At 39.3% G+C, this 57,671-nt stretch carries 43 protein-coding genes and 1 pseudogene (2 of these 44 cut by a window edge); 26 read left to right on the forward strand and 18 right to left on the reverse strand.

Features of this window, described 5'->3' with window-relative positions:
- Positions 1–2,708, forward strand: the 3' portion of a protein-coding gene (locus tag H9X96_RS19855; protein ID WP_187667952.1) for a sugar-binding domain-containing protein. The gene continues 151 nt to the left of window position 1, outside the view; 2,708 of the gene's 2,859 nt are visible here — the last part of the coding sequence; its start codon lies off the left edge, out of view; its stop codon occupies positions 2,706–2,708.
- Between the two features lie 116 nt (positions 2,709–2,824).
- On the forward strand, positions 2,825–5,023 hold the full coding sequence (gene bglX, locus H9X96_RS19860; RefSeq protein ID WP_187667953.1) for a beta-glucosidase BglX: 2,199 nt from the start codon (positions 2,825–2,827) through the stop codon (positions 5,021–5,023).
- A gap of 118 nt (positions 5,024–5,141) precedes the next feature.
- Here bglX and H9X96_RS19865 read toward each other — a convergent pair whose 3' ends face one another.
- Both H9X96_RS19865 and H9X96_RS19870 read right to left on the reverse strand, forming a co-directional pair.
- Complete coding sequence (locus H9X96_RS19865) at positions 5,142–5,417, reverse strand: DDE-type integrase/transposase/recombinase (RefSeq protein WP_187667954.1); 276 nt, start codon at positions 5,415–5,417, stop codon at positions 5,142–5,144.
- A 342-nt stretch (positions 5,418–5,759) separates the two neighbouring features.
- Positions 5,760–6,026: a transposase gene (locus H9X96_RS19870; protein WP_187667955.1), complete on the reverse strand. Its 267-nt coding sequence runs from the start codon at positions 6,024–6,026 to the stop codon at positions 5,760–5,762.
- 498 nt (positions 6,027–6,524) lie between these two features.
- On the opposite strand from H9X96_RS19870, the gene H9X96_RS19875 reads away from it, so the two are divergent.
- The 6 genes from H9X96_RS19875 to H9X96_RS19900 all read left to right on the forward strand — a co-directional run bounded on the left by H9X96_RS19875 (position 6,525) and on the right by H9X96_RS19900 (position 19,576).
- Positions 6,525–10,640 (forward strand): two-component regulator propeller domain-containing protein, encoded by a 4,116-nt coding sequence (locus H9X96_RS19875; protein ID WP_187667956.1) that lies wholly within the window; start codon positions 6,525–6,527, stop codon positions 10,638–10,640.
- Positions 10,641–10,945: 305 nt separating this feature from the next.
- Positions 10,946–11,518, forward strand: coding sequence for an RNA polymerase sigma factor (locus tag H9X96_RS19880; RefSeq protein ID WP_187667957.1), 573 nt, complete (start codon positions 10,946–10,948; stop codon positions 11,516–11,518).
- 74 nt (positions 11,519–11,592) lie between these two features.
- Positions 11,593–12,738: a FecR family protein gene (locus H9X96_RS19885; RefSeq protein ID WP_255431177.1), complete on the forward strand. Its 1,146-nt coding sequence runs from the start codon at positions 11,593–11,595 to the stop codon at positions 12,736–12,738.
- 226 nt (positions 12,739–12,964) lie between these two features.
- Positions 12,965–16,447 (forward strand): TonB-dependent receptor, encoded by a 3,483-nt coding sequence (locus H9X96_RS19890; protein WP_187667958.1) that lies wholly within the window; start codon positions 12,965–12,967, stop codon positions 16,445–16,447.
- 17 nt (positions 16,448–16,464) lie between these two features.
- On the forward strand, positions 16,465–17,982 hold the full coding sequence (locus H9X96_RS19895) for a RagB/SusD family nutrient uptake outer membrane protein (RefSeq protein ID WP_187667959.1): 1,518 nt from the start codon (positions 16,465–16,467) through the stop codon (positions 17,980–17,982).
- A 7-nt stretch (positions 17,983–17,989) separates the two neighbouring features.
- Positions 17,990–19,576: a family 16 glycosylhydrolase gene (locus tag H9X96_RS19900; protein WP_187667960.1), complete on the forward strand. Its 1,587-nt coding sequence runs from the start codon at positions 17,990–17,992 to the stop codon at positions 19,574–19,576.
- 110 nt (positions 19,577–19,686) lie between these two features.
- Here H9X96_RS19900 and H9X96_RS23150 read toward each other — a convergent pair.
- Positions 19,687–20,713 (reverse strand): annotated as a pseudogene (locus H9X96_RS23150) (IS3 family transposase).
- Positions 20,714–20,990: 277 nt separating this feature from the next.
- Here H9X96_RS23150 and H9X96_RS19910 point away from each other — a divergent pair.
- From H9X96_RS19910 to H9X96_RS19940, 8 genes are all read left to right on the forward strand, one after another.
- Positions 20,991–21,710, forward strand: a complete 720-nt coding sequence (locus tag H9X96_RS19910) for an SDR family NAD(P)-dependent oxidoreductase (protein ID WP_255431178.1) — start codon at positions 20,991–20,993, stop codon at positions 21,708–21,710.
- 136 nt (positions 21,711–21,846) lie between these two features.
- Positions 21,847–23,097 carry an FAD-dependent oxidoreductase gene (locus tag H9X96_RS19915; RefSeq protein WP_187667962.1) on the forward strand — a complete coding sequence of 417 codons (1,251 nt, stop codon included), beginning with the start codon at positions 21,847–21,849 and terminating at the stop codon, positions 23,095–23,097.
- A 67-nt stretch (positions 23,098–23,164) separates the two neighbouring features.
- Positions 23,165–23,452: a TIGR03643 family protein gene (locus tag H9X96_RS19920; protein WP_187667963.1), complete on the forward strand. Its 288-nt coding sequence runs from the start codon at positions 23,165–23,167 to the stop codon at positions 23,450–23,452.
- Between the two features lie 24 nt (positions 23,453–23,476).
- Entirely contained in the window at positions 23,477–24,448 is a 972-nt protein-coding gene (locus H9X96_RS19925; RefSeq protein WP_370576762.1) for a deoxyribodipyrimidine photo-lyase, read from the forward strand.
- Positions 24,449–24,763 (forward strand): FAD-binding domain-containing protein, encoded by a 315-nt coding sequence (locus tag H9X96_RS22715; RefSeq protein ID WP_370576763.1) that lies wholly within the window; start codon positions 24,449–24,451, stop codon positions 24,761–24,763.
- Between the two features lie 6 nt (positions 24,764–24,769).
- Complete coding sequence (locus H9X96_RS19930; protein WP_187667964.1) at positions 24,770–26,263, forward strand: cryptochrome/photolyase family protein; 1,494 nt, start codon at positions 24,770–24,772, stop codon at positions 26,261–26,263.
- Positions 26,263–26,403 carry a DUF2256 domain-containing protein gene (locus H9X96_RS19935; protein WP_187667965.1) on the forward strand — a complete coding sequence of 47 codons (141 nt, stop codon included), beginning with the start codon at positions 26,263–26,265 and terminating at the stop codon, positions 26,401–26,403. Before H9X96_RS19930 ends, H9X96_RS19935 begins: the two co-directional genes overlap by 1 nt.
- A 116-nt stretch (positions 26,404–26,519) precedes the next feature.
- Positions 26,520–28,904, forward strand: coding sequence for a TonB-dependent receptor domain-containing protein (locus H9X96_RS19940; protein WP_370576764.1), 2,385 nt, complete (start codon positions 26,520–26,522; stop codon positions 28,902–28,904).
- Between the two features lie 262 nt (positions 28,905–29,166).
- Here H9X96_RS19940 and H9X96_RS19945 read toward each other — a convergent pair whose 3' ends face one another.
- Entirely contained in the window at positions 29,167–29,796 is a 630-nt protein-coding gene (locus tag H9X96_RS19945) for a carbonic anhydrase family protein (protein ID WP_187667967.1), read from the reverse strand.
- A gap of 470 nt (positions 29,797–30,266) precedes the next feature.
- On the opposite strand from H9X96_RS19945, the gene H9X96_RS19950 reads away from it, so the two are divergent.
- The 3 genes from H9X96_RS19950 to H9X96_RS19960 all read left to right on the forward strand — a co-directional run bounded on the left by H9X96_RS19950 (position 30,267) and on the right by H9X96_RS19960 (position 31,679).
- A complete protein-coding gene (locus tag H9X96_RS19950; RefSeq protein ID WP_187667968.1) occupies positions 30,267–31,028 on the forward strand; it encodes a hypothetical protein in 762 nt (253 codons plus the stop codon).
- 60 nt (positions 31,029–31,088) lie between these two features.
- The gene (locus tag H9X96_RS19955) at positions 31,089–31,232 is read left to right on the forward strand and encodes a hypothetical protein (RefSeq protein WP_187667969.1); all 144 of its coding nucleotides are present in this window, start codon (positions 31,089–31,091) and stop codon (positions 31,230–31,232) included.
- 102 nt (positions 31,233–31,334) lie between these two features.
- A complete protein-coding gene (locus H9X96_RS19960) occupies positions 31,335–31,679 on the forward strand; it encodes a hypothetical protein (RefSeq protein WP_187667970.1) in 345 nt (114 codons plus the stop codon).
- 131 nt (positions 31,680–31,810) lie between these two features.
- Here H9X96_RS19960 and H9X96_RS19965 read toward each other — a convergent pair whose 3' ends face one another.
- The 7 genes from H9X96_RS19965 to H9X96_RS19995 all read right to left on the reverse strand — a co-directional run bounded on the left by H9X96_RS19965 (position 31,811) and on the right by H9X96_RS19995 (position 39,036).
- Positions 31,811–32,677 carry an endonuclease/exonuclease/phosphatase family protein gene (locus H9X96_RS19965; RefSeq protein WP_255431179.1) on the reverse strand — a complete coding sequence of 289 codons (867 nt, stop codon included), beginning with the start codon at positions 32,675–32,677 and terminating at the stop codon, positions 31,811–31,813.
- A 287-nt stretch (positions 32,678–32,964) separates the two neighbouring features.
- Positions 32,965–33,321, reverse strand: a complete 357-nt coding sequence (locus H9X96_RS19970) for a PleD family two-component system response regulator (protein WP_187667972.1) — start codon at positions 33,319–33,321, stop codon at positions 32,965–32,967.
- A 4-nt stretch (positions 33,322–33,325) separates the two neighbouring features.
- Positions 33,326–34,843, reverse strand: coding sequence for a PAS domain-containing sensor histidine kinase (locus H9X96_RS19975; RefSeq protein ID WP_187667973.1), 1,518 nt, complete (start codon positions 34,841–34,843; stop codon positions 33,326–33,328).
- A gap of 259 nt (positions 34,844–35,102) precedes the next feature.
- Positions 35,103–36,551: a PAS domain S-box protein gene (locus H9X96_RS19980; protein WP_187667974.1), complete on the reverse strand. Its 1,449-nt coding sequence runs from the start codon at positions 36,549–36,551 to the stop codon at positions 35,103–35,105.
- A 307-nt stretch (positions 36,552–36,858) separates the two neighbouring features.
- Positions 36,859–37,050, reverse strand: a complete 192-nt coding sequence (locus tag H9X96_RS19985) for a cold-shock protein (RefSeq protein ID WP_187667975.1) — start codon at positions 37,048–37,050, stop codon at positions 36,859–36,861.
- A 510-nt stretch (positions 37,051–37,560) separates the two neighbouring features.
- Complete coding sequence (locus H9X96_RS19990; protein WP_187667976.1) at positions 37,561–38,247, reverse strand: type 1 glutamine amidotransferase domain-containing protein; 687 nt, start codon at positions 38,245–38,247, stop codon at positions 37,561–37,563.
- 351 nt (positions 38,248–38,598) lie between these two features.
- Positions 38,599–39,036 (reverse strand): MarR family winged helix-turn-helix transcriptional regulator, encoded by a 438-nt coding sequence (locus H9X96_RS19995; RefSeq protein WP_187667977.1) that lies wholly within the window; start codon positions 39,034–39,036, stop codon positions 38,599–38,601.
- Between the two features lie 149 nt (positions 39,037–39,185).
- Here H9X96_RS19995 and H9X96_RS20000 point away from each other — a divergent pair, with 149 nt between their 5' ends.
- The gene (locus H9X96_RS20000) at positions 39,186–39,767 is read left to right on the forward strand and encodes a Crp/Fnr family transcriptional regulator (RefSeq protein WP_187667978.1); all 582 of its coding nucleotides are present in this window, start codon (positions 39,186–39,188) and stop codon (positions 39,765–39,767) included.
- Positions 39,768–39,845: 78 nt separating this feature from the next.
- On the forward strand, positions 39,846–40,736 hold the full coding sequence (locus H9X96_RS20005; protein ID WP_187667979.1) for an SDR family oxidoreductase: 891 nt from the start codon (positions 39,846–39,848) through the stop codon (positions 40,734–40,736).
- Between the two features lie 114 nt (positions 40,737–40,850).
- On the opposite strand, the gene H9X96_RS20010 is transcribed toward H9X96_RS20005, so the two are convergent.
- Together H9X96_RS20010 and H9X96_RS20015 are read right to left on the reverse strand one after the other, a co-directional pair.
- Positions 40,851–41,903: a response regulator gene (locus H9X96_RS20010; RefSeq protein ID WP_187667980.1), complete on the reverse strand. Its 1,053-nt coding sequence runs from the start codon at positions 41,901–41,903 to the stop codon at positions 40,851–40,853.
- A complete protein-coding gene (locus H9X96_RS20015) occupies positions 41,900–43,150 on the reverse strand; it encodes a PAS domain-containing sensor histidine kinase (protein WP_187667981.1) in 1,251 nt (416 codons plus the stop codon). The genes H9X96_RS20010 and H9X96_RS20015 overlap by 4 nt, the downstream gene beginning before the upstream one ends.
- 197 nt (positions 43,151–43,347) lie before the next feature.
- Here H9X96_RS20015 and H9X96_RS20020 point away from each other — a divergent pair, with 197 nt between their 5' ends.
- The 5 genes from H9X96_RS20020 (at position 43,348) to H9X96_RS20040 (ending at position 54,117) form a co-directional block, all read left to right on the forward strand.
- On the forward strand, positions 43,348–44,550 hold the full coding sequence (locus H9X96_RS20020; protein WP_187667982.1) for an acetate/propionate family kinase: 1,203 nt from the start codon (positions 43,348–43,350) through the stop codon (positions 44,548–44,550).
- Between the two features lie 3 nt (positions 44,551–44,553).
- Positions 44,554–46,914: a phosphoketolase gene (locus H9X96_RS20025; RefSeq protein WP_187667983.1), complete on the forward strand. Its 2,361-nt coding sequence runs from the start codon at positions 44,554–44,556 to the stop codon at positions 46,912–46,914.
- A complete protein-coding gene (locus H9X96_RS20030) occupies positions 46,899–49,598 on the forward strand; it encodes a cation-transporting P-type ATPase (RefSeq protein ID WP_187667984.1) in 2,700 nt (899 codons plus the stop codon). Before H9X96_RS20025 ends, H9X96_RS20030 begins: the two co-directional genes overlap by 16 nt.
- 337 nt (positions 49,599–49,935) lie before the next feature.
- Positions 49,936–51,318 (forward strand): NAD-dependent succinate-semialdehyde dehydrogenase, encoded by a 1,383-nt coding sequence (locus H9X96_RS20035; protein WP_187667985.1) that lies wholly within the window; start codon positions 49,936–49,938, stop codon positions 51,316–51,318.
- A 132-nt stretch (positions 51,319–51,450) separates the two neighbouring features.
- Complete coding sequence (locus H9X96_RS20040; protein ID WP_222943944.1) at positions 51,451–54,117, forward strand: ATP-binding protein; 2,667 nt, start codon at positions 51,451–51,453, stop codon at positions 54,115–54,117.
- Positions 54,118–54,121: 4 nt separating this feature from the next.
- Here the strand turns inward: H9X96_RS20040 and H9X96_RS20045 are convergent, their stop codons facing one another.
- The 5 genes in view from H9X96_RS20045 to H9X96_RS20065 are tightly spaced (at most 45 nt apart) and all read right to left on the reverse strand, a layout consistent with a single transcriptional unit that may run on beyond the window.
- Entirely contained in the window at positions 54,122–55,189 is a 1,068-nt protein-coding gene (locus tag H9X96_RS20045) for a pesticidal protein Cry7Aa (RefSeq protein ID WP_187667986.1), read from the reverse strand.
- Between the two features lie 22 nt (positions 55,190–55,211).
- Positions 55,212–55,643 carry a universal stress protein gene (locus tag H9X96_RS20050; RefSeq protein ID WP_187667987.1) on the reverse strand — a complete coding sequence of 144 codons (432 nt, stop codon included), beginning with the start codon at positions 55,641–55,643 and terminating at the stop codon, positions 55,212–55,214.
- A 45-nt stretch (positions 55,644–55,688) separates the two neighbouring features.
- Complete coding sequence (locus H9X96_RS20055; protein WP_187667988.1) at positions 55,689–56,699, reverse strand: MlaD family protein; 1,011 nt, start codon at positions 56,697–56,699, stop codon at positions 55,689–55,691.
- Between the two features lie 4 nt (positions 56,700–56,703).
- A complete protein-coding gene (locus tag H9X96_RS20060) occupies positions 56,704–57,447 on the reverse strand; it encodes an ABC transporter ATP-binding protein (RefSeq protein ID WP_187667989.1) in 744 nt (247 codons plus the stop codon).
- Between the two features lie 6 nt (positions 57,448–57,453).
- On the reverse strand, positions 57,454–57,671 hold the end of the coding sequence (locus tag H9X96_RS20065) for an ABC transporter permease (protein WP_187667990.1). The gene runs 553 nt beyond the window's last position; only the last 218 of its 771 coding nucleotides appear in the window; the start codon falls outside the window, past its right edge; its stop codon occupies positions 57,454–57,456.

Consider the following 57,671-nt stretch of genomic DNA (forward strand, 5'->3'; position numbering starts at 1 on the left):
TCCTTACGCTATTAGCAGATCAGATTATGCTTCCGGGAACAACTGATACGAACAAAAAGGGAAAACAAAATAATGTGACAACTGAAACTTCACAATTGTCGCGGAAATACAAATATGTAGGCAAGGCTTGGTATCGGAAGTCGGTAACAATTCCGAAAACTTGGGATAAAAAGCAGGTAACACTGACTTTAGAACGTACCAAACCGACCAAGGTATGGGTAGATGATAAGCTTGTTGACAGCAATGACAATATTTCAACTATGCAGGTATACGATCTTTCGGCTCACTTATCTCCTGGTGGACATCATATTACGATCATGGTGGATAATGGACAGAGTGTTCCAAAACAGCTGCTTTCAAGTTCACATGCTTACACGGAAGCCACACAGACCAACTGGAATGGAATCATAGGTGAGCTATTTCTGGAAGCAAAGGATCTGATCCATATCCAGTCTTTAAGTGTCTCTCCGGATGCGCTTCGGAAGAGGGCACAGCTAACTATTGAAATTGCTAATCCTGCTAGTTTAAGAAAAGGCATGCAGCTGGAATTACATGCGAAAGCTTGGAATACCGCGCATTCTCACGATGTAGCAGTGGTTAAGGTCGGTTTGGAAAAAGATAAAGGCACATATATGGTAGAATATCCCTTGGGAAAAGATGCTCTACTATGGAGTGAATTTACTCCGGCGCTATACTCTATGGAAGCAAAGATCAAAGGTCATGACAAACAGGTGGTGAATTTTGGGCTGCGGGATTTTACGGCCTCAGGCACCCAATTTGCCATCAATGGACAGCCTACATTTTTAAGAGGAAAGCATGATGCCTGCGTTTTTCCGTTAACGGGACATGTTCCCATGGATCTGGAATCCTGGCAGCGTTATTTTCGGATCTGCAAGGAATATGGAATTAATCATGTCCGATTTCATTCTTGGTGTCCACCAAAGGCTTGCTTTGATGCTGCGGATACTTTGGGCATATATCTGCAACCTGAATTGCCCTTTTGGGGTGGTTTGAAGCGAAACGAAGAGTATCTAACAAATTTTTTGTCTAAAGAAGGGATTTGCATTCAACAGGCGTATGGCGACCATGCTTCGTTTGTTATGTTTGCATTAGGTAATGAGCTTTCAGGAGATCTCGATCTGATGCAGGAATTTGTTGAGAAATTCAGAAAAGTTGACAATAGACATCTCTATGCTTTAGGTTCAAATAATTTCTTAGGTTTCAAGGGCCAGGTGCCAGGTGAGGATTATCTGGTTACTTGTAGAATAGGCAATGGTAACTTGTATGAGAAGCATACTCGGGGATCTTTTTCTTTTGCCGATGCACCGGATGGAGGGATTCTCAACAATACCTACCCCAGTTCTAGTGTTGATTTTTCTGCTGCCATTTCATCTTTAACTGTTCCTGTTATCAGTCACGAAACCGGACAATTTCAGGTATATCCTAATTTCAAGGAGGTGGAAAAATACACTGGGGTCTTGCGACCAGATAATTTTTCAATCTTTCGTAAACGTCTCGAGGCGGCGGGCATGGCTGATCAGGCTAACGATTTTTTTAGGGCATCGGGACGTTGGGCTGCTATGCTTTACAAAGCCGATATTGAAATGGATTTGAGGACCAAAGGTTTTGGAGGCTTTCAGTTATTGGATATTCAGGATTATCCTGGTCAGGGATCTGCTTATGTTGGTATACTCGATGCTTTTATGGATAACAAAGGATTAATCACATCAACAGAATGGAAAGAATTTTGCAATGATGTGGTGCCTTTGTTTGTTACGGATAAGTTTTGCTGGACCGATACGGAAACGCTTTTTGGGAAGCTAAAAATTGCCAATTATTCAAATACTACTATAAAAAATAAAAACTTGATCTGGACACTAGAAAGCAAATCTGGTAAAAAGATTGACAGTGGCCAGATTTTGATTGAAAACGATTCAAAAGGAGTGTTGGAATTAGGAACAATTCGCCCTAACATATCTACAATCAAGAATGTAGAAGAGTTATTGTTGACCTTAGCGTTAGAAGGAACTGACTATAGAAATAGATATCCGCTTTGGATATATCCGAATAATCCGATTGTAACAAAGAAAAAAGATATTTATGTGTCCAAAAAAATGGATGAAAGGATGATGGTAGAGTTGGAAAATGGTAAAGACGTGTTATGGTTTCCACAAAAAAAAGATTATCCTGATCATACCGTTGGAGGATTGTTTCAGACAGACTATTGGAATTTTAGTATGTTCAAAGGTATCTGTGATCGGATTGGTAAACCAGTATCGCCGGGAACTTTAGGTATTCTTACTGATCCGAAGCATCCATTGTTCAAGAATTTTCCTACGGACGCCCATACCAATTGGCAATGGTATCCTATCATTAAACATAGTTATCCATTGATCATGGACCGCTTGCCTTCTGGATATAAACCTGTAGTTCAGGTGATAGACAATATAGAAAGGAACCATCGTTTAGGACTTGTTTTTGAATTTAAAGTTGGCGAAGGTAAGTTATTGGTATGTATGTCAGATCTGGATGCAGTAATGGACAAACCAGAGGCTCGACAATTTTATAACAGTTTGATTCAATATATGTCTTCTCCAGATTTTAATCCATTTAACAAAATATCTAAACAATCTTTATATGATTTGTTTACAGAGGATATCAGTTCGAAAGAGATCAAAGAAGTAAAGAACATCTCTTATGAAGATTGAAAAAAGTGAATAATGAAGGTACAGGATTTATTTTGATGTATGGTTATTGATGGAGAATTTACAAAATAGATGATAGGTCTTAATGCGTTTAAAAATTATATATAAAAGATAGAATAATGAGAAAATTATTACTCCTCGTGTGGATGATACTTATGTCGTTGGGAGCAGTTGCCCAAAAGATGAGTGAAAAAAGTTTAAAGAATGGCTATATTTCCAATTTAATAAAAAGAATGACGCTTGAAGAGAAAGCCGGGCAGCTCTGGCAAGTTGCGGGAAGTTTCGCTACTGGACCGGATGGGAATAATTTAGGGAGTTTAAAAGCAATTGCAGAAGGAAAAGTCGGATCAGTTCTGAATGTGAGCGGAGTTAAAAATATTAGAAAATACCAAGAGGCAGCAATGCAATCCAGATTGAAAATACCGCTTATTTTTGGAATGGATGTTATTCACGGATTTCGTACCGGCTTTCCAATTCCTTTGGCCGAAGCTTCGAGTTTTGATCAGCAAGAAATCCAAAAAGGAGCTCGGTGGACTGGTACTGAAGCCGCTGCATCGGGATTGAATTGGACATTTGCGCCTATGGTCGACGTTGGATGGGATGCGAGATGGGGCAGGGTTATGGAGGGAGCGGGTGAGGATCCGTTTTATGGTTCTCAGGTTGCGGTGGCGCGTGTGAAAGGATTACAGGGAGATGATCTGGCAAGTACAAATACCATTATGGCTTGTGTCAAACACTTTGCAGGTTACGGTGCACCGATAGCCGGAAAAGATTATAACAGTGTAGACATGTCAATGGGGCATTTCGCGAATTTCTATATGCCACCCTATAAAGCTGCAGCTGAGGCTGGTGCAGCAACATTTATGAGTGCTTTTAATGACTTTAACAATATCCCCTCAACTGCCAATAATTTTTTATTGAGGAGTTTACTAAAAGAAAAATGGAACTTTAACGGATTCATTGTGTCAGATTGGGGATCCGTTGGAGAATTGATAAATCATCGGGTTGCTGGAAATAAAAAAGAAGCAGCTAATATTGCGATAATGGCGGGCTTGGATATGGAGATGGTTTCAAATTGTTATATAGAAAACCTGGTGGACCTTGTAAAAGAAAAGAAGGTCTCAATAAATGTAGTTGATGATGCTGTCCGTCGAATCTTAAATAAGAAGTACGAACTTGGATTATTTGAAGATCCGTTCCGCTATTGTGATGAAAATCGCGAAAAAGAGTTCGTGGAGTCGGCAAAATCCCGTGAAGTAGCTCGATCACTTTCTGAACGATCTATTGTACTCTTAAAAAAGCAAGAAAACATACTTCCATTCTCTAAAAATTTAAAAAGTGTAGCACTTATCGGCCCTTTGGCGAAGTCAAAGAAAGATATGTGTGGTGCCTGGTCTACTGCGAATGTAAATAATGTGATTACGTTATATGATGCCATGAAAAACCGAGGAGTACAGGTAAATTATGCGCAAGGTTACGATTTGGAAAGTAATCAAATTGTAAATTACGATAGTACACTTTTAGCGATAGAAAAGTCGGATGTTGTGGTGGTAGCTATAGGAGAAAGAGCAAGTGAGTCCGGTGAAATGCGTTCTAAAACAGATATTTCAATTGCTCTCCAGCAGCAAGAACTTGTATCTAAGTTAGTGAAAACGGGAAAACCTGTTGTCGTATTGTTGATGTGTGGTCGTCCGGTCATATTTAACGAAGTGAGAGATAAAGCATCTAATATTTTACTGACATGGTGGTTGGGAAGTGAAGCTGGCCCGGCAATTTGCAATGTGCTGTGGGGAGATTATAACCCATCAGGTAAATTGCCAATGACTTTCCCGCGCAATATGGGCCAAATTCCGATCAACTATCAATATAAAAGTACTGGACGCCCTTATCCAGGAGACTGGTCCGCAAAATATATCGACTCTCCGGTTGAACCTGCTTATCCATTTGGTTACGGTTTAAGCTATACAACTTTTAAATATTCGAACTTAAAAGTAATATCGGACAACCTCAATAAAGGGACTCATGCCAAAATATCGGTTGATGTCACAAATACAGGCCAATATGATGGTGAGGAAGTTGTGCAGCTATATATCCGTGATGAGGTAGCCTCGGTTACACGACCGATAAAAGAACTTAAGGGATTCCAAAAAATAAACTTGAAAAAAGGCAACACACAGACAGTTGTATTTGATATAACTGATAATCAACTTGGTTTTTACGATAACAATATTAATTACATAGTAGAAAAGGGTGATTTTACGGTTATGGTGGGCGGAGATAGTGAAAACCTAAGTATGAAAAAATTTAACTTAAAATAAGTAGAGGTAGAATGACCTGTAACCCTCCCTTTTTTCGAACCGGTTTAGGAGGCGAGAATTTAAATTTATATATTATTTTTCATCCCTCAGCATAGAGTCAGTTCCCGCGGAGCTGACTCTATGCTGGTTGAGTATATCGGATTTCAATATCATTCCCTTTACACCATGTAGTAAATTCATTACTTATAAATTCGGGACCATTGTCAGTCCGGATGCTTTTTGGCTTTCCTTGCTCTCGAATTATCCGGTCTAGTAGTCCAATTACCCGCATTGCAGGAATTGAAAGGGCAACTTCAATAGCAATGGCTTCCCGGTTATAATCATCTATCACATTTAACGTCCTGAATTTTCTACCGTTAGTCAGTACATCACTCATAAAGTCGATGGACCACATCTCCAATGGAGCTTATGGTCGCTGCAGTGGATTTTTCACACGCTCCGGTAAACGTTTACGTCCTTTCCTTCTACGATTCAGTCCCAGAAGTAAATAGACACGTCTTACACGCTTATAATTCCATTGATATCCCTGCGTTCGAATTCTTCCATAATATAAATCTTGACCTTCGGTTGGATAGATCCCCCCTAATTCCTGAAGTTGTAATCGTTTCCGAATCATCCTTTCTAGATTTATAATAATACATGGATTTAGGTAGCGAAGCTACACGACAAGCCCTGCTAATGCTAATCTGGTGATGTTCTACCACATAGGCAACCATGTTCTTACGCTGGCAGGGCTTTAGAACTTTTTTGAAAGAACGTCTTTCAGAATCTTATTATCCAGGGCCAATTCAGCATACATATGCCTAAGCCTGCGATTTTCTTCCTCTAGCTCCTTCAAACGCCGGAGTTCCTGATTATCCATTCCAGAATACTTTTTCTTCCAGTTATAGAATGTCGCTTGGTGTATGCCCAAATCACGGCAGATATCTGCCACCTTCTTACCGGACTCTTGTTCCTTGATTGCTGCCAAGATCTGGCTTTCACTGATTACTGACTTTTTCATCTTCCTGTTTTAAAGTTACGAATTTTCGCCTTTTATACAGTCCGATTTTTTGGGAGGGTTACAGGGTTACATCTGCATAACATAAAATTGTGTTTTCAAAATAGATTTTATTTCAGCAATGTATCAAAGTAGATAATAAGGGTTTAGTACAATCGTACAAAAATATATTAGGATTGTTCAAAATAATTTTTCTACAATTCCATTCCATCTATTTTAATTTTATGAATATTGATGGGGTTAACCGATATTTTGTACGGGATTATGATTTTTTTGAACAATTTTGTTAGTGGAGGGTTCCTAAATTGCCGATTATTGTATAATACGCAGTGTATTATAATAATTAGTTGAAACATAAGAAAACCAATTGTAGACCCAAAATTATACAATTTTAAATTTGTTATTGTCGGATATAATGAAGCTAATCTCCAAGAGATTTAAGGAAGTTTTAGCGGTATTAAATTTGAAATGTGTATGGATGTTAAACAATAGAAGCTACTAATGAGATTTAAAAGATCAAAAATTGCAATGTTTAAATTAGAGAATAATATAATGAAATATTTAAAGATTGTTTTTCCGCTTGTAGTTTTAATATTTACATTTTTTTTTTCAAATGTTTTAGGTCAGTCGCAAAGCCAAGTTAACAAGCGAAATTATACCATGGATCAAGGTTTATCGTCCAATAGGGTATATAGCATTATACAAGATTCAATCGGCTTTATATGGATCGGTACCAATGGTGGGCTCAATAGATTTGACGGGACTAGATTTAGAAGTTTTCGATATGACAGTAAGTCCTCCAATTGTATTTCTAGCAATAGTGTGATGGATCTGCTTATAGCCTCGGACCAAAAGCTGTGGATTGCGCTTGATAACGGAGTTGATATCTATGATCCACACTCGGACACATTTCAAAAGCTTGTTATAAAGACAGCAAAAGGAGAATCAATCAGTGGGCGTACAACGAGAATTATCCAAGACAAATCAGGGGATATTTGGATCGGAACATTGACAGATGGTTTATTTCGATATTCGTCGAAGGAAAAGAAACTTAGCCGTTATACGCAAAGTGACAGAAATAATAGCAAGGTTGCGGAAGACCGGATTACTGCACTATGTGAAGATAGTGAAGGAAATATTTGGATTGGAACCTATAGCCAAGGGTTAAGCCGATATTCAAAAAAGAACAATACTTTTAGTCATTTTGTGAGAAACGCCTCTCCAGCAAGTCTGTCCGATAATTCTATTCAAAATATTTTTGAAGACAGCTATGGTTACTTATGGATCGGTACATTTCAGCACGGCATAGACAGATTTGATAAATCTAGTTCGACATTTTTACATTTTCCTCCCTCAGGAGAGAACAATATGTTATACCATATTCAGGGAATGCGAGAGTTAAAACCCGGAAAAATCATGGTAACTTCTGATAATGGTGTGAGTATATATGATTCTATTGAAGGAAATCTTCAATATTCTTTGGCAGACAATTCAGATTTTTCTTTCTCAAAAAGCAAATTTATTTATGAAGTATTCAAAGACCGCGAGGGAGGTTTATGGCTCGGATCCTATTTCGATGGATTGGAATATTTACCGCCATCGCAGAATAACTTTAAACATTATGAACTGAAAAATTCGCTTGGTTTAGGAAAGGTTGTTAATGCCGTTTTGGAAACAGAAAATGGGCAGTTTTTTATCGGGACTGACGATAATGGAATACATTCTTTTAATCCAAAAACCGGAAGGATCACCCCTTTTCGTTCAGCAAACGATATTCATTCTACCTATTATTGTATTCATGACTTATTGCAAGAAGGCAACAAGCTTTTTGCTGCAACTTATGAAAGAGGTTTGGAAGTAATCGATCTAGGTACTAAATCGGTAAAATCCTATCTTCATGATCCCAATGACCTCAATTCCATTCCCTCATCTCGAGTATTCTCCCTATTCAAAAGCAGTAACGGGCGAATCTATATCGGTACAGGGAGCGGAGTCTGTTATTACAATCGTGAACAGGATAATTTTGTTCGCTTAGACCTGAAATATCTAGTGATAGCCTTTACCGAGGATTTGGAAAATAATATTTGGATGGCTACAAAGAACAAAGGACTATATAAATATAACCTTAAGAATAAAACGTTTAGAAAGTATGAGTTTGATCCAAACAATAAATCAAGTTTGATTCGAAATTCACTTGCATCTTTAGCTTGTGATGCTAAAGGGAATTTATGGATCGGTTCAGATGGTTATGGGCTTTGCAGATATGACAAAAAGAATGATAGTTTTATCAGGTATGAACAGTTAAATCTTCCAAATCAGGTCATATCTTCTATCGTTCCAGATGGTGATATCTTTTGGTTAGCAACGAATAAGGGCTTAGCACGTATGGATGCTGATGGGAAAAATTTGAAATTGTTTACAAAATCGAATGGCCTGTTTAATGAACAATTTACCCCACAAGCTTTCTGTTTGTCCAGCACAGGAAGGCTGATTTTCGGGACGGCAAATGGCTTTTGCCTATTTTCACCGAGCAAGCTGGTTGATAATAAGCATGTTCCACCTGTAATTCTTACTAGTCTGTCCATAAATAATAGAGTGGTCACACCACAATCTTCAGAATCTCCAATCGATAAACCTATAGAGCTGATTAGGTCATTAGATCTTAGTTATAACCAGTCTACTATTTCTGTCGAGTTTGCTTCTCTAAGTTATGTAGATCCATCACAAACCTTATACAAATATAAAATTGAAGGATTTGACGAGGAATGGCATGAAGTTAATAGCGGGGCAAATTCAATTACACTTACAAACCTTCCTGCTGGTAACTATAAGCTTTTGTTAAAGAGTACCAATAGCGATAATATATGGGGAGATAAAGATCTTCAGTTTGACATAAAAGTTAATCCTCATTTTCTAAAATCTAAATCTGCTGTAATTATATATGTGATTTTGTTAATAGCCTTTGTTGTATTTCTAATTAGATATTTGTTGAATAGATCTGAAATGATACATAGTGAGAGTATTAGGAAAGTTGAGTTGGATGCACAAAGGCAGATATATGATTCTAAACTCGAATTTTTTACAAACATTGCCCATGAAATTAGGACACCATTAAGTTTGATTATTGGTCCCATAGAGTATATTTCCAAATCTAAGGAAATCAATGATAATTATGGCGAGTATCTGTCTATTGTTCAGCTCAATTATAGACGCTTGTATTCGTTAATCACTCAGTTGCTTGATTTTAGAAAGGTAGACACAGGCAATTATCGGCTTACGTATTCTTTTATCGATCTGAATCAGCTATTAGATGAAGTGAGGTCTATGTTTAAGATTGCCGCTGAGCAGAGCCATATCGAGATTGAGATTTGTACAGTTACAGAACATTTGCATTTATATTCGGACAAGGAGGCGCTTATTAAAATAGTGAGCAATTTGATCTCTAATGCATTGAAATTTGCGCGTGAGAAGGTGAAGATATCCATGTCGGAGGCAAATGGCTGGGCCACCGTTTCCATCGAGGATGATGGTAAGGGTATCGGACATTCAGAACGGGAAAATATTTTTAAGGCCTTTTATCAGGTTAATGAGAATAAAAGTATGTTTAATAGTGGGGTAGGAGTAGGTTTACATCTGACGAAAAGTTTGATCGAAATGCTAGGTGGTGAGATCGCGGTTCTGGATCGGGAGGAAGAAAAGCCAGGGACAAATTTTTCTGTGAAAATTCCTACGAGAAAAGATCAATGGAACCATATCAATGATACTGTCCAACCTTCGGATCTACAGACATTATTATTAGAAAATGCTTTCAATAATGAGGATCTTACTGTTGAGGCAAGTCAAATTATTATCGACAGCGACAAAAAGACGGTGCTCGTCGTGGATGATAATGTTGAAGTCTTGGACTTTCTTAGCAAAATTTTGGCAGAAGAATATCTCGTTATTACGGCAATAAGTGGTTCTAGAGCATTAGAGATTCTTTGTAAGGATACTGTAGATCTTATTGTCAGCGATATTATGATGGAAAATATGGATGGGCTCGAACTGTGCCGCCAGATCAGAGTTAAAATCGAAATATCCCATATCCCTATCGTTCTACTTTCTGCTAAACACGATATTGAAACCAAGTTACAAGGGCTGGAAATTGGAACAGATGCGTATGTAGAAAAGCCTTTCTCTCCTTTTCAGCTTAAGGCACAATTAAAGAACCTACTTGACAAGCGTGAAGAATTAAAGAAGAGATATGCATCTGTTCCTAATTCAGAAGCAAAGATTACGGCACATAATAAAATGGACGAAGAATTTATTGAGAGATGTTTGGCTATTATCAATGAAAATCTTGATGATTCTGGATTTTCAATCGAAAAATTGGCTTCAGAATTAGCCATGAGCCGTACATCACTATTTTCCAAGGTTAAAGCCATTACCGGAATGACACCAAACGATTTTATCAAAGTTACAAGGCTTAAAGAAGCATATAAATTAGTTATGGAAGGTAAATACCGGGTTACAGAAATAGGGTATCTAGTCGGTTTCGGATCACCGTCATATTTTACAAAGTGTTTTTCAAAACAATTCGGAATGCTTCCGACAGCTTATTTAAAAAAATGTAACTAGGCTTATTATCATAATTTATAACTTAAGTCCAAAATCGGTAAGTCAAGTACTTTTCAATGCCCATTACAGCGCCCAAAGAAGTGCCATACTATATTCTTTCATGGAAAAATGCATATTGCAACGTAAGTGCAAATCTTTTGGGGCTTGGGAAATTAATACAAGAGGTTACAGACCTGATAGATGTTAGAGACGCTGCAAAAATGATTGTTCAAAGTGTAATAGAAATAGTTCTTTTTGATTTATTTCATTTAGTTCTATATTATTGCCTGAATATTTTGATAACTTTAACATAGGGATATCAATTAATGACTGATTATAGCGCATTTAACGATTTTGAATTAGCGAATTTGCTGAAGGAAGGAAATCAGTATGCCTATACCGAAATCTTCGAAAGGTATAAAGGTTTGCTTTACAAACATGCTTTTCGTTTGTTGAACGATCAGGAAGAGGCCAATGACATTATTCAGGATCTGTTTCTCACACTTTGGCAAAAAAGGACAGACCTTAATTTCAGAACTTCACTATCTTCTTATCTCTACAGTGCGGTGCGTAACAAGATATTTGACCTGATTAGCCATCAAAAGGTAGCTTCCAAATATCTGGATTCCATCAAAGTTTTTGTCGAGCAAGGAGATTATATTACTGATGACCAGATCCGTGGGAATGAACTTTCCCGAATTATTGAACGTGAAATCGCTTCACTTCCTCCAAAAATGCGAAAAGTTTTTGAATTAAGTAGGGAAGGAGAACTGTCCTGTAAAGAGATTGGACTACAATTGAATATTTCCGATAAAACAGTAAAGCAGCAAACTTACAACGCGGTGAAGATCCTCAAGTTAAAGATCAATTCCTACCTTTCACTTTTTCCATTTTTGTGATTTTTTTTGTTTTCGTCTAATACCTTTCAGCAGGTTTCCCGTCTTAAAGTTATAAACGGGTAACCAGCCTTTAGATGATTATGGATGAACAGCAAATCACCGAGCTTTTAGAAAAATATAAGAATGGGCTATTGGATGCTCAGGAAAAGGCGATACTGGAAAGCTGGTATTTACAGCAAGCTGTAAGCAGTATGTCTGAAATCAGCGATGAGGATCTGAATCATAACCTGGCTCATATCGCCAGTGGTTTGCCGCTAAAATATCAACAGCCGAAATATCAATTATGGAAACGTATCGGTTCAGTCGCCGCAATTTTAATGGTTGCAGGGCTGTTTTATTGTTTTTTCCGTTCTGAGCACCCGACTGTTAACACTATTGCTCATTTGCAAGATGTTTCTCCTGGTGCAAACAAGGCCGTACTTACGCTGGCAAATGGTAAAAAGATCAGTATTACAGATGCTAAAGATGGAGAGCTGGCTAGGCAGTCAGGTATCAGTATTAAAAAAACAGCTGATGGACAATTGGTTTACAGTGTGTATGATGCTAGTCCTGCAGGTAAAAATCCGATATACAATACCATTGAAACCCCTAGAGGCGGACAGTATCAAGTCATATTACCTGATGGCACAAAGGTTTGGCTGAATGCAGCTTCCAGCCTTAAATATCCGACAACTTTTTCAGGTTTAGCAAACAGAAAAGTGGAACTGAGCGGTGAAGCTTACCTGGAAGTGGCTAAAAATAGAGCATTTCCCTTTATTGTAAAAACCCTACAACAAGAGGTTGAGGTATTGGGTACACACTTCAACGTGAACTCTTATAGTGATGAAGAAGCAATAAAAACGACCTTACTCGAGGGCGCTGTACTTGTACATCTGAATAAGGATCAGTCGGGGCAAAAAGATATCAGGCTTGCTCCTGGTCAACAATCTGCTATTTATAAAGCTGGATCTGCAACAGTAGCGGTTGTGGATGTCAATGATGCTATTGCCTGGAAGAAAGGTTATTTTGAATTTACCAATGAAAATGTATACCAGATCATGCGGAAAGTAGCCAGGTGGTATGACGTAGAGGTTATTTATCAAGGAGAGATTCCCTTAAGCACGATGGAGGGCACTATGTCAAGGTTCCAGAATGTCTCAAAAATATTAGATATCATGCAAAGTACCGGTTTGTTGAAGTTTAAAATTGAAGGCCGGAAAATATACGTCAGTAAAGCCTGAAATCTAGGCTAAATAAAGAGAAATTAACAACCTAAACCATTAACCAAATATGATATGAAAAGAAAACTACGACATCCGCATTAACAAAATGCAGAAGGGGGCCGTATAAACAAAACGTGAAAGTGCTCGACCACTTCCACGCCAATTGTCAGGGTCACCCTTATCCGGATTTTCATCCTGGAAAAAATCTATTAGAATCTAGTGTTAACCCAAACAGAACAAAAGTATGAAATTAAATGCTTTTCACAAGACAGTAGGGCTTAAGCCTGCCTTGCTGTCGAAAATCTTATTCGTTATGCGAATCACCACGGTTTTACTATTTGCAATCCTTATGCAAGTCTCCGCTTCGGGCCTTGCCCAAAGAATTACATTGTCCGAAAAAAATGCTTCTTTGAAAAAGGTGATCGAAAAGATCCGAGAGCAAAGTAGCTATGACTTTTTCTACATCAAGGACAACCTTAAGTCGGCAAAACCAGTCGACGTTCAATTGAATAATGTCTCAATGGAAGAAGCCTTGAAGGCGATATTTGAGGGACAGCCGTTAGGATATGAAGTAAAAGATCGGGTAGTGGTGATAAAAATGAAGCCAAGAGTCCTGATTTCAGAACTGACTGCCATATTTAAATCAGTTGATGTGGGTGGTCGTGTTACTGACCAATCTAGGATGCCAATTCCAGGAGTAAGTGTGAAGGTTAAGAACACACAAAAAGGTACAGTTACTGATGGAGATGGTAAGTTCCAATTGAACTTGAATAAGGGAGATATAGTGGTGCTAACTTATGTGGGCTTTCAATCTCAGGAAATTATTTACGATGGACAGCCATCGATTCAGGTGACCCTGGAGCAAAGCAGTAATGCACTCGGGGAGATAGTGGTTATCGGTTATGGAGCTGTAAAACAAAGAGATGTTACCGGAGCAATTGTACAGGTTAAAGCGAAGGACCTTGATCTCGGGGTGGCTTCTAGTTTCCAGCAAACACTGCAAGGTAAAGCTTCAGGTGTTCAGGTGATCCAATCCACCGGACAGCCAGGTGCAGGTGTTAAAATACAGATCAGGAGTAACCCTTCTTTTGCAGATGCAGGTGTATTATATGTAATTGACGGAGTACCAATCAATGATGCAGCGGGAGAACCTTCTTTGGGCGGGACTGTAGGTGAATCCAGGTATAAATATGGCGGAGTAGATAAATCTCCCCTTAACTTTATCAATCCAAATGATATTGAATCCATTCAATTCTTAAAGGATGCAAGTGCGGCTTCTATTTATGGAGCCAGGGCAGGAGCAGGTGTAGTCCTCATTACCACCAAAAGAGGCACTGAAGGCAAATCGACTATTGAATATACAGGTTCTTATGGAATCCAGAAACCAGACAAAATGTACCCTGTTTTCGGTGCAAAGGACTATATGATTCAGCGCAATCTCCTTCGTGAGGAAAAATGGTACAAGGACAACAATATAGCACCTTATTATGGTGCTGTTAATCCCGGATCAGTAAATCCTTACGTACCCGTGTTTACTCAGGGGCAGATAGATGGTGCTGCTTCAACTAACCAAGCTGCTACTGATGCGATTACGCGTAGCGGATATACACAACAACATAATCTTTCTCTTTCCGGAGGGAACGGTAAAACCTCTTATTTTGCTTCAGGTAATTACTTTGACCAGAAAGGTGTGATTATTGGAACAGATTACAAGCGGTACAATGGTAGGTTGAATATAGACCAGATCGTATCTGACAAGATCAAGATCGGAGCAAATATCATTGCTTCCAACTCTGATGCGAATAATACCATTACAGGGGGTGCCAATGAAAATGGGGGTATTGTAACTGCGGCGATCTACTGGGCGCCATCGGTATCTCTTAGAGATCCAGATGGGGGTTATCCACTAAGTCCATATTACCCTACGATCCCTAATCCCTTATCCTACGCAACTGTTACTGATAAAACAAAGGCGAACCGTTTGCTGAGCACCGCCTATGGAGAATGGACGATTTTGGAGGGCTTAAAGGCAAAAGCAAATTTTAGCTATGATCAGTCGTACTCTAAGAGATCATCTTATTTTCCAAAAACCTTTTTGTATGGTAGCCAGGCTAATGGTTCTGCAAGCATTTCAGAGTCAGATGCTCAATCCAAACTATTTGAATATACCTTGTCTTATAACAAGAACTTCTCAGAAAAACATCATTTAAATGCAGTAGCAGGATATACCTTCCAGCAATCGGACTGGGAAGGGTTCAATGCTGGGAACCAGAATTTTCTGTCTGATGTGTCCTTGTACTATTCATTGGGCGCTGGCCAGTCAGCCAAGCCTTCAGTAGGATCTGCTAAAAGTCAGACGACCTGGGCCTCTTATTTTGCCAGGGCAATTTATACTTATAACGGTAATATTACCCTTCAGGCCTCGCTCAGACGTGACGGTTCTTCCTTATTTGCTGAAAATAAAAAATGGGGATACTTTCCCTCGGTTTCAGCTGGATGGGTTTTGTCTGATGAAGCTTTTATCAAGTCTGTTAAACCTATTTCTTTCCTGAAATTGAGAGCGGGATACGGAGAAACAGGTAATAGTGCCTTTAAGGGGGCTGCCTTTGCGCTATATGGAACCGCTCAAAGTGCTTACTTTGGATCTAATACAGTGAGTTCAGGTCTGGTGCTGAGCCGAGCAGCAAATCCGAATCTGACCTGGGAGACTGCCGGAGAATTTAACATCGGTCTGGATTATGGCTTGTTCAGCGACAGGGTTACTGGATCTTTCGACTATTATAATAAAACCATCAGGAACCTGATCTCATTTGTCCCATATCCTGCGGGTTTCATCATTGACGGTGTTTTTGATAATGCCGGCAAAACCCGTTCCAGAGGGTATGACATCAGTTTACAGACCAAAAACCTCGTTCCTTCATCAGCAGATGGCTTTACCTGGTCCACAAATCTTACTTTCTCACACTATTTGAACTATTGGGTGAAACGTTCTGATCCAGCCTTAAAAGTTCTGGAGAAATATGAACCCGTATCAGGTACAGCTGCACTTTTTCTGCCTTTTAAAGGTTATCTTTCTGATGGTCTTTTTACCGGGCAATTTGGTACAGCTCCTGGCCAAATGCCTGGCATGCTTCCAGGCGGTGTAATCATTAAGGATATACATGGTTATGATGCTTCCAGCAACCTGGTAGGGCCAGATGGAAAAATTACTGCTGCTGATTTGCAGTACATTGGGAACCAGGATCCGGAATTTAATTTTGGAATCGGAAACAGGTTCAGTTACAAAAATTTTGACCTGAATATCTTTATGTCGGGTATCAAACAAAAGAAATGGTCGCCTTATTTAAATGGCAGGGCTACCGAAAAGACAATGGATTCTTTTGGTTTTAATGCAATGCCAATTTCTGCTAACCGTTGGACCTTCCAGAATACTTCAGGGAATTTTCCTACCTCATTATATGATGCTACCTATAGTGGATACCAGAATGGATCGGATTATTGGTTGGTAGATGCTACATTTCTACGCTGTAGGAACATCACTCTGGGTTATTCGCTCCCGAACAAATTATTGGCAAAACAGCATGTATTCTCCAGGTTTAGGATCTCGTTCGATGTTCAGAATCCCTTTACCATTACCAATTATCCTGGACTTGATCCGGAGCTGGATACTGATAATTTTTATCCGCTGGTAAAAAGCTATGTTCTGGGAATTAACGCATCATTTTAATAATTAAAGAAAAAGTCATGAAAAGTTATCAATATAAAAAACTGCCAAAGTTACTGCTTGCTGCCTTTTTATTCAGCACTATACTTTTCTTTGGTGCCTGTAAAAAAAGCCTTGATTATGTGAGTTATGGGGATTTATCAACTGTCGTTAAAACCCCTGAAGGGGCTGGTGCAGCGACTAGTGCTGCCTATACGGGTTTGGCTGGTGGAACGGATTGGCAGGGTGGCTGGACAGCTGGGACTTATGCCTGGCGGACACAGTCGATGATGTCAACCGATGAGGGAGTTTGTGCATGGGGAGGTGACTGGGCAAATCTTCGTAACTTGAATTATAATCCAGATTTTGATTGGATTACACACAATTATGGACGGTATTTACCCTATATTTCTAGAATCACGATTACCATCGAGGACATTCAGAACCTTTCCATGGACGAAACTTTAAAAAAGCGATACATTGGAGAATTGAAAGCATTGAGGGCACATTATGCGCAGCTGCTTTATTTCGCATATGGTCCGGTTACTATTGTAACTGATCCTAAGGTAGCTGCAGATCCTAATGCACCTTTTGTGTCTAGACCCAGTGCTGCGGATATGTTTGCACAGATTGAAAAAGATGATTTGGAAGCGGCTGCCGTGTTGCCAGATAAGTTTTCAGGGAGTGATTATGGGCGTTTTTCAAAAGCAGCGGTATTAACTGGCCTGATGAAATTATACATGCATGAGAAAAAATGGCAGGAGGCTGTAGCAATTGGTAGGCAGATCAAAGCGATGGGCTATTCCCTTCAGTCCAACTATGAGGACAATTTTAGCATTGCCAATAAAGGTGGGGCATCCACAGAGATTATTTTAGCGGTCGTATGTACACCAACCAGTGGAGATCAGTATACAAATATGTGGCTCGCCCATGCACTGCCAGCTGATTATCTTGATCCTTCAGGGATTAACCTGACCGCTTGGGGTGGCTATAAAATGCCTTGGAAGAGCTACGATAAATTCGATAAGGGGGATAAGCGACTTAAAGTATTGTTAAGTAAATATCCGGTAGGAAAAGATGCTAATGGTAGTGTAATTTACAAAGATGCAAGGGTTGCGGGAGATCTGGGGGCGGTTCCGATGAAATTTGCACCAGATCCTTCAAAAGCAAATGCACAAAACAGTGGGGTTGATTTTCCGATTTATAGGTATGCTGATGTATTGCTGATGCTAGCAGAGAGTATTAATGAGGCCAATGGCGGGCCCAACGACGAAGCTTATAATGATGTGTTTACAGTAAGAAACAGAGCCGGTCTTGGAAAACTGGCCCCAGGGCTGAGTAAAGGTCAGTTCCTTGCTAAAATTCAGGACGAGCGCTTATTTGAGCTATGGGCTGAAGGCTGGAGAAGAGATGACCTGATCAGGTGGAACATGTACACTCAGCGTGCTGCTGCCGATGGTTCTGCCACAGCAGAGTCATTCAAAGTCTTGTATCCTTTGCCAAGATCGGTGGTGAATCAGAGCAATGGAGTAATTAAACAAAATAATGGATACAATTAGGTTAAGGATGAGGTTTTTATTTCTTTTATTATTTTTAACAGCAGGGGCCTGTGCGCAGCCTCCTGCTGTTCCTACTGAATTGAAATTGTTAGGAACAAGGAGGTGGATCCGGGTGGGATGGATAGATAAGGTCGGCGATGAGCTGGGATACAAAATCTACTGTGCTACTCTGAACAAAAAACCTGGGCTTCCACTTGCAGTTGTGGGGCCTGATGTACGGCGGTTTTTTATTCAGCAATTGAAAGAACAGACGAAATACTATATCTGGGTGGAGTCATTTAATGCTTCAGGTGTAAGCAAGCCTGTTACCGGGACTGTGATCACGTCAAGAAACTGGTCGCTCGATCCCGATGAGTTGAAACTACTCAGTCCGGCAAGTTCCGCAGCTGTCCCTGAAGGGATGGCCTTGTTCTGGAATGATGAGTTCAATGATGAGTTGCTGAACAGGAATAAATGGTCCACAAACTATTATTCCAACATTGATTTTCTAAAGAAGGACAATCTGTTGCTAATGCGGCAAGATAGCCTGCCTCAGCCCGCAATGAGTTTCAATGGCCATAGCATTCATTTGTTTACCAATGATTCCCTACCTGTTAAAAGTTTTTATCCAGCTAGTGGAAGAAAGATCTCATCGATTCAAACTTATGACTGGCGAACAAATGAGAACTTCCTGGACAATAGTCGGGGTGGTTATTTTGAAGTACGGGTTAAAAGAAGCAGTTCCGGGAAGCCGCAAGGGGTAAATACGGCCTTTTGGATGGATTCACCAGGCCCAGATCTGAAATATTATCTCCAACAAGGAACCACATTGGAGGGGGTTTCGGGGATCAGACCTGCAGGACAAGTTTTTGAAATTGATGTGTTTGAAATGCTGAATGCGCAATTTGTACTCCATGGTTCGGTCGATCAAAATGGAAACTTCGTTCATAACCTGGCGACTCATATTGCCGAAAGCTATAATCATATTGATCAATGGGTGACACATGGCATCCTTTGGACGCCAACGAGTATCAAACATTATATTAACGGGAATTTAATTAAGGAATACTCAGATAAACACAAGATTTATTCGCCAAATCATTTTATGAATGTTTTCCTGGGAAGTTACGGCGCTGGGGGATCTGTTGATATGGAGGTGGACTACATTAGGGGATATCAATGGCCTTTACTGAAAGGGAATGAACTGCCCAATCCCGGATTTGATGCTAATAAGAATTTATTGCCCTGGGAGGGAACAGGCAAATTGTCTTCCAATGTGAAGCGAAATGGGGATTATGCGCTGGTTTTAAATCCAGGTCAGTATATAGAGCAATATGTTTACCTCAATCATAGTATGCCCTATCAGCTGGAGTTTTGGATGAAGGGGAAAGGCAATCTTAAAGTAACTGCAAAAAATCTCACTCCAGTGTCCGGAGATCTGGACAAAGGGAGCAGCCTAGAAACTAGTGGAAATGATGATTTTTCCATTAAAAGATTAGAGTTTAAAACCGGATCGGAATTCCTTAATCATATGAAGACCGTAAGAATAAAGTTTGTCAATACTGGTACTTCAGCTGTAATATTGGATGATGTTAAAATCAGTAAGGTAAGGTAGTTTCTCGCTCTTTTAGAGGGGGAGTTGCTGATTTAAAAACAACGACTTCCCTTTTATTTGTAAACGTATCTGTAAGCTTCCCGTAAAATCAGACCATTCAGAAGTAGAATTTAGTTGCTAATTTTCAGTAACAAATCTGCAGGTGTTTTGAAGCCTAAAGCTTTGTGTGGCCTATGATTATTATAATCATACATCCATTCTTCGGCCTTCTCCCTTACTTCATCCAGCGTCCTGAATACATCAGCATTTAACAATTCCCTGCGCATATTTCCTTTAAATAGCTCCACATATGCATTTTGTGTTGGTTTACCTGGCTGAATAAATACCAGAGTAATCTTTTTTTCATTACACCACTCTCCAAGTTTCTCAGAGATAAATTCTGGTCCGTTATCGACTCTAATCATATTCGGTAAACCTTTATACTGTTCTAGCGCTTCCAATGCTCTTATGACCCTATGGGTGGGTAAGGACAGATCAGGCTCAATACATAAAATTTCCCTGTTATAATCATCTACTATATTCAAGACCCGGAATTTTCATACGTCCCATAAACTGTCGCTCATAAAATCGATTGACCACACCTGGTTTATAGTTTCTGGAGTAGACAAAATTTGTTTTACTCTGGGGGGAGTCGCTTTTTAGCTCGACGCCTTATGTTCAATTTCAGAGCAGTATACACTCTATACACCCCTTTATGATTCCAGAGAAAGCCCTTCCGCCTCTATCTGTGATAACATTTCCAAAATCCAATAAAAGCACGCTTTTAAATGAGGATTTGTAATTCATCAATAACCTCACTATCATTATTTTTCTTACGTATGTAAAAACAACTACTTCGCGGAAGATTCACACATGAGCACGCCTGAAGATGGCTAATTTTCTTGATCATCTCTTCCACCAACTCCCGCTTTTCATCAGAGGTTAACACTTTTTTTCTACAGCTTCTTTAAAAGTTTCATGCACTAGGCTCAAATTCGCATACATTTTTTTAATTCGCGCATTTTCCTCTTCCAATTCCTTTATTCTTTTCAATTCATTAACTTCCAGACCACCATAGCGCTGACGCTACTTATAAAAGGAGGCTGTGCTTACACCTAAATCACGGCATAGTTCATTAACATTTCTTCCAGTTTTCATGTTCGTTGATTTTGAAGCCTATCAGGTTCTTTGTATAAGACTTGGAATCTTCAGTTGTGTCAAACTTTTCAATTAGGCCAATGATTTGTTTTATGAGCTGATAGTTCATGATTAATTGGATTAAAATAGCATACAAATATACTATATTTATAAAAAAATAGTATTATTTAAAACTAAATAAATACTTTTGTGTACTCATATTGCTGTTTGTTAAAGGTATTAGCTGATGTTTTAATAGCATTCAATTTGTAACATTAGATTTTTTTAAATAATTAGGATGATGAATTTTGAAGGGAAAAACATATTAGTCGTAGGTGGAAGTTCGGGTATTGGGCTTTCGCTGGTAAGGTCGCTGGCTCTAAATGGTGCAACTGTCTATAATATATCCAGAACTGAGCATTCGGATTGGCCTAAGGGTATCAGGCACTTGTGTTTGGACGTTCTTGATGATCTAAGTGCCATGGCAGACTTTCTTCCTGAGCAGTTACATGGTTTGGTTTATTCAGTGGGTAGCATTACCCTTAAGCCTTTCAATAGGCTTACTGAAGAAGATTTCTTAAACGACTATAGAATTAACGTTTTGGGTGCTGTACGCATTATTCAGCAATCTGTTAAACATTTGAAAAATGCCGCTTCATCATCTATAGTTTTGACTAGTTCTGTTGCTGCGAGGACCGGAATGCCTTACCATGCCAGTGTTGCTGCAGCAAAAGCAGCTGTAGAGGGACTGGGTTTATCGTTGGCAGCGGAATTTGCTGCCCAGCAGATACGGGTTAATGTGGTAGCTCCATCGCTTACTGATACGCCACTGGCTAAAAATCTATTGAACTCTGCTGAAAAACGTGAAGCCTCTGCGAAAAGACACCCTTTATCAAAGGTTGGGCAACCAGAAGATATCAGTAGTTTGATTGCTTTTTTACTTTCGGATCAAAGCAATTGGATAACAGGGCAAGTCATTGGTGTGGATGGCGGATTGGGAAAATTAAAAACAGGTTAATAGGGTAAATATTAAGAGAGGATGGTACTGTGGATCATCTGAAAGCAAAGACCATGGTTGTTGGGCGTTAGGCTTATGCCAAGCTAGGGTTTGAGCCTCATGAAATAAATAATCCTGTAAATTCTTGATATCAAATATGGAAAAAGATGTGATTATCATTGGTGCGGGGTTAGCTGGTCTAGCTGCTGCTAAAGTTTTAAAGGAAGCGGGTAAATCAGTGCTCGTTATTGAATCTTCTGACGCTGTAGGTGGCAGAATACAGACTGACGAAGTAAATGGTTTTCTTCTTGATCGTGGCTTTCAGGTGTTATTGACTGCCTATCCAGAAGCAAAACGCTTTTTAAATTATGAAGCGTTAGCGCTTTGCAGGTTTGACCCGGGTGCTTTGATTTTAAATAAAAAAGGAATCTCCAGGATTGGAGATCCGCTGCGCCAACCGGGCGCATTGATGAGCACTCTTTTTTCTTCTGCAGGTACATTAGCTGATAAATTTAAGATGCTGAGGCTAAAACTTAAACTTAGCCGCAAGACCATGGAACATATATTTTCTGAGAAGGAGATCAGCACTATTGACTATTTGAAAAAAGAGGGCTTTAGCGAAACGATGATCAGCCAGTTCTTTCAGCCTTTTTTGACGGGTATTTTTCTTGAAGACCAGTTGAGCACTTCAAGCCGCATGTTTGAATTTGTTTTTAAAATGTTCAGCGAAGGAGATGCTGCTATTCCAGCTAAAGGAATGGGAATGATTCCTTTGCAACTGGCGCAAAGTCTTTCTGTTGATGAATTGGTTTTTAATGAAAAAGTAGAAACTATTGATGGCGGCAGTGTAATCACGTCTTCAAAATCAGTTTACAAGGCTAAAAATATCCTTATTGCCACAAATCCTATTCAAATGCCAGCTCCATTTCAGCTGCACGTGGTAAAATCATACCACTCAGTTACTAATATGTATTTTACAGCTGATAAAAAGCCATTTAACGTGCCGCTGATTGCTTTGAATACTTTATTCGGAAAATTGGTTAATAATATTGCTGTGATGGATCAGATATCCCCAGCGTATTCCAGTAATGGCAAGGCTTTAATATCAGTATCTCTTATGGGTAATCATTTACAGGCGAATCAAACCCAACTTCAGGACAGAGTAAGATCGGAAATGAAATTTTGGTATCCTGATGCGCTCAACTGGACGCATCTTAAAACCTACCATATCAATTATGCGCTGCCTAGTGATGATCAGGTGACTAATCATCTGGGATTTAGTCTTCTGAGATTAAATGATCAGTGCTTTGTTTGCGGAGATTATTTAATGAATGGCTCAATCAACGCAGCTCTGAAAAGTGGCAGACTCGCGGCCGAAGCTATAATTAAAGCGGCAGAGCCCGGTTAATTGAACTGCAAATATTTAATAAAGTCTAATTTTTATAATATATAGTACCAACTTATTTAGCTTTTTTATGAGGAATACTTTAATATTTGATTTGGCAGCTAAGGATCGAATTATAGAAATGGCCTGGGAAGATCGAACTCCATTTGATGCCATTACTTTCCAATTTGGAATTAGAGAACAGCAGGTGATCGCCTTAATGCGCAGAGAAATAAAGGCTTCAAGCTTCAAATTATGGCGCAAAAGGGTGCAGGGGAGAGCCACAAAACATAGCAAAATGCAGGAGGATTCAGTTTGCAGATTCAAATGTAGCAGACAAAAAGCCATCAGCTCTAATAAAATTTCTAAAAGAAATTAATGCACCGATGAGGCCTGAAAAAAAATAGCTTTAGTTTGGTTTAAAACTAACTTGCGTTTAAGTGACAATGAATGTTTGTGTAATGCGGTAGCAGAAAATGATATAGTCGTCCCATTTTATTGTTTGGACGATCATCTTTTTCAAATAACAGCATTCAAGTTTAAAAAGGCTGGTGATTTCCGGTTGAAGTTTTTAAAGGAAAGTTTGCAGCAACTCGAGCAAGATTTAAGAAAGGTCGGCTCGGGCTTGGTATTACTAAAGGGAACTCCTGAAAAAGAGATCTTCAAACTCGTAAAAGAATATGGCGCTCAAAGAATCTATGCAGAGAAAGAAGTTGCACCTGAAGAGTTAGCTACGCAAAAAAAAGTAACAGATAAACTGCTTGGCTTCAATTGTTCTTTTTCGACCTTTGATTGCCGTAACCTTTTTCATGCTGAGGATCTGCCTTTTTCATTTGAACTGCTGCCAGATGTATTTACAGCGTTTAGAAAAAGTACAGAAAATACAGTTTCGATTAGACCAGTATTGCCTAAACCATTAGCGATTCGATCGCCACCAATTGCCGCCTTGAATTTGGCAGTTTTAAATGAGTTAAACTCGACCGATATTATTGCTGATCCACGGGCGGCAATACAGTTTAAAGGTGGGACTGAGCAGGCTCAACAACGATTACACTATTATCTTTATGAAACCATGGCCTTATCAACTTATAAACAGACACGAAATGGTATGGTTGGGGAAAGGTATTCTTCTAAGTTTTCAGCCTGGCTGGCTTTAGGTTGTATTTCTGCAAGAGAGCTTTATGAAGCTATAAAAAAATATGAAGTAGCATACCGAGCAAACGAATCCACTTACTGGTTGGTGTTTGAGTTGTTATGGCGGGACTATTTTGGCTTTTGTATGCAGAAAAACGCGAAGCGCTATTTTCAAAGGTCAGCTAATCTGCAATCAATGTCAGCAAATATTGATCAGTTTAATAGGAAGTTAAATCATTAGATCAATGGTACAACCGGAGTACCTTTTATAGATGCCAATATGATTGAACTAAAGCTAACAGGTTTTATGAGCAACAGAGGTAGGCAAAATGTAGCCAGCTATTTCTGTAACGATTTGTGTTTAGACTGGCGTTATGGTGCTGCTTATTTTGAACAGCAATTAATCGATTATGACGTTTGTAATAACTGGGGTAATTGGGCTTATCTTGCAGGGGTAGGAAACGACCCAAGAACAAATCGTTATTTCAATATAGATAAACAGTCAGCAACTTACGATCCGGATCTGGTTTTTCAGCAGCTTTGGCTTGAATCTTAACGCATCATGGTAAACTCAGTAACGCTAATTTTTCCCCACCAGTTATTCCAAAACCACCCGGCTTTACAAAAAGACCGTGCGGTTTATCTTGTGGAGGAATGGCTCTTTTTTAAGCAGTATAACTTTCACCGGAAAAAATTGGTCTTGCACCGGGCGAGTATGAAATTTTATCAAGACTGGCTTCAGAAGAATGAGTTTACGGTTAACTATATTGAGTCAGATACAAAGGAAAATGATTGCCGGGTGTTGGTGGACAGTCTTGCTCAGCAAAGTATTGAGCATATACACATTGCAGCAGTAGCCGACAATTGGTTGATTCAAAGAATGGAAAGTGCTTGTATAATGAATGAGGTGACCCTGCATGTTTATGATAGCCCGAATTTTTTAAACACGACACAAAGTACGGCCGATTATTTCAATAAACGGAAGACTTACTTTCAAACCGATTTTTATATCAGCCAACGAAAGAAAAGAAATATCCTGCTGGAAAGTGATGGGGAGCCAATCGGTGGGAAATGGTCATTTGATGAAGATAACCGGAAAAAATTCCCCAAAAAAGAGGGGGTACCTGGATTTGAACTACCCAAAGAAAACAAATACGTCGCCGAAGCAAAATTATATGTAAAAAAGCATTTTCCTAATAATTATGGTGAGCTAAATACGCGGTGTTTGTTTGTGGTTACCTTTGAGGATGCTTTAAAATGGCTGGATAATTTTTTGAAAAACCGCTTTGAGAAATTTGGTATTTATGAAGATGCTATTGTAGCTAATGAATCTATACTTCATCATTCGGTACTCACACCAATTTTGAATATTGGACTACTGCAGCCGGGTCAAATTATTGAAGAGGCATTAGCAGTGGCAAAAAATAAAAATATCCCATTAAACTCTTTAGAAGGATTTATACGGCAAATCATGGGTTGGCGGGAGTTTGTTCACCTGGTCTATGAGCGCGAAGGCGGTAAACAGCGTAGCACTAATTGCTGGAAATTTAAGAGAAAAATTCCGCAGAGCTTCTGGACCGGTGAAACTGGAATTGCTCCTATTGATATCACTATAAAAAAGATTTTGCAAACTGGGTATTCCCACCATATAGAAAGGTTGATGGTTTTGGGCAATTTTATGCAATTGTGTGAATTTGATCCTGATGAAGTCTACCGGTGGTTTATGGAAATGTTTATAGATGCTTACGACTGGGTAATGGTACCTAATGTTTATGGCATGACACAGTTTGCCGATGGCGGAATGATGGTAACAAAACCTTACATCAGCGGCAGTAATTACTTGATGAAAATGGGTGATTATGAAAAGGGGGAATGGCAGTCAGTATGGGATGGACTATTTTGGCGGTTTATGCACGTAAATCGTAGCTTCTTTTTAAAGAACCCGCGGTTAGGTATGCTGGTAAATATGTATGATAAGATGCCGATCGAAAAACAGGAACTTCATCTGATCCATGCTGAAAATTTTTTAGAACAATTGGATAGTAAAGCAACCTGATGAAGAATGTGAAAAAACAAAACCTACCAGCTAAGATTTGCAAGGTTTGCAATAGGTGTTTTACCTGGCGCAAAAAGTGGGAGAAGAATTGGGATGATGTTAAATACTGTAGTGATAAGTGTAGAAAAAACAATCATTAGAGCTAATTAAACCCGATAATTTATATATTTGATGACTGTTTTAGTAACCCTTTAAAATTTTGAAATTGACAATTAGATACTTCATAATTATAGCCGCTTTATTTACTTCTAATCCCGTGTTTTCCCAGCAAAGAGGATTGTTAACAGGAGTTGTACAAGATATGAACACTGGTAAATCCCTTTCCGGAGTTACACTTACGGTTGATGGTTTATCAATTTCAACACTGAGCGATACCTCAGGCCGTTTCCGTATGAGTGTTCCGGTAGGGACCTATAAAGTTTCTGCCAGTCTTGTCGGATATATAGCTCAGATGAAATATAATATAGTGGTGGGTAGTGGGAATCCGCAATTGGTCAATTTTGAGCTCCAGCCTCAGTTGAATAATTTAAAAGAGGTTAACATCAGTTTTAGTAGAGGAAAGTCGGCTGTTGCCACTGATATGGTTACCCCTCTATCTGTGCAGCAATTAACAGCAGAAGAAATAAAAAGCAGTCCGGGGGGTAATTTTGATGTGTCTAAAGTGGTTCAGACACTTCCGGGAGTGGGCATCAGTAATGGAGTTGGTGAACGGAACGATATCATCATAAGGGGTGGAGCTCCAAATGAAAATGTCTATTACCTGGATGGGATAGAGATTCCGGTATTGAATCATTTTCAAACCCAGGGCAGTTCGGGAGGTGCTCAGGGTATACTCAATGTTTCTTTTATTGAGAGTTTAAAACTGAGCTCTTCAGCTTTTGATTCCAGATACGACAACCCTTTGGCTTCTACTTTTGTGATCAGGCAAAGAGAAGGCAATTCGGAAAGATTGTCCGGTAATGCAAGGGTTAGTTTTACTGAAACTGCACTAACTTTAGAAGGACCGTTGTCTAGAAACACTACATTTCTAGCCTCGGCCCGCAAATCTTATCTCAGTTTTTTATTTAAATTGATTGATTTACCTATCAGACCTGATTTTGATGATTTTCAATATAAGGTTACGCATAGATTTAATGCTAAAACCAAGCTTACCGCTATAGGTCTGGGTGCCATCGATCGCTTTAGTTTTGCAGCAACTAAAAAGTCGACCTTGGAAAATACTTATGTGCTGCGTTCTACACCTTATATCAATCAGTGGAATTATACTGCTGGTTTTAATTTGAACCATCAGATTGAAAATGGCTATTTGAACTTTACACTCAGCCGAAATGTATTTGATAATAATCTGGATAAATTCGAGGATGAACTAAAGCAGGAAAGCAAAAGGAGTCTGAAAGTTCAATCTCGGGAAACTGAAAATAAGTTTAGATTCGACATCAATAAATTCCTAAATGGCTGGAAGCTGTCTGCCGGATTAATGGCTCAACTGGTTGGCTACAAAGCAGATTTGTTTAATAAAGTGTCCAATGAAATCACCAATTCCCAGGGGGAAGTGGTTGTGGCGCAAAAGGTAATCAGGTTCAATAATGACATGGAATTTTGGAAATATGGTGCATTTTTTCAGGCTTCAAAAAACATTTTTAATGAAAAATTATTGTTTTCTGCAGGTATTCGTACTGACCTGAATAGTTTTACCGATAGTGGGAATGATCCGTTAAAAACGCTTTCTCCCAGATTATCTTTGGCTTATCACCTCAGTTCAAAATGGGATGTAAGCGCTTCAGTGGGGACCTATTTCAAAATTCCCACTTATACTATGCTGGGTTATCTGGATAAAAATGGCGCAGCCCTGAATAAAAATATGGATTATATCCAATCGACACATTATGTGCTTGGCACCCAGTTTTTGCCTAGAAATGATTTGAGATTTACTTTGGAGACTTTTTACAAGCAGTACAGCAATTACCCGGTCTCTGTAGCCAATGGAACTTCTCTTGCCAATCAGGGCGCAGAATATGCTTCTGTTGGCAGTGAGCAGGTACTCAGTGTAGGAGAGGGGGAAACCTATGGTGTGGAACTATTTGTGCAGCAAAAACTGGTTCGTAATTTTTTTTATGTGGCAAGTTATTCCTATGTGGTCAGTAAATTTTCTGGATTGAATCAGCAACTGATCTCATCATCATGGGATAACAGGCATTTATTGTCACTTACATTGGGTTATAAATTAAAACGCAATTGGGATTTAGGATTGAAATACCGCTATGCGGGAGGATCGCCCTACACGCCATTTGATTTGCAGGCATCCCAGCAAAACTATTTAACACTGGGCACAGGAATTGCAGATTACAGTCAGTTAAATGCCGAAAGGTTATCATCATTCAGTCAACTGGATTTTCGTATTGATAAGCGCTTGAATTTTAGAAAGACGGCTTTGAATTTTTATATAGATATACAAAATATTCTTAAAAATGAAAATGACAATTTTCCAAAATATACCTTTAAAAGAACAGAAGATAATAGCGGTTTTTTAACAACTGATGGGCAGCCAATACAAAGCAATGGTTCAAACGGCATTCCATTTATCTTGAATACCAAATCAGGGAATCTGATACCTTCATTTGGCTGTATATTTGAGTTCTAGGATAGCTATTTAGCTCCTCGGTTTTCTAATTATTATTGAGTAGATGGGATAGACCGAGTTGAGGCAGATCAAAGATAAGAAGCTATGTAAAGAACGGATAACTGACTTTTTTGCCAATGAAAATTTTGAAAGATTTCACTTCATATAATGAATCCCTCGGCATTGCCGCACCTTTGGATAACGATATCGATGTAGGTGATTACGATCCCGAAAGTATCGATTTGAAATAGGCAGTTGAATTGGTTAGTGCTGGTATTAACACTTATCCTTCATGGATGAATGTAACTATTCCCGTCGCAATATCATGATTGCCTCCTACTATTTGGATCTGGCCACCTTCTACCATTTCTTTGAGAATGGGGCTACGCTCTATTATCGATTTAACTGAACGGCTAACATTTATGGCGGCTACCTTTTCAATAAATTCACTATTACTGGAATTACGGTTCTCTTTTATGGTTTGCTCATCATCAACAGCAGGCCTGATTTTGCTGAGTAAGGCAGTTAGGTTACCCATCTCAACATGATCGCATGCACCTTTTATCGCTCCGCATTTCGTGTGACCTAGTACAACAATAATTTTTGCACCTGCCACTTTGCAACCAAATTCCATGCTCCCTAAAACATCTTCATTGATAATATTACCAGCAATTCGGATACTGAAAATATCACCCAATCCTTGGTCAAAAATTAATTCTGCAGATGTACGACTGTCTATACAGCTTAAAACTACCGCAAAAGGATGTTGGCTATCAGAGGTTTCATTTGCTTGCTGTAAAAGGTTTCGGTTAATTTTTAGGTTATTAACAAAACGTTTATTTCCCTCTTCCAATAAATTTAGAGCCATTATCGGAGTTATAGCTTCCTGATCTTCTTTTGTTAACGTTTTCATTTCTACCAATTTTTTGTGCAATCTATAAAAAAGTTAAAAAAATTAAAAGTGCATCGCTTTGTTTTTTGATTTAGCATGTCCACTTTAGTCTTACCAGTGGGTGATCAAAATTTAAAGATGCTTTGAAACTAGGAGATAGCAAGGAAATTTTTCTTCCAAAACGTAGTTAAACCAGAAGTTAGCGTTTTTTCTGATGATGACAACTGATTCGAAATATTTCGGAATTTGATATAGATAATTAATTTGATTACAGTACGTTTACATTAGTTGTCAATATTACCGGGTAAATTACAACGGATGCTAAATTCAGTTCTTGGATTCTTGTTATTTCCATATAAAATTCTGTTTTTCGATAAGTTGTGTTTTGTGTGTCGATAAATCCAAAGAATGAGCTTAATTTCGTCTCAAACCCAATGTAGTCCCAGGGCGTTGTGCGCTACCATTAGGAAACCAAGAAGAGCCGACAGAATATGAAATTAATAACGGAATTAAGAAATAGATTTTGTGACATTTTCGCAAACGCTACTAATGCCAGTTCAAGTTGGGAGAACAGACCCTATGACTTCTATCTGATTTTCGGACAGAGTGATGAGAATGAATCGCCTTGGATTACAGCCAATTGGAAATCTGACTTTCAACCCTATTTTGACTTACTAATAAAACAAACTGAAAGTGTCAGAGAAACAGGAATTAGGGTCGTCAAATACAAATCTGAAAACCGAATTTCTAAAAAGGATAACCAAGAATTTATATATCATTCAGACATAAAACTTGGACGACTGAAATGGGATGAAAAATCACACGGAAAATGGACGATACCTGATAACATGGAAAGCCACTTTCTCAATTTTGAACTTTGGAATCCCATTTGGACAATTTGCGACAAAAGACAATTACCACCAGATATTTATATTACAATATCTAATGAAAGAGATTTTGAAAAAGAGCTCGACATTAAATTTGGATATTTTATAGTAATTGCAATTGGAAAGAATTTAAAGATCGATTCCAAACCTATATTAAAAGCGTTATCTGAAAGAATAAACGCAAAGGCAACAGTATTGAAGACAAGAAAATGGGGCAAACCTGAGAAAGCTGGAAGGTGGACTTTTGATAATTCGATTCAAGACACTTTTAGTAGTGGCAGTTATGAGGGAAAAAATATGCACGAATTTGACTTTGATAAATTAGAATTTGAGCCAGTATGGGAAGTCATATTTCGACAGAGATAGAGAGCGGAATACCTACGTGTCTTTGGCAAAAAGGCAGGTTTGGTGATTAAATAAGCTTTTATGTTAAATGCAGTGCTGGCAGGTATCCCTATTCCGACCGCGGGTTTGGCAGCAGGGATTGTAAGCAAGGCAATCCAGCTGGGAAGTGCCCTTGGTGTTGCAGTGATCGGAACCTTATTCTTTAGTATTCTGCCCTGCCGCTAATTATACTGAAGCCTTTATGATTGCGCTTCTGGTACTGGGATTGCTGGAATTAGTGGCTTTATAGTATGGGATAAAATTGAAGAAAAATAAATATTAACAAATTTGAATTTAAACGAATTGGCCAGGCATGAAATTGTTCATTTCCATGAACGGATTGGAAAATGGTTTAGGGCTGAGATGGTCCCAGACGAAATAGAAGAAATGTTGACCGTGAAGGAGTTTCATGTAAATTTCAGAATGACTCTTCCGACAGGAGTATGTAATCGGCACGCTGATCTGGCCGGTTGGTTGCCCTCTGTATATGCTGCGAAACCGGGAATTGTTTTGGAATTCAAGGATATCCACCTGCGTTTTGAGACGGAAGGAGTAATATTGATGGAGTATGTTGAAACCCAAATTGGGGGAGGGGCTGATAATAAGCGGATTTCTACTGCTTTTTTTCCATAATAACTAATTGCTATTTATCGCTATTGCATTTTATGTACTAATTATATCCTGGCCATCAGCGCAGGAAGTCTGGTGGAAAACCGATGCATCGATGATGCTTAAAGGGCTTCCGGTATTTATTTTCTTACATCTTAAGTTACTGCATGTTTTTTTGCCTGGGCTATGGCTATATCCTCAGGGCTGGCTTTGATGCTTTGCTGCTGCAGTTCTGCTGAGGGTTCATTTTGTAATTCAATGTAAATTGGAAAATGGTCGGAGTTAAAATTCGGTAGCCTTTTTATGTTGTGAAGTTTGAAATCTGTAGAAATAAAAGCATGATCTAATGGAAAGCGCATGAAAGGATAATGGGCATGAAAAGAATTATAAAATCCACGTCCGCGTCTGGGATCAAGTAAGCCGCTCATTTTAAGAAATAATTCTGTAGTATAGCTCCAGGCTACATCATTCATATCTCCAATCACAATGACAGGATCAGAACAGGCTTTAGCCATATCTGCAATAAGTAATAGCTCTTTATCGCGCTCCGTTGATCTTGGATTTTCATTGGGTACTGGTGGAGTTGGATGTAAAGCATAAAGTTGTATGATTTGGCCACAGGGTAGTCTAATTTTTGTATGTATAGAAGGGATGTCGTCTTCCACAAGAAATTTCAGCTCCGGGCCAATAAGTTCATACTTTGAGTAAAGTATCATTCCATAGGTGTTTTCCTGAGGTATGCGGTAGTGGAACGGATGTGTTTTTTGAAGGCTGATTGTCTGCTGCTCCCAGATTTTATTAGTTTCCAGTAATAAGATCAGGTCCGCTTCATTTTTGCTTAAAACATCAAGACAGCCTTGGAAGTTGGTGTTATCCTGAAATACATTTGAGATGATAATGCTGATACTCTGACCAGAAATATAGTTCTTACTCCATAAAATGTGTTTTTTACCAAATGGAGTAAAAGGGATAATTTGATAGCCTAGAAAAGCCAGATTCAGCGATAGTAAGCCTATTAGCATCCATTGCGGTAGAAGGTATTCAGTATAAAAAAAAATAACGAGAATTAAGGTAGCTGCTGTCGTAACAAATTTTTGTAATCTAGGGTAGTCGAATACTCTGAATATCCAGTAATCATTTCTGATTAAAGAAAGCAGGGAAAATGACAAAAGAATGCAACTGAGAAAAAGTAAAAAAATATTCATGCGTGTTTTTTAACCAAAAATACTGGTGTGCTGACAATTATTATGCCTACTTACTTTTCAGTAAAACATAAGATAGGCTTTTATAAAGCCTACCTGAGTCGTATTTATAGGAGTTTTTGGATTTTCTCGATCAGTACATTAATATCAAAAGGTTTGGGCAGATAGTCATCTGCCCCTGTTTTTTTTGCAATTGCCGCTCCATCATTGCTGGCAGAGTACATAATTACCGGCAGCTTTTGGAATTTTGGATCTGCTCGGAGGTTTTTTAAGACTTGATCACCCGAAAGTAAGGGCATCCAAATGTCCAGTAATAGAATGTCAGGTTTTTCCCTTTCCATGGCTTTAATCAATTTCATGCTGTTTGCTTCTGTGCAAACTCGATAACCAAAATCTTCTACAATTAGTTCCATCATTTCAAGAATGCCTTTATCGTCATCACAAATCATTACTTTCTTATCCATTTGTTTAAGATTTTGTAGGGTTTAACGGTAGGGTGAAGCTAAATAGGGCGCCTGTTCCAGGTTTACTCTCTGCCCATAAGGTACCTTGATGGTTTTTGATAATCTGCTCGCAGATATACAAACCTATGCCCATTCCGGGATAGTTTTTTTGAATTTCACCTACTCGGTAAAATCGCTGGAAGATTTTCTTCAATTCTTCTTCCTTAATGCCCATTCCATGGTCTTTTACGGAAACTTTAATAAAATTACTGACTCTGGAGATATGGACTTCAACGATATTAGATTCTGGTGAATATTTAATTGCGTTACTGATCAGATTGGTTAGCACTTGAATGAGATGGGATTCATCGCCATAATAACAAATGCCTGTTTTACCTTTAATAGTAATTTGATGGCATGGACTGGCTGATTGTATACCCTCTATGGTATCCAGGATCATTTTGTCAAAATCAAATGGTTCCTTATGCAATTCGATATTACCGCTTTGTATTCTGGAAACATCCAACAGCTCAGACAGGAGTTGGTTCAGGCGACCTACATAGCTGCCTGTCTTGTTGACTACTGTTCTGAATTTATCTGAAGCATTTTCAGGCATAAGCCTCTGGATCATCTGCATGTAACCAACAACGGTGGTTAAAGGTGTTTTAAGTTCATGACTTGCAATGGACAGAAAATCATCTTTTCGCTGCTCAATAGCTTTTCGCTCAGTAATGTCCTCGATAGCCAGTAAAATCCGGTCTTTAAATTGTCCTTCCAGCTCTACGCGGTGGGCATTAAGCAGCATCAATTTGCTACCTATGTGTGGAAATTCATATTCTACTTCATAATCTAATACCGGATTGTTGTTGGGAAGGATTTCTTCCATCATGGTTTTAAGTTCTGGGATGTTCCATTGACCATTACCAAGTTCGTATAATTGTTTTCCTTTTGTGTCATTTAGGGAAACTTTAAAGGTATTTAGAAAGTGCTGGTTGGCGCTCAATACATAGTAGTTTTTATCCATGACGATCAGGCTTTCGCGAATGGTTTCAACTATGCTGGATAAATATTCTTCACTTTGCTGTAGCATCTGGGTTCGTTCGGCTACTTTTTGCTCAATTTCTTTAAAATTCATTTCCAGCGCATGTTCAGCCTTTTTCCTTTTGCTGATGTCGTTTTGAATTCCTATGAAATGGGTGATTTGACCCGAGGCATCTTTTACTGCTGAAATATGCAGCTCATTGTAGAAGAGCTTTCCTTGTTTATTATAGTTTCGAATTTCTACTACACAGTTTTTTCCTGCAGCTAAAGCCTGTTTTATCGTAAAACGTGCCTGTTGATCTCTGTCCTGATCTTGGAGGAATCGACAATTATGTCCTATGATTTCTGCGCGGCTGTAACCTGAAATTTCTTCAAAAGCAGGGTTACAGAAAATGATCGGGTTATCGGGCAACAGGTTATCAGTAATTACAATTCCTGTATTGGCCGCCTCTAGTACCTTGACCAGAATAAGCGACTCGGGTATAATATGATCTAAATTCAAATGGCTTAAAATTTTACAACTAATAACTCCTTCAAGGCTGGTTTTGTTTAGCCTGGCTAAAAATTAGGGTCATTTTTTGACTATTTTAATTAAGCTAAATTTTGAATTTATCCCCTTAAGCTTGCATTTCTAAGTTCCAGAGCTGCTGTATTTGGATGATTTTTTGCTGAAACCATTTTCTGTTGAGCAGCTGAAAGAAAAGCTAGATCAAATTGTCAGAATGGGACATAGCAATTACCAGGCTTAATAGTAAATATATTTAAATCACATCTAGGTCAAAATAGAATATGGAGCCGTTTTCTCCATCACTGATAATGCTTATTTGACTCTGATGTGCTTTAATGATCTCCTGAGAGAGATACAAGCCCATACCAAAACCGTCTATATTTCTCGCTTTTGTATGATTTGATCTTGAAAAACGTTTGAACAGGTCTTGTTGGTTGTGGAGAGAGATGCCTATGCCATAATCCTGAACCGATAGCCTTACGCTTTTTTTGCCTTCATCTACCTGTAGATTAAGGTGTATGGTATCCGCATCAGGTGAGTATTTTATGGCATTAGTTATCAAGTTGGTGATCGCCTGTGCGATGCGTGCGCGATCTGCCATTACCCTGACGTCGCTGATTTCCTGCAGTATGATTTGATGGTTGGCAGTTTCAGCTATTTCAGCAGCTATTTCCAGGACCAATTCTAACAATACAAAAGGTTCTTTGTTGAGGTTAATATTTCCGGCATTAAAGGCTGAAACATCCAACAGCAGCGAGGTGAGCTTATTGAGCTGGTCAGACTGATGGAGAATTCGTTTGAGAATTTTGTTGACCCGATCATTGCTTTTGCCTTTCAGTTCCAGACCTAGTAATTGTGTATAGGAGCGGATCACTGAAATGGGGGTTTTGAGTTCATGGCTGGCGATGTTCATGAAATCTTCTTTGGCCTGCTCGAGTTTGCGTCCAAAGGTGACGTCCTCAAATGTGAGTAGAAATTGGCCAATTGATTTGAATGTTTGAAAAACCTTGCGGCTGGAAACCAGTAATATATGTTCTTCATCCGTTTCTTTTTGAGGATGAATTAGTTCGAGGTTTTCGAAGCTGTCATAACTTTGCATTTGCTCTTTTAGCGCCTGGGGGTCGAGAGATCTGGACAGCACCTCGAACAGGTTTAGGTTTTCGACTTCATGCTTGTCTAAATTGAATAACTTAAAAAAGGATTTACTAGCAGAATTAATACTCAAATCAGCATTTAAAATAAGAATGGGTTCTTTAGAGGTCTCGACAATACTTTGAGCATATTTTCTGGCTTCTAATACTTCTTCTTCTGCCTGCTTGCGATTACTTAGGTTTCTAAGGATTTTGGTAAAACCAATATGCTTTTGGTCATTGTCATATAAAGGAAAAACTAGACCGCTGGCCCAAAACAAACTTCCATCTTTTCTTTGATGATATCGCTCGTCCTGACCTCTTCCTTTTTCCATTGCCTCTGTGAATTCATGTTCTGGAATTTCATTCTTGCGATCCTCATCTGTGAAGATGATCTTGGCAGACTGGCCGCATATTTCTTGCTCAACATAGCCGAGCACATTTTCGGCTCCTTTATTCCAACTAGTCACAATTCCTTGTTTGTCAGTAGTAAATACACCATAATCTTCTAGGCTTTCTAAAATGTTTTTATGAAAATCTAGACTGAAATGCGGATAGTTTATTGTGCTCATAGTTGTTTTTATAAAGGAAGGTAGGAAAGGGCGAAACGATGCCCACTATTGGCAAAATTACGTTTTAATTTGATTCTATTGATTCTTTCGCAGTAGCGGATTTTAATTCTTTGAGGATTTGGAATACTAAAATTTCTTTGGGTGTTATGGATAGGTTAAAATGCTTCTTCAAGGTGGATTAGATACTCTATTGAACTTCAGGTGGATTCCGTTCATGATACAAATCTAAGTGTCTCAGGAATGATTAAACAAAAAAAACACCCACCTGCAAAGGTGGGTGTTCTACTTATCTGTGAAGAAAAGCTAATTAGCTAATTTTAACATTAATAGCATTTAAGCCTTTTCTACCTTGCTCGATGTCATAGCTTACTGAATCGTTCTCACGAATTTCTTCCATTAAGCCTGAAGAATGAACAAAGATTTCGCCATCACCATTTGCTGGTACGATAAATCCAAAACCTTTTGTCTCATTGAAAAATTTTACTGTTCCTTGTTGCATTATATTGTATTTAAATTATATGTAAATATAATAAAATTTATTGGAATGTCAAATAAAATTTTTTAACGCTAGTTGTTTTTAAAATAAAATTTGTCATAATTTTAAAATATAAAATTATTTTTTGCGCAGGTGCTTTTTGGTTTGACATTATCAACTGCGGGCAAGCGAATGGGTGCGGTGAGGGGGCTATTTTATAACAAATCCTTGAAGACTGGTTTTGGCCGGATAAAGTCTTTGATTGGTAAAAGGGATAAAATCCATTTAAAGTTTTTCTATAAGTAAAACTGAATGATCTTGGCGCTTAATAAAGGCTCCTATTGTTCTAAAAGTTTGATGATTCTTTCCCATGTCTGTAGTCGTTCAAAAGGAGGTGTAAATAAACTGTGTCCGCTAGTTACTGATTAACTTAGAGACACAGTTTATTCCATTAGAAAAGCTAAAGCAGCAACCATCTGTAGGCAGATTTATACCATAGATTGCAACCGTTTATTTCCCGCCTTCGTACCGTTCTTAATTACCTGCCTTTAATGTTTCAAGCAGCAGTTTAGCCGTTGCCTCAGATGAGCCTGGATTTTGTCCGGTAATCAGTAAGCCGTCTTTCTTTACATAAGCACTCCAATCAGCGCCTTTACTATAAATTGCGCCTAAGTTTTTCAGTTCATCTTCTAAAAGGAAAGGAACAACTTTAGTCAGTTGTACAGCTTCTTCTTCTGTATTTGAGAAACCCGTCACTTGTTTTCCTTTAACTAATGGCTCGCCATTCGATGTTTTTACCTGTACTAGTGCCGCAGGGGCATGACATACAAAAGCAATAGGTTTGTTGTGTTGGTAAAAGCGCTCAATTAAAGAAATGGAACCTTTATCATTGGCCAAATCCCAGAGTGGACCATGACCACCCGGATAGAAAACAGCATCATAATCACCTTCATTTACTTCACTTAACTTTAAAGACTTAGCTAGCGCTGCTTTCAGTGCCTCATCTGCATGGAAGCGTTTGGTGGCAGGAGTCTGATTTTCCGGACTGTCACTTTTAGGGTCTATTGGGGGCTGACCACCTTTAGGTGAGGCGATACTGAGCTCTACTCCGGCATCAGCCATCACATAGTAAGGTGCCGCAAATTCTTCTATCCAGAAACCAGTTTTTTGTCCAGTGTCACCTAAATCACTGTGGGATGTCAATACGATTAATACTTTCATAACTTTTTTTTAAAATTAATAACTCATTTTTACTATTTTCACTGCGTCTGCCGGTGCAAGTGTTTTATGTTCACCTAAGCCCCGCCAGCCTCTCCTGGTAAAGCGCTGAGCTACTTTTTCTGCAGTACCTTCGTAGGCAGGAGTGTAATCAGATAATTCGGTGTCTATCTCCAGGGAATGAAAAAATCCGACAGTTTTTTCAATTGCAACCTTTGCTATTTATTCAACGGAGCCTGTTCCTCTCCGGTAGGGGGATCTTTCTTCTATAAATTTGAAATCATCTGCAGTAGGTTTGCCAACCGGACGATTGTTTAACAGAATTACTTTATTCATGGGTATTTGTTTATTTTTTTAACTTCTTACTTTTTCGAGTAATTCATTTAAAATGTCTGCTTCTTTATCCTCCAAATTGATAAGGATACGATTAATAATGGTTCGTGCCTGTTGTTTTAAGACGGCACCTTCTGGGGTTAACTTTATATAAACAACACGTTGATCGTTAGAGTTTTTCTCTTTTTCAATTAATCCTTTATCCATCAGTTTATTTAGCAGTCTTGAGGTATTTGGCATGCGGTCGATTAACCGCCCAGTGATCAGATTCACCGTAGCAGTTTGCTCGGGTTGACCATATAGAATGCTCAGTACGTTGAATTGCTGAAGAGATAGGTTTGTGGGCTTTAATGCTGAAGCAATACGGTTCAACACCCAATTAGAAGTGAAAATGATGTTTGTTAGTGCGCGCTGCTGAGGACTAACAAAAATATGCTTTATCTCTTGCTCTATTTTCATACAGCAAATATATCATCCATGGATGATATGTTTGGTCATTAAACTTTCATCTTTGTTTTGAAACACTGACAACTGCCTGATTCTTTATGCCAAAGAATTAACTTTGAGGCTTTCTAATCAAACGATTCATTTTGTAAATTTTAATATAAATGTTTGAAGTTTTTTTTTCTCATATTCAGGAAAAGGTGTCACTGAATGAGGTCCAGAAGGATATCCTAAAGACGTTTTTTATTCCTAAAAAACTCAGAAAAAAACAGTATTTGCTGCAACAGGGTGATGTCTGTAAATACCTGTCATTTGTAGAGAAAGGTTTGCTTATGTCTTATAATGTTGACGATAAAGGCCTAGAACATATAAACATGTTCGCATTGGAGGGCTGGTGGTCATCAGATATACATAGCTTTTTTACCCATGAAAATGCTGTTATTAATATTGAGGCCTTAGAGGATACTGAAATTTTAATGATATCGTCGGAATCATTTGAGGAAATGACTTTAAAAGTTCCTATAATGGATCGCTACTTTCGTATCCTTTTTCAAAACAGCCTTTTCACTAAAGAGCGCAGGTTAATTAGTTCTATTAGTCATACTGCGCAGGAGAAATATATAAAATTTGTAGAAAGTAATCCAGCCCTTGTTCAAAGGGTTCCTCAAAATATGATTGCCTCATATTTGGGGATAGCTCCTGAAACTTTAAGTCGAATCAAGAAGAATATCGCACTTGGTAAGTAAAACTCTATTGACCTGGGTTAAGCCTATTTAATGATTTAGATCAAGTGGTCTCTTATTTATAACAGGTAATTTTGGTTCATGTCAAATACAAAAGTTCCAAAAATACTTATCACTGGGGCAACCGGTCAGGTGGGTAGTAAAACAATAGATTTTTTGCTTTCAAATCAAGACCTTGAAATTATAGCGGCTGTGCGCTCACAAGAAAAGGCGGTTGCTTTTAACAAGAGAGGAATTGCTACAGTTATTTTTGATTTTAATGATGAGGGTACACATCTCTCAGCTTTAAAAAATATTGATAGAGTTTTTGTGGTTACCGGTTATACGGTTGATATGCTACGACAAAGTAAAACTTTCTTGGATAACGCAAAAAAAGCTGGTGTTCGTCATGTTGTTCATCTAGGTGCTTGTGGGCGTGATGATACTACGGTTGCACATTGGGCATGGCATCAGTTGATTGAACGATATATAGAATGGTCTGGATTTTCTTTTACTCATTTACGCCCAGAAACATTTATGCAGAACATATTGAGTTATGGCGGTAAAAAATCGATTCAAAATGGGGTCATTCACGCTTATGTTGAAGGTGCGCGTTTAAGTTGGGTGGATGTAGAAGACGTGGCGAAGGTGGCTGCTGAAGCTTTAATACATCCTGAAATTCACTCAGCGCAGACTTATAGGTTAGGCTATGATGCGGTAACATTTCATGAATTGGCAGTGATGATGACTGCTATCGTAGGAAAGCCGTTCCACTATCAACCACTTTCTCCTGAAGTTTTTTTACAGTCGATGAATAATGCAGGTGCAGAAATGGCTTATATGAGTTGTGTATATGATCACTGGAAACGCTATGCTGCGGGAACTATTCCCGGTGCTGATGATACTTTCAATAACTTCCAGGAGATTACCGGTAGCCAACCAACTAAATGGGCTGATTTTATTGAAAAGCATAAGGCTGAACTAGACTACTAACTACAAAAAAGATCTCAATATTCAAATTCATCCAAAGTAAGGGTACATAAATAGGAAAGTGGGGTTATTGGTATGGAACACACATTATCCTGGATGGGGGGAGTGACGGCTGACTTAGTTCTTCATTTTCGCAAGCCTTTCCAGATCCAGTACAGTAATGTTTATCCCTTCGCGTTCTATTAATTTTTCGTTACGGAAATCTGACAGTGTTCTGCTTACCGTTTCGGTAGCCATACAGGCCATTGCTGCTAAGTCTTCACGTGTAATGCTGAAAACGTCTTTTTTGATAATCTGCTGATGGTACAGGCGAAGAATAGCTCCGGCCATTTTTTTTCGTACGGAATCATAAGCCAACTGGATGAGTTGTTCCTCTTTTTCCCGGTTATCATTGGATAAAAGATGAATGAACTTTCTCGCTACTTCAGGATAAAGGTTGATGACTTTTTCAAGTTCTTCCATAGGGATCAAACTGAGTGTGCTGTCCTCTAATGCCGTAGCAGTATCACTATAGGTATTTTTTCCTGAAATGGCATTGATGCCCAGGTAATCTCCGGTTGCATACATACCGGTCATCAATTCACGACCATCCATTGAAAGTTTAATGGTCTTGATCTTACCCTGGATGATCAGGTAAAGGCCTTTGCTATGATCTGCCTCATAGTAAACAACCTGATTTTTTCTGAATTCACGGCTTTTGTGCCCTTTTATGATCTTAGTGAACTCTGCCAGACCATCGGTTTTAGCTACCAGTATTTTGAAGTCATCGGTTATGTTTTGATTTTGTAGCTGTAGATGGGCCTTTTTTCTTAACCTAACGTCAATAGCATTAAGCAGTTCAATATCATCAAAAGGTTTGGTTAGATAATCATCTGCACCCATTTCCATTCCCTTGCGCAGGTCACTGTGATCTGCTTTTGCAGTCAGAAAAATGAAAGGAATTGCTGAGGTCTCTGGATACTTATTGAGCATATATAATACTCCGTATCCATCAAGTTCAGGCATCATGATATCGCAGAGAATGATGTCTGGAATGTGTTTTAAAGCCATTTCCACGCCAATCTTTCCATTGTCAGCTTCAAAAACCGTGTATTTGGCCATTTCCAGGATCTCAACTATGTTTCCTCTTATGGGGTCGTGATCTTCAATGATCAATATTTTTTTGTTCATGATTTTGGAAATGTGAGTGTGAAAAGTGTACCTCTGTTAATTCTGCTTTTGAAATCTACTTTGCCATTCATCAGCTCGGTATACCTGGAAAGTATACTTAATCCAAGCCCGTTGCCAGAGATCTTTCCCGTGTTATGTGCCCGGAAAAATGGTTCGCAAAGATGTCTCTGGTCTTCTAAGGGGATTCCAATGCCATTGTCACAAATTCTGATCGTGCAGTTGTTTTCAATGACCTTGGTATAGAATTGTATAGAACTTTCTTCACCAGAGTATTTTATCGCATTGTCAATCAGTATAACGATGCAGTTTTTCAATAGGGTTTGATCTAGTGTAATCATTGATTCTGAGCCCCTGTGTGCATATACTATTTTCTGTCTCCCTTTTAAAGCGATTTGCATTTCTTCAGAGATTTCTGCAGCGAAATCAGCCAAATTAAAATGGCTGAATTGTGCTTGTACTTTCCCGGTATCCAGTTTATCAAGGGATAGGAAATCATTGAGGATTGCAGTAACATTCAGTACAGCATCTTTTATTTTGTTTACATGTTTGCTGATATTTGGGTTGTCAAAAGGGAGTGCATGACGTTCAATAAGCGATGCAGAAAGCTGCACCATACTCAAAGGCGTTCGGAATTCATGCGATGCAATAGAAACAAACCGACTTTTTAGTTTTCCTAATTCTTGTTCTTTTGCCAGAGATAAGCTCAGCTCTCGTTGGGTTTGTTCCAGGGTAAAAACAGTATTGTGTAAATGTTCCAGAGATAAATTCAATTCAACTTTAGTTCGTTCGAGGGCTTCAACTGTTTCCCGAAGGGAAAGCGTTCGTTCTTGCACCTGATCCTCGAGTAAAGCTGCATAATTCTGGAGTTGTGATTCGGCTTCTTTTTCCCTACTCAGGTCATGAATAAAACCAGCATAAATAATTCTTCCTGAGTATTTAACTTCACTGACGCCTAGGCGAAAAGGAAATGTATTGCCATTTTTTTTTAAGCCGACTAATTCTCTGCCACTGCCAATAATGTTGGCTTTACCAGTTTTTTTATAATGAAAGAGGGAACCGTCATGAGTTGTCCGGTCTGGTTGCGACATCAGCAAGGAAACGTTTTTTCCAAGAACTTCCTGTTCGGTATAGCTAAATAGTCTACAGGCTGAGGGATTAATGGACTCAATTATTCCCTGGTCATCTATGGTAATCAGACCGTCCATCGCATTATCGATGATTGCTTTAAGCAGAACGGTATTTTCCATAAATTCGTGGTTACAGATGATTAAACCTATGCTATAATTACAATCTGAAGGCTATTTTGTTTTAATTAGCTGTTGGCTGATGATGGGGGTCACGATTTTCCTGGTGTTTGATCATGTCATCGCAATAGCTCAATGCCGAGATTTGGATTCAGACAATTGTCGATCAACTTAGGTTCGCGATTGATTCCATATAAAAAATGCATCATTCAAATACCATCAGTGCTTATATTCTGGTACTCAATTCGGGTTCTTCCAGTCTTAAATTTAGTCTTTATCATCAACATAGTCTGGAGTTGGAGTGGTCTGGATCTATAACTGGAATTGGTGACAAACAAGCTAAATTGCTGATAAGTGATCCGGCAGGTAAACTTTTACTGAGCAAAAAGGCATCCTATCTTAATCTGGAGATTGCTGCCGCCGAGTTGATCAATAGGTTAGATTCATTATCAGCTCGCTTTCCAATTCAGCATATTGGATATAGGTTGGTACAGGGTGGCCCTATGCATAGAATGCCTGAGGTAATCAACGAAGATCTGATTAAGGTTCTTGAGTCCTACACTTATCTTGCACCAAATCACCTGCCTAAGGAAATTCAGCTAATTCGCATTTTTCAACAATCATACCAAAAAGCGATCCATATAGCCTGTTTTGATACCTATTTTCATCAAAATATGCCTGCTGTCGCTAAGTTTTATGCTTTACCCCGGGCATTTCGGGACCAGGGTTTGATGCGTTACGGGTTTCATGGCCTTTCCTATGAATACATCATCCAGGAGCTTGGCAGTAAAACTAAGGATATTGAGGAAAAGAAAATAATCATTGCCCATTTAGGTAACGGGGCAAGTATGGCTGCTGTTTCCGGGGGAATAGGCCAGGAAACAACTATGGGTATGAGTCCGATAGGTGGCTTGGTGATGAGCACGCGATCAGGGGATCTGGACCCGGGGGTGAGCTTATTTTTTTTGAGGAAATTCCAAATGACACTTGCGCAACTGGATGAATTGTTCAGTAACTCCTCAGGATTGAAAGCTATTGCTGGTACAGGAAATATGGAGGAGTTAATCCATAAGCGGTCTGCAGATCCTCAGGCTCAGGAAGCAATTGATGTATTCTGTTACCAGGCGAAAAGGCAAATTGCTGCACTCGCTGCAGGTTTAGGTGGATTGGATATTTTGATTTTTACAGGAGGCATTGGAGAAAATGCTCCTCTTATCCGGGAACACATCTGTAGGGACATGTTATTTATGGGCATCAAGCTGGACCCCGATCTCAATCAAAACTCAGAGAATATCATTTCTACTTTAGATAGCACAGTTAGTATTCAGGTGATCAAAACAAATGAGGCCTGGATGATTGCAAAACATATAGACCATCTCACCAATACTAATTTAAAAAATTAATTTATGGATACCTTATCGGAGCAGCATCTTAAAAAAATACACGCCTATTGGCAGGCGGTTAACTATCTTTCTGCCGGACAGATCTATTTACAGTCTAATCCATTGTTGAAAAGGCCATTAAAGCCTGAGGATATCAAACCTCGGTTATTAGGCCACTGGGGTACTTCTCCGGGTTTAAATCTAATATATGTTCATTTGAATAGGCTGATCAAGCAGACCAATGCGGAACTGCTTTATGTTTGCGGACCTGGCCACGGTGCGCCGGCAGTGGTCGCGCATACTTATCTGGAAGGAACTTATTCTGAGGTTTTTCCATCGGTTAGCCAGGATGAAGCTGGTATGCTGAAGTTATTCAGGCAGTTTTCTACACCGGGTGGGATCCCAAGCCATGTCAGTGCACATACACCAGGCTCGATCCACGAAGGAGGAGAACTAGGATATTCTTTGATGCATGCTTTTGGAGCAGTGTATGATTATCCTAATTTGCTTGCAGTGTGCGTAATTGGTGACGGTGAGGCAGAGACCGGACCGCTGGCTGCCAGCTGGAATTCAAAGGCTTTCTTGAATCCGGTAAGAGATGGTGCAGTGCTGCCCATCTTACATTTGAATGGCTATAAAATATCAGGCCCCACAGTTTTTGCCCGTATGGATGATCAATCTTTAAAAGAATTGTTTAGCGGATATGGATATGAGGTATTCTTTGTGGAGGGAGATGATCCCATGAAGGTACACCGCCAGATGGCCTCAACGCTGGATGTTGTTTATAAGAAAATAAAAGAGATACAGTGGAATGCCCGCCAACATGGAATCATCCATGGCTTTAAATGGCCAATGATGATCTTGAGGACACCAAAAGGTTGGACAGGTCCCAAATCATGGAAAGGTGTGCCTATTGAAGGAACATTTAGGGCCCATCAGGTACCCTTGCCTGGAGTGAAAGAGGATTCAGCAAAGTTAAAGATACTGGAGGATTGGATGCGTAGTTACGAACCTGAAAAATTATTTATGGCTCAGGGAAACCTGATTCCTGAATTGGCAGAACTGGCTCCTTTAGGCCATAGACGAATGAGTGCATCGTTATATGCAAATGGTGGGATGTTACTTCAGGAACTGTTACTTCCGGACTTTAAAGATTATGCACTTGTGTTAAATTTTCCTGCTGAGCTTGAGGCAGAAAGTACCCGAAATCTGGGTAAGTATCTTCGTGATGTCATCAAGCTAAATGATAAAAATCACAACTTCCGGTTGTTTTGTCCAGACGAAACCAGTTCAAATCGTTTAGAAGCTGTTTTTGAGGCCACCAACCGCTGTTTTATGGAGAAAATAATCCCGATCGATGATAAACTTGCTCCAGATGGACGTGTAATGGAAGTTTTAAGTGAGCATCTGTGTGAAGGATGGCTTGAAGGATATATTTTAACGGGCAGACATGGACTCTTTCCGTGTTATGAGGCCTTTGTAACTATAGTAGACTCTATGGTCAGTCAGCATGCTAAATGGCTGAAAACTGCTGCTGAGCTCCCCTGGAGAAAACCTGTCGCTTCATTGAATTATTTACTGACTTCACACGTTTGGAGGCAGGATAATAATGGTTATAGTCATCAGGGACCAGGTTTTATTGATACGGTTGTTAATAAAAAAAGTACGGTGATCAGAATTTACTTTCCACCGGATGCCAATACCTTACTTTCTGTAATGGATCACTGTCTGCGTAGTAAAAACTATGTAAATGTGGTTGTTGCGGGTAAACAACCAGAGCTTCAGTGGTTAAGTATGGACCAGGCAATTGAACACTGTGCTCAGGGGGCATCCAACTGGAAATGGGCCGGTAATGAAAAAGGCGCTTTTCCAGATGTCATATTAGGCTGTGCGGGGGATGTTCCAACGCTTGAGGCGGTCGCCGCGGTGTCCATCCTAAATGAACACCTGCCCATGCTTAAAGTACGCCTGGTTAATGTAGTAGATTTAATGGCCCTTTCACCTGTCGCTTACCATGCCCATGGGATGACTAAGGAGCAGTTTAAGCTACTTTTTACAGATAGTGCACCAGTCATATTTGCCTTCCATGGTTATGTACGTATCATTCATGATCTGGTTCATGGCCGACCCGATCCTGCACGGTTTCATGTACGAGGATTTATGGAAGAGGGTACAACAACAACGCCTTTTGATATGGTCGTATTGAACCAGATGAGCCGGTATCATCTGGCGATGGAAGCAGTGCGCAGAGTACCCGCAATGCAGGAATATCTAAATGATTTCGTTCACTTCTGTGAAGCAAAACTAGCCGAACATAGCGCATACATCTGTAAAAATCTGGATGACATGCCTGAAATCAAAAACTGGAAATGGAAAATGAAATAACCTATCCCTTGGAAAGAAGTTATGTGCTAAGTGTCGCTGAGGTATGCAAAGCGCTTAACACCGATGGGACATCAGGTATTATACAGGCAGAAGCCGAAAAACGAGCTTTGAAATTTGGGTTAAATATTTATCAAAGCCAAAAAAAGAAAAGCATCTGGATGATGCTTATCGGACAGTTTAGGAGCCCAATTGTGTATTTATTATTTGTCGCAGCCTTCGCATCTATGTATTTTGGAAATGCGACAGAAGCTGTTTCTATATTGGTGGTTATTTTTCTGAATGCGCTCATTGGTTTTTTTATGGAGCTGCAGGCCCGGACATCCATGCGTGCATTAAAAAAAATGGATCAGGTCTTTTCCAAAGTGATCCGCCATGGGAAGATCAAAGAGTTGTCAGCAGAACAAATCGTTCCTGGCGATCTGATGGTATTGGAAGCAGGGGATATGATCCCGGCCGATGGGCGGATAGTTCAGTTCAATCAATTGCAATGTGATGAATCGTCGCTTACTGGCGAATCTTTTCCTGCACTGAAGCAACTTGAAGCGATAAATGGAGTGGTTGAACTGGCAGACAGGATCAACATGGTATTTAAGGGAACTGCGGTAATGAATGGCAATGCCAAAGTGGTCGTTACCGGTACTGGAGAAAATACCGAGTTGGGGAAAATTACCTCGATGGTGGATCGCCCACAGGTGACCACTACAGCACTGGATTTGAAAATTAATAAGTTAACTAAAAAGTTGATTTGGATTACTTTGGTGATGACTGGGCTATTTTCTCTTTCGGCGATGCTGGAAGGAAAGTCCTGGTTATTGATTCTTGAAACTTCAATAGCCTTGGCGGTAGCCGCTTTTCCTGAAGGACTGCCCATCGTTGCCACCGTTGCTTTGGCTTATGGGATGTTGCTTATGGCCAGAAAAAATGCGATTGTTAAAAAACTATCTGCAGTGGAGACTCTTGGTGGGGTAAATGTAATTTTTACAGATAAAACAGGCACCTTGACAGAAAATAAGATCTTCGTGGAACTACTTGGATTTCCGGATGAAGTTTTGCAGGTGGTTATTGAAAAAGGAGTGCTGAAATATTTGAGTGGTTCAGCGCAAAGCGGCGGGGAGAATTTTGAAAAGCTGATTAAGATCGGAACTTTATGCAACGATGCATCGTTGGAAGATAAAGACAATGGGAAAAAGGCTGTCGGAGATCCGGTAGAGGTGGCCTTACTTCGTTTGACGGAAGCTTCAGGTGTCTCTTCAGCGCATCTGATTGTTGGATATCCAAGGCTTGCCGAAATTCCTTTTAGCGCCGAAACAAAAATGATGGTTACACTAAACCAACATCAAAATGGGGATTTTGTTGCTGCCAAAGGTGCTGTTGAAAGTATACTCGAAAAGTGTACCCAAATTCAGTCTGGTAAAGAAAAGCTACCGTTAACTAGGGCTCAAAGAACAGGCATCATTTCAGCTGCTGAAAAGATTTCGGCTGATGGGTTGCGTGTATTGGCTTTTGGATATAGAGAGGCTCCAGAAATCTCAAAGGATCATTATCTTGAGGAATTGGTATATGTAGGTATGGTTGGCTTTTTGGATCCACCAAGGTTAGCTGTTAAGGGTGCTATTGCGACCTGCCGGGTAGCCGGAATTAAAACCGTGATGATTACCGGAGATCACCCCATGACCGCATTGAATATTGCGATGAAAACCGGTATCGCCACTAAGGATGATCAGGAAGTCATTAAGGGAAGTGAATTGCCAGATATGAAATCACTTACCAAACAATGGCGTAAGAGAATTCTTTCCGCAGTGGTTTTTGCCAGGACTACTCCTAGGCAAAAACTGGAGATTGTGGAAGTGTACCAAAAAGCGGGGTATATGGTTGCTATGACTGGAGATGGGGTAAATGATGCACCAGCACTTAAACAAGCGGATATTGGGATTGCGATGGGATTAAGAGGTACTCAGGTAGCGAAAGAAACCGCGAGCATTGTGCTAAAAGATGATTCTTTTGTTTCTATAGCAAGGGCAGTCGCCCATGGTAGGGAGATATTTCAGAACATACAACGCTTTGTGATTTATTTGGTTTCCTGTAACCTAAGTGAAATTTTTATCGTTACACTTTTAGGTTTTCTGGCACCTCAAACCATATTACTGCCGTTACAGATTCTTTTTTTGAATATGGTCACTGATGTCTTTCCAGCACTTGCGTTAGGCCTTGGAAAGGGCGATCCGACGGTGATGGAGAAATCACCAAGAGATCCAAAACTAGATATCATCTCGAATAAAAATTGGCTGATTATCGTCCTTTATGCAATGCTGATCACCGCCTCGGTAGTCCTGGCGATATGCTATTGCCGTGCATTTGTATCAAATGATCCTAAGGTGCTTAACAATATTGCTTTTATTACTCTCGCCTCTGCACAACTCTTTCATGTTTTCAATATGTCCTCTAATCACTCTGGAATATGGTCAAACGAGGTTACTAAAAACAGGTTTGTATGGTTGGCACTTTTGTTATGCTTCTTCCTGATATTTTTGGTTTACTTATTTCCACAGACACGTGTTGCACTCAGTTTATCCATATTTTCTATTGAGGCATGGATGGTAGCCATTTTGGCCAGTTTACTCCCCTTGATTGTAGTTCAGATTTATAAGATCCTTTGGGTAAAGAGAAAAAGCACTTCCAGGTAAGGTTGTACTGTGTTGATGACGAGCGTCTTATGTGGAGGTGATTCACATCATTTACGATGCCCCAGATAATACAGACCTTTAGACTTTATCTACCTAAAATAGCTGTCAATAGGAATGACTTTAGTGAAAATCAAAACGCTTTGTTCGAAAATTCCGGAATAGTTCCCTATGAAGGATAGGTGCTACGGTCAGATGAAACGTTTAGTATATGGAAGCCACATGCTATACCGAGCCAACGGAATAAAAAAGAACTTCCACTGGATATTTTGCAGAAAAGATTTGCAAGAGGCGCAATTCAGTAGCAATAGTGATACAATCAAAATAAATAATCAATATTATGGCTATACAAACCATTAATCCTTTTAATAATGAACTTATTAAAAGTTTTCCCGAAATGTCTCCGGAATTGGTGGCAATGGAAATTTCTATCGCTGATGAAACATTCCAAAGTTGGCGTAAAACCAGCTATGCACGGCGGGCAGAACTTTTATATGGTGTTGCAAAATTGATGCGTAAACAAAAAGATCAACTCTCTAAATTGATCACATTGGAGATGGGTAAGCTACTTGCTCAAAGTTATGGAGAGATTGCGCTTAGCGCTGATATTATAGATTATTATGCAACAAATGGGGAAGGCTTTCTAAGTGACCAAAGGTTGGAAACTGAATTTGGTGAAGCTTATATTAAGAGTACTCCTATTGGTGTCCTGCTTGGGGTTGAACCCTGGAATTTCCCTTTTTATCAGGTCGCTCGGTTTGCTGCACCTAACATTATGGCAGGTAATGTCGTGTTAGTTAAGCATGCTTCGAATGTTCCTCAATGCGCGTTGGCAATTCAGGAATTGTTTGCACAGGCTGGGGCCCCCAAAGGATTATATACTAATTTATTTGTCAGTGGAAGCCGTATAGATGGCGTGGTCGCAGATCCCCGGATTAAAGGTGTTGCCCTTACTGGAAGTGAAATTGCTGGCGCAAGTATAGCCGCTGCTGCCGGGAAATATTTAAAGAAGTCGGTGCTTGAACTTGGTGGCAGCGACGCTTTTATTGTTTTGGAGGACGCTGACCTGGATAAGGCCGTTGACTGGGCTGTGGTTGGACGGATGAACAATTCCGGCCAATGTTGTGTGGCCTCTAAGCGCATTATTGTTCTGGAAGAAGTTGCGGATGAGTTTTTGGATAAATTTAAGGCCAAATTGGCTGGGTTGAAAGTTGGCGATCCAATGGATGAAGAAACGGAACTAGGGCCTTTAAGCTCGGAAGGCGCCGTTATAGAGTTAATAGAACAAGTACAGCGAAGTGTAAGGGCTGGTGCAAAGGTATTGTTGGGTGGTAAACTAATTAATCGAAAAGGTGCATTTATTGAGGCTACCATTTTGGGTGATGTTAAACCTGGAATGGCTGCGTATCACGAGGAATTATTCGGTCCGGTTGTTTCGTTTTACCGGGTGAAAAATGAGCAGGAGGCGATTGATCTGGCCAATGACTCGCCTTTTGGATTGGGTGGGAGTATCTTTACCAATGATATAGAACGGGGAAAGCGCCTGGCCGAACAGATTGACACTGGTATGGTATTTATCAATCATCCAACATGGACTCAGCCTGATTTACCTTTTGGCGGGACTAAAGGGTCTGGATATGGGAGGGAGCTGTCTAGTCTTGGTATACAGGAATTTGTCAACAAAAAATTGATTCGGGTCAGCAAATTAACAGACCCTTTTTAGTCGCATGCTAAGATGCTTATACATTTTGGGACTAAAAGAACTTATAAGCATAACCTTAGGCAAGCTGTTTTATTGAGTGAAATCCTACTGTTTTGTCCCATGCTTGAGTCTGAAAGTTTAAATTAAGAATACATGGCAACTCCAATAGATAATTTTGATCTTTCTACTTTTATCAAGGAAATACCTTGTGTTGTTTTTAGAATTCATAAATATGACGGTCGTTTTTCTTTCTTATTTGCCAGCGCTGCAATTGAAAAAGAATTGGAATTAAATCCAACTTCATTGATTAATGACATTGAAGTATTGCTGAACCTTTTATCAAAGCAGCATAGGGAATCATTTCTAATTTCATTGGAAAACTGCGTGCGTCGGTCGGTCGCTTGGAAATGGGAAGGCTATTTTAACTTACCTTCAGGTAAGAAAAAATGGATACAGGGTTTGGGCGAAATAAGCCGTTCAAGTAAAACTACTATTGATTGTTTTTTTAAGGATGTCACGGCAGAAAAGCACACGTTTGATATGTTTACTGAAACGGGTAAACTCACTAAAACGGGATCCTGGGAACTGGATTTACTTACTAATCATCTTTTCTGGTCTGATGAGGTATATATAATTTACGAAATCGAGCTGGAAATAGTGCCGGAGTTAGATCACGCACTTGATTTCTACTCTGCTGAAGGCAGGAAAATGATTATCGATTTAATCGAAAAAGCGGTGAAAATTGGAGAGTCATGGGATATTGAAGTTTCCTTTGTAACTGCCAGAGGTAATGACAGGTGGGTTAGAACATGTGGGAAAGCGGTGTTCGAAAATGGGATCGCAATTAAACTGTATGGGATAATACAGGATGTCACAGAAAAGCGTTTGTCTGAAGAAATCCTCAGCGTGATCTTTAAATATTCAACTGATGCTCATTTTTTGTTTGGAACAAAAGGGATAATTGATTGTAATGATACGGCTATTGACATGTTGGACTTTAGCAATAAATCGGAAGTACTTGCTAGTCATCCGGCAAGCTTTTCTCCTAAGTATCAGTCAGATGGTCGGCTTTCAGCTGAAAAGTCTTTGGAAATGGACAACCTGGCCTATAAAAATGGCTATCATCAATTTGAATGGCTGCATAAGCGGACGAGCGGACAGACTTTTACAGTCCTCGTGACTTTAAAACCTGTGAAGATAAATAGTGAAACTGTATTGTTAGCAGTGTGGCACGATATTACAGAACAGAAACATCGGACAGAATTAATCAAGCTTAACCAGACATTACTTTCTGACACCCAGGAGTTGACACATAGTGGAAGTTGGGAGGCTGATCTGGTTACGGGCAAGAACTATTGGTCTGATGAAGCGTTCCGTATTTTCGGATTGATTCCGGAAAAGGAGGGGCCGAATACCTCAAGTTTTGGAAGAATGATCCACCCTGATGATAAGGAAGCTTATAAGAGGGTAGTTCAAGATACAATTGATGACCGAGTTATATCTGAATTTAATTTGCGTATCATTTTATCTGATGGTCAAATCAGGTATATTCATGCCATAGGTAAGCCTTTTATTAATGAATCTGGAAAAGTGACCAAACTGCACGGTGCCATTATGGACATAACAGCCCAAAAAAATGCGGAGAATGAGTTGATTTTGGCAAAAGAATTTGCTGAACAAGCTGCTACTGCAAAATCCCAATTCCTGGCTACCATGAGTCATGAAATCAGAACCCCTATGAATGCGGTAATTGGCTTTACAAATTTACTTTTGCTGAAAGATCCCAATCCTGAGCAGTTGGAATACCTGAAAGTATTAAAATTTTCTGGCGATAATTTATTGGTATTAATCAACGATATTCTTGATTTTAGCAAAATGGAAGAAGGGAGAATAACCTTCGAGCTTATTGACTTCAGTATACCTGAATTGCTGAAAAATATCCGCTTTTCATTATTGGAGAAATCCAGGGAAAAAGGACTGGAATTGGAGCTATTCATAGACGAGCAGTTATCGGAGGCTGTTATGGGCGACCCTGTTCGTCTGGGGCAAATCTTAACCAATCTGATCAACAACGCTATTAAATTTACATCTAAAGGCAAGGTCAGCATTTCTGCTTTTTTTGTGAGCAGAAACGAGGTTCAAACCATCATTGATTTTGAGGTGACTGATACTGGTATCGGTATACCGAAGGATAAAATGGAATTCATTTTTGAAAGATTTACCCAGGCAAATGCAGATACCAACAGGAAGTATGGTGGAACCGGCCTTGGACTGGCGATTACAAAGAGACTTATTGAACTAATGGGAGGGAGTATACAGGTAGAGAGTACGCCGGAGATTGGTTCCAGTTTTAAATTCGGTTTGAGCTTTAAAAATGCCAGTAACGAGCCAATTATAGAACGGAAAATAGTTCCGTTAAAAGCTTTGAAAAATTTAAAGGGAATTAAAGTACTTATGGCCGAGGACAATGAAATTAACGTAATCCTGGTCAAACAGTTCATGAAGCTCTGGCATGTAGAATGTGATGTGGTAGGAAATGGCTTGCTTGCCTTAAAACAGGTACAAGTAAAGGACTATGATATGGTCTTTATGGATCTGCAGATGCCGGTTATGGATGGATACCAGTCTGCAACAGCCATCAGAGCCTTGTTGGGGGACAAATTTAAGAAATTACCAATAATAGCGCTGACTGCTTCCGCTATCTTGGATGTTCAATACAAAGCATTTGATTCTGGTATGAATGATTACATCAGCAAGCCATTCAATCCAGATGAACTTTACCACAAAATTGAAATTTACGGGCAGGTACCGAATGACTAATATGTTAATACCGCTCATTTGACTTAGCCATAGGCGAAAAGTATTTAAGTTTGAATGTTAAAAGGGCCGCAATCACTGCACTTAAACTAACAGAGGCACAGGCTATTTGTTCATCTGCGGCTCCATAATAGATATAAAGTGTATCACCAAAGATAGCGGTGCCTGAAGGAAAACAGACACTATCCACTTCACCATTTAATTCCCATATTTTTTCAGGTTTAAACAGAGGATACGGTAAACGTGCAATCTCTTTACCAGGGTTTTCCAGATCCAGCATGGCTGCACATGCAGAATACACATAACCATTTGCGGTGTCATGTACTCCGTGGTAAATCACCAGCCAGCCTTCTGTTGTTTCTATTGGTGGACAACCACCTCCGATATAGCTTATTTCATGGTCATATCTTGGAGCCAAAACGATATTGTTTTTCAAGTTTAACAGGTAATTCTTCCAAAACAACTCATTAAGGTCTGAAAGCTCATTTATACAGACTATTTGTATATCGGGTTTGATGCGGTGAAGAAAATAAAGCTGATTGTTTATTCTTCTGGGGAAAAATATCACATCTTTATCCCAAACCAGAAGTCTTGTGTTCATGGTAATTATGGTCTTGTCATGAGCAAACCTGGAATACTTTTCATTGAGCTTACCCATACTCTCCGCAAGTGCTTTGAATTCAGGAAAGGAAATCATTGGTACAATGATGCCATGTCTTTCAAATGTCTTTAAATCCACTGAAGTTACAAGAGCGCCTAATGCATTGAATCCATCAAAAGCAGTATAGGTTAGATAGTAGCATTCGTCGATTTTCACGATCCTCGGGTCTTCGATTCCCCTGGATTCTCTGTCACCGATAGGGATGAGCATCGGATGATCATTTCTTTGAGTCACTTCCAATGGGCCGTTTAGCTCGCAAAAGCCAATTGTTGAGTAATTGTTTTTAGCCACCGCCCTGTAAAACATATAAACCCGCTCACCTTCTTTTATGATCGCGGGATTAAGTACTCCCTGGCTTTCAAAGTCCAGGCCGGTTTTTCTTAAAATAACACCTTCTTTTTTTATGAATATCAAAATGCTTGAATTTAATGGTCCGTTAATTACTCACTGGAATTACAATCAAAGTTTTTCTGGAGTGCCTGATCACATCTTCGGCGACACTGCCTAGCAGTAAATGGGGTAATCCTTTTCTACCATGCGTACCCATAACGATAATATCCGCACCCCATTTATCGGCTGTTTCTAAAATAACTTTATAAGGAATGCCTTTTTCCACGAAGCTTTTGATTGGAATGCCTTTGAATATCTTTTCAATTACATTGAGCTGGCTGCGGTTTAAATTGTGCTCCATCATGTCCTCCAGCTCCCTGGTTGTAGGAGAATCCTCATCTGCTGTGCCCTCTGGATCTATAATACTGATCAGGGCGATTTCAGAATTGAACTGTTTAGCCAGTTGCAAGCCACTGAGGGCAACGAGCTCAGCACTTGGATTGCTGTCAATTGCGATTAGGATTTTATGAAATTCCATTTGATCTGATTTTATGATTGTGATTTATGCTGTAAAATCCGGGGTTTATCTCTGCTGAGTAGCTTTTAGCAATTCCGCCTGTTGTTCTTTCTTTTGGCGTTCAAGTTTTCTAAAATATCCCCTGAACAGAAAGTTATGTTTTAGTGCTTCCATGTTCTGATTGAATCCGTCTGTTCCTTTTTGAAGATTTTCCATAGTGAAGCTGATATTTTTGGCCATTAAAGAGTCTTTCAATAAGGTGTTAATAGGCCCTTTTCCATTGCTTAGGTCATGACTCAAGTCTTTTACCATTTTGTTCAGTTGCAAGGTCATGCTGTTGGCATTGACACTGGCAGCCCTGATTTGTACAACCGCATCCTTAAGTGTACCGGCAACTAAAGTATCGGTCAATAAAAGACCGGCAGTTCCCTTGCCTTTTTTGATATCGTTTACCAGATGGTTTAGTCCTATTGTCATTTTGTTGGCGTTTGAGGTCATTTTGTAGATATTTTCCAGGGATGACTTCAAACTGATTCCAATGGATTCATCGTTGATCAATTTTAAAATGGCACTGCTGTCTATTCGCAGAACCGTACCTTTTAAAACTTCTGATATACTGGCTACATTGTTATTGGTCTGCGCTAATTTTTCAATAATTTCATCCATATTAGCCATATTTTTTGCCTGCAGCAAATCGCCTTCAGCGACCTTTTGACTCATTCCCTTTACGGGGCTGATATTCACGACTTTATTGCCCATCAAACCTTCAGTTCCAACAGCTGCTACGGCATTTTTATTAATGAATGATTTTACTTTGCTATTGATCTGCATAGTAACCTCAATGGTACTGTCGTTGATCAGCTCAATTTCTTTAACAGTTCCTGCCTGCAAGCCGGAAAAGAGTACATTGTTGCCTTTTGTTAATCCATTTAAATTAGAGAACCGCACCTTCAGTTTGAAGTCATTGCCAAATATGTTGTTGTTCCTTCCAATGATAAAAAAGGCGAATATCATCAATACTAATCCTGACAATACAAATGCACCGAGTTTGATATTATTTACTTTTTGATTTCCCATGCTTTTATTCGAAAAATTGTTTAATGTTTTCATCAGTCGATTGCTTCAATTCCTCATATGTTCCTTTGATGTAACATTTACCTTCCAGTAGGAGTACAACTAAATCTGCCGTGTTTTTTACGCAGTTCATATCGTGAGAGATGATGATGGAAGAGGTATGGTTCTTCTTTTGGAGTTTAAGTATCAGATTTTCTATTTCCCTTGAGGTAACTGGATCCAGGCCTGTTGTTGGCTCATCATATAGAATGACCTCTGGTCGTAAGATCATCGTTCTTGCCAGGGCAACACGCTTGAGCATTCCTCCTGATAATTCCGATGGCATCATATCTAGGGTATGCAACAGATCTACATTTTCCAGTGCCTCATTCACCAGTCTTTCTACTTCTTCTTTACTAATGTCAACCCAGTGCCTGATTAAGGGGAATTCTAAATTTTCGCGAATAGTCATTGAATCATAAAGCGCATTGCTTTGAAAAAGAAAACCGATTTTGGACCTGGCCTGATCCAGTTCATCTTCAGTCATCTGAGATATATTTTCCTTAAAGACATGGATACTCCCACTATCAGATTGTAATAAGCCAATAATGCATTTGATCAGTACAGATTTACCTGAGCCCGATTTCCCCAATATCACTACATTGCTGCCTTTTTCTACCGTCAGATTAAATCCATCTAATATTTTTTTGTCGCCAAACGCCTTAACGAGATCTTTAATGACGATTACCTGTTCTTTTGTAGCTGTTTCCATGATTGATTAATTAAGCCCTAATAATTCGGTGATTTGAACAGCTAGTAAGTCAATTATAAAAATTAATACAGATGATAAAACTACCGCTGAATTAGCTGAAATTCCAACTCCTTGTGTACCCTTAGTTGAATTAAAACCTTTATAGCAGCCGACAATACCTACTGCAAAACCAAAAAATAAAGTTTTAGTAATAGCTGGTAACACATCACTAAAATCCAGGCTTT

It is taken from the genome of Pedobacter sp. N36a (assembly GCF_014472395.1).
In the GTDB taxonomy this organism is placed as follows: Bacteria; Bacteroidota; Bacteroidia; order Sphingobacteriales; family Sphingobacteriaceae; genus Pedobacter.

Coding starts and splice junctions, on each gene's coding strand:
- H9X96_RS19920 (WP_187667963.1), top strand. CDS start 23,165: ATGAGGAATACTTTAATATTTGATTTGGCAGCTAAGGATCGAATTATA.
- H9X96_RS20000 (WP_187667978.1), top strand. CDS start 39,186: ATGTTTGAAGTTTTTTTTTCTCATATTCAGGAAAAGGTGTCACTGAAT.
- H9X96_RS20035 (WP_187667985.1), top strand. CDS start 49,936: ATGGCTATACAAACCATTAATCCTTTTAATAATGAACTTATTAAAAGT.
- H9X96_RS20015 (WP_187667981.1), bottom strand. CDS start 43,150: ATGGAAAATACCGTTCTGCTTAAAGCAATCATCGATAATGCGATGGAC.
- H9X96_RS19935 (WP_187667965.1), top strand. CDS start 26,263: ATGAAGAATGTGAAAAAACAAAACCTACCAGCTAAGATTTGCAAGGTT.
- H9X96_RS20050 (WP_187667987.1), bottom strand. CDS start 55,643: ATGGAATTTCATAAAATCCTAATCGCAATTGACAGCAATCCAAGTGCT.
- H9X96_RS19985 (WP_187667975.1), bottom strand. CDS start 37,050: ATGCAACAAGGAACAGTAAAATTTTTCAATGAGACAAAAGGTTTTGGA.
- H9X96_RS19885 (WP_255431177.1), top strand. CDS start 11,593: ATGATTATGGATGAACAGCAAATCACCGAGCTTTTAGAAAAATATAAG.
- H9X96_RS19930 (WP_187667964.1), top strand. CDS start 24,770: ATGGTAAACTCAGTAACGCTAATTTTTCCCCACCAGTTATTCCAAAAC.
- H9X96_RS19980 (WP_187667974.1), bottom strand. CDS start 36,551: ATGAGCACAATAAACTATCCGCATTTCAGTCTAGATTTTCATAAAAAC.
- H9X96_RS20040 (WP_222943944.1), top strand. CDS start 51,451: ATGGCAACTCCAATAGATAATTTTGATCTTTCTACTTTTATCAAGGAA.
- H9X96_RS19945 (WP_187667967.1), bottom strand. CDS start 29,796: ATGAAAACGTTAACAAAAGAAGATCAGGAAGCTATAACTCCGATAATG.
- H9X96_RS19900 (WP_187667960.1), top strand. CDS start 17,990: ATGAGGTTTTTATTTCTTTTATTATTTTTAACAGCAGGGGCCTGTGCG.
- H9X96_RS19895 (WP_187667959.1), top strand. CDS start 16,465: ATGAAAAGTTATCAATATAAAAAACTGCCAAAGTTACTGCTTGCTGCC.
- H9X96_RS19870 (WP_187667955.1), bottom strand. CDS start 6,026: ATGAAAAAGTCAGTAATCAGTGAAAGCCAGATCTTGGCAGCAATCAAG.
- H9X96_RS19955 (WP_187667969.1), top strand. CDS start 31,089: ATGTTAAATGCAGTGCTGGCAGGTATCCCTATTCCGACCGCGGGTTTG.
- H9X96_RS19910 (WP_255431178.1), top strand. CDS start 20,991: ATGATGAATTTTGAAGGGAAAAACATATTAGTCGTAGGTGGAAGTTCG.
- H9X96_RS20060 (WP_187667989.1), bottom strand. CDS start 57,447: ATGGAAACAGCTACAAAAGAACAGGTAATCGTCATTAAAGATCTCGTT.
- H9X96_RS19875 (WP_187667956.1), top strand. CDS start 6,525: ATGAGATTTAAAAGATCAAAAATTGCAATGTTTAAATTAGAGAATAAT.
- H9X96_RS19995 (WP_187667977.1), bottom strand. CDS start 39,036: ATGAAAATAGAGCAAGAGATAAAGCATATTTTTGTTAGTCCTCAGCAG.
- bglX (WP_187667953.1), top strand. CDS start 2,825: ATGAGAAAATTATTACTCCTCGTGTGGATGATACTTATGTCGTTGGGA.
- H9X96_RS19915 (WP_187667962.1), top strand. CDS start 21,847: ATGGAAAAAGATGTGATTATCATTGGTGCGGGGTTAGCTGGTCTAGCT.
- H9X96_RS19965 (WP_255431179.1), bottom strand. CDS start 32,677: ATGCTAATAGGCTTACTATCGCTGAATCTGGCTTTTCTAGGCTATCAA.
- H9X96_RS19970 (WP_187667972.1), bottom strand. CDS start 33,321: ATGGATAAGAAAGTAATGATTTGTGATGACGATAAAGGCATTCTTGAA.
- H9X96_RS19880 (WP_187667957.1), top strand. CDS start 10,946: ATGACTGATTATAGCGCATTTAACGATTTTGAATTAGCGAATTTGCTG.
- H9X96_RS19890 (WP_187667958.1), top strand. CDS start 12,965: ATGAAATTAAATGCTTTTCACAAGACAGTAGGGCTTAAGCCTGCCTTG.
- H9X96_RS19990 (WP_187667976.1), bottom strand. CDS start 38,247: ATGAAAGTATTAATCGTATTGACATCCCACAGTGATTTAGGTGACACT.
- H9X96_RS20025 (WP_187667983.1), top strand. CDS start 44,554: ATGGATACCTTATCGGAGCAGCATCTTAAAAAAATACACGCCTATTGG.
- H9X96_RS20055 (WP_187667988.1), bottom strand. CDS start 56,699: ATGGGAAATCAAAAAGTAAATAATATCAAACTCGGTGCATTTGTATTG.
- H9X96_RS20010 (WP_187667980.1), bottom strand. CDS start 41,903: ATGAACAAAAAAATATTGATCATTGAAGATCACGACCCCATAAGAGGA.
- H9X96_RS20030 (WP_187667984.1), top strand. CDS start 46,899: ATGGAAAATGAAATAACCTATCCCTTGGAAAGAAGTTATGTGCTAAGT.
- H9X96_RS20020 (WP_187667982.1), top strand. CDS start 43,348: ATGCATCATTCAAATACCATCAGTGCTTATATTCTGGTACTCAATTCG.
- H9X96_RS20005 (WP_187667979.1), top strand. CDS start 39,846: ATGTCAAATACAAAAGTTCCAAAAATACTTATCACTGGGGCAACCGGT.
- H9X96_RS19950 (WP_187667968.1), top strand. CDS start 30,267: ATGAAATTAATAACGGAATTAAGAAATAGATTTTGTGACATTTTCGCA.
- H9X96_RS19865 (WP_187667954.1), bottom strand. CDS start 5,417: ATGTGGTCCATCGACTTTATGAGTGATGTACTGACTAACGGTAGAAAA.